51 protein-coding genes (2 of these 51 only partly in view) are annotated in these 56,222 nt (G+C 64.3%); 16 read left to right on the top strand and 35 right to left on the bottom strand.

The genetic code is table 11. From position 1 onward, the window contains the following. Window positions 1-464, bottom strand: partial view of an arylesterase gene (locus ACSZPK_RS23375; protein WP_437883977.1) — the 5' portion only. 151 nt of this gene lie to the left of the window's left edge; only the first 464 of its 615 coding nucleotides appear in the window; its start codon is at window positions 462-464; its stop codon lies beyond the left edge, outside the window. Between the two features lie 10 nt (window positions 465-474). Between ACSZPK_RS23375 and ACSZPK_RS23370 the strand changes: the two genes are divergently transcribed. The 3 genes from ACSZPK_RS23370 (at window position 475) to greB (ending at window position 4,236) form a co-directional block, all read left to right on the top strand. Continuing rightward, complete coding sequence (locus tag ACSZPK_RS23370; protein ID WP_437883976.1) at window positions 475-1,146, top strand: ABC transporter ATP-binding protein; 672 nt, start codon at window positions 475-477, stop codon at window positions 1,144-1,146. Then, window positions 1,146-3,656, top strand: coding sequence for an ABC transporter permease (locus ACSZPK_RS23365; RefSeq protein WP_437883975.1), 2,511 nt, complete (start codon window positions 1,146-1,148; stop codon window positions 3,654-3,656). Before ACSZPK_RS23370 ends, ACSZPK_RS23365 begins: the two co-directional genes overlap by 1 nt. A gap of 82 nt (window positions 3,657-3,738) precedes the next feature. Then, window positions 3,739-4,236, top strand: a complete 498-nt coding sequence (gene greB / locus ACSZPK_RS23360; protein ID WP_437883974.1) for a transcription elongation factor GreB — start codon at window positions 3,739-3,741, stop codon at window positions 4,234-4,236. 9 nt (window positions 4,237-4,245) lie between these two features. Here the strand turns inward: greB and ACSZPK_RS23355 are convergent, their stop codons facing one another. The 3 genes from ACSZPK_RS23355 to ACSZPK_RS23345 all read right to left on the bottom strand — a co-directional run bounded on the left by ACSZPK_RS23355 (window position 4,246) and on the right by ACSZPK_RS23345 (window position 6,766). Next, a complete protein-coding gene (locus ACSZPK_RS23355; protein WP_437883973.1) occupies window positions 4,246-4,563 on the bottom strand; it encodes a class I SAM-dependent methyltransferase in 318 nt (105 codons plus the stop codon). A gap of 252 nt (window positions 4,564-4,815) precedes the next feature. Continuing rightward, a complete protein-coding gene (locus ACSZPK_RS23350; protein WP_437883972.1) occupies window positions 4,816-5,250 on the bottom strand; it encodes a DoxX family protein in 435 nt (144 codons plus the stop codon). A 103-nt stretch (window positions 5,251-5,353) separates the two neighbouring features. Continuing rightward, window positions 5,354-6,766: a transglycosylase SLT domain-containing protein gene (locus ACSZPK_RS23345; protein WP_437883971.1), complete on the bottom strand. Its 1,413-nt coding sequence runs from the start codon at window positions 6,764-6,766 to the stop codon at window positions 5,354-5,356. A 201-nt stretch (window positions 6,767-6,967) separates the two neighbouring features. Between ACSZPK_RS23345 and ACSZPK_RS23340 the strand changes: the two genes are divergently transcribed. Continuing rightward, window positions 6,968-7,771, top strand: a complete 804-nt coding sequence (locus ACSZPK_RS23340; RefSeq protein ID WP_437883970.1) for a TatD family hydrolase — start codon at window positions 6,968-6,970, stop codon at window positions 7,769-7,771. Here the strand turns inward: ACSZPK_RS23340 and ACSZPK_RS23335 are convergent. The 5 genes from ACSZPK_RS23335 to ACSZPK_RS23315 all read right to left on the bottom strand — a co-directional run bounded on the left by ACSZPK_RS23335 (window position 7,768) and on the right by ACSZPK_RS23315 (window position 13,917). Next, window positions 7,768-8,565 (bottom strand): acyl-CoA thioesterase, encoded by a 798-nt coding sequence (locus tag ACSZPK_RS23335; RefSeq protein ID WP_437883969.1) that lies wholly within the window; start codon window positions 8,563-8,565, stop codon window positions 7,768-7,770. The genes ACSZPK_RS23340 and ACSZPK_RS23335 overlap by 4 nt on opposite strands. Before the next feature lie 114 nt (window positions 8,566-8,679). Continuing rightward, window positions 8,680-10,677, bottom strand: a complete 1,998-nt coding sequence (locus ACSZPK_RS23330) for a transglutaminase TgpA family protein (protein WP_437883968.1) — start codon at window positions 10,675-10,677, stop codon at window positions 8,680-8,682. Then, the gene (locus ACSZPK_RS23325) at window positions 10,674-11,618 is read right to left on the bottom strand and encodes a DUF58 domain-containing protein (protein ID WP_437884061.1); all 945 of its coding nucleotides are present in this window, start codon (window positions 11,616-11,618) and stop codon (window positions 10,674-10,676) included. The genes ACSZPK_RS23330 and ACSZPK_RS23325 overlap by 4 nt, the downstream gene beginning before the upstream one ends. Before the next feature lie 11 nt (window positions 11,619-11,629). Continuing rightward, complete coding sequence (locus tag ACSZPK_RS23320) at window positions 11,630-12,547, bottom strand: AAA family ATPase (protein WP_437883967.1); 918 nt, start codon at window positions 12,545-12,547, stop codon at window positions 11,630-11,632. Window positions 12,548-12,840: 293 nt separating this feature from the next. Then, a complete protein-coding gene (locus ACSZPK_RS23315) occupies window positions 12,841-13,917 on the bottom strand; it encodes a 3-deoxy-7-phosphoheptulonate synthase (RefSeq protein WP_437883966.1) in 1,077 nt (358 codons plus the stop codon). A 557-nt stretch (window positions 13,918-14,474) separates the two neighbouring features. Here ACSZPK_RS23315 and ACSZPK_RS23310 point away from each other — a divergent pair. Genes ACSZPK_RS23310 through ACSZPK_RS23300 form a run of 3 tightly spaced genes read left to right on the top strand, consistent with a single transcriptional unit; the run spans window position 14,475 to window position 17,513 of the window. Then, window positions 14,475-15,479: an ATP-binding protein gene (locus ACSZPK_RS23310; RefSeq protein ID WP_437883965.1), complete on the top strand. Its 1,005-nt coding sequence runs from the start codon at window positions 14,475-14,477 to the stop codon at window positions 15,477-15,479. Continuing rightward, window positions 15,404-16,147 carry a vWA domain-containing protein gene (locus ACSZPK_RS23305; protein ID WP_437883964.1) on the top strand — a complete coding sequence of 248 codons (744 nt, stop codon included), beginning with the start codon at window positions 15,404-15,406 and terminating at the stop codon, window positions 16,145-16,147. Before ACSZPK_RS23310 ends, ACSZPK_RS23305 begins: the two co-directional genes overlap by 76 nt. 43 nt (window positions 16,148-16,190) lie before the next feature. Then, window positions 16,191-17,513: a leucine-rich repeat-containing protein kinase family protein gene (locus ACSZPK_RS23300; protein ID WP_437883963.1), complete on the top strand. Its 1,323-nt coding sequence runs from the start codon at window positions 16,191-16,193 to the stop codon at window positions 17,511-17,513. On the opposite strand, the gene ACSZPK_RS23295 is transcribed toward ACSZPK_RS23300, so the two are convergent. Further along, complete coding sequence (locus ACSZPK_RS23295; protein ID WP_437883962.1) at window positions 17,510-18,823, bottom strand: MFS transporter; 1,314 nt, start codon at window positions 18,821-18,823, stop codon at window positions 17,510-17,512. The two genes, ACSZPK_RS23300 and ACSZPK_RS23295, sit on opposite strands and share 4 nt — an antisense overlap. A 361-nt stretch (window positions 18,824-19,184) precedes the next feature. Between ACSZPK_RS23295 and ACSZPK_RS23290 the strand changes: the two genes are divergently transcribed. The 5 genes from ACSZPK_RS23290 (at window position 19,185) to ykgO (ending at window position 23,771) form a co-directional block, all read left to right on the top strand. After that, window positions 19,185-21,119: a TonB-dependent receptor plug domain-containing protein gene (locus ACSZPK_RS23290; protein WP_437883961.1), complete on the top strand. Its 1,935-nt coding sequence runs from the start codon at window positions 19,185-19,187 to the stop codon at window positions 21,117-21,119. Between the two features lie 10 nt (window positions 21,120-21,129). Further along, complete coding sequence (locus ACSZPK_RS23285) at window positions 21,130-21,660, top strand: molybdopterin-dependent oxidoreductase (RefSeq protein WP_437883960.1); 531 nt, start codon at window positions 21,130-21,132, stop codon at window positions 21,658-21,660. Window positions 21,661-21,733: 73 nt separating this feature from the next. Continuing rightward, entirely contained in the window at window positions 21,734-22,501 is a 768-nt protein-coding gene (locus ACSZPK_RS23280; protein ID WP_437883959.1) for a TOBE domain-containing protein, read from the top strand. A 372-nt stretch (window positions 22,502-22,873) separates the two neighbouring features. Beyond that, window positions 22,874-23,236 carry a histone-like nucleoid-structuring protein, MvaT/MvaU family gene (locus tag ACSZPK_RS23275; RefSeq protein WP_437883958.1) on the top strand — a complete coding sequence of 121 codons (363 nt, stop codon included), beginning with the start codon at window positions 22,874-22,876 and terminating at the stop codon, window positions 23,234-23,236. Window positions 23,237-23,624: 388 nt separating this feature from the next. Continuing rightward, a complete protein-coding gene (ykgO, locus tag ACSZPK_RS23270) occupies window positions 23,625-23,771 on the top strand; it encodes a type B 50S ribosomal protein L36 (protein WP_437883957.1) in 147 nt (48 codons plus the stop codon). Between the two features lie 67 nt (window positions 23,772-23,838). Here ykgO and metE read toward each other — a convergent pair whose 3' ends face one another. From metE to ACSZPK_RS23255, 3 genes are all read right to left on the bottom strand, one after another. Beyond that, window positions 23,839-26,151, bottom strand: a complete 2,313-nt coding sequence (gene metE / locus ACSZPK_RS23265; protein WP_437883956.1) for a 5-methyltetrahydropteroyltriglutamate--homocysteine S-methyltransferase — start codon at window positions 26,149-26,151, stop codon at window positions 23,839-23,841. Window positions 26,152-26,301: 150 nt separating this feature from the next. Beyond that, window positions 26,302-28,347, bottom strand: coding sequence for a TonB-dependent receptor (locus ACSZPK_RS23260; protein WP_437884060.1), 2,046 nt, complete (start codon window positions 28,345-28,347; stop codon window positions 26,302-26,304). Window positions 28,348-28,469: 122 nt separating this feature from the next. Further along, complete coding sequence (locus ACSZPK_RS23255; protein ID WP_437883955.1) at window positions 28,470-28,859, bottom strand: DUF2946 family protein; 390 nt, start codon at window positions 28,857-28,859, stop codon at window positions 28,470-28,472. Between the two features lie 320 nt (window positions 28,860-29,179). Here ACSZPK_RS23255 and ACSZPK_RS23250 point away from each other — a divergent pair, with 320 nt between their 5' ends. After that, the gene (locus tag ACSZPK_RS23250) at window positions 29,180-30,034 is read left to right on the top strand and encodes a hypothetical protein (RefSeq protein ID WP_437884059.1); all 855 of its coding nucleotides are present in this window, start codon (window positions 29,180-29,182) and stop codon (window positions 30,032-30,034) included. A 38-nt stretch (window positions 30,035-30,072) separates the two neighbouring features. Here the strand turns inward: ACSZPK_RS23250 and ACSZPK_RS23245 are convergent, their stop codons facing one another. The 15 genes from ACSZPK_RS23245 to ACSZPK_RS23175 all read right to left on the bottom strand — a co-directional run bounded on the left by ACSZPK_RS23245 (window position 30,073) and on the right by ACSZPK_RS23175 (window position 47,855). Continuing rightward, the gene (locus ACSZPK_RS23245) at window positions 30,073-30,927 is read right to left on the bottom strand and encodes a diguanylate cyclase domain-containing protein (RefSeq protein WP_437883954.1); all 855 of its coding nucleotides are present in this window, start codon (window positions 30,925-30,927) and stop codon (window positions 30,073-30,075) included. A gap of 198 nt (window positions 30,928-31,125) precedes the next feature. Next, on the bottom strand, window positions 31,126-32,751 hold the full coding sequence (locus ACSZPK_RS23240) for a methyl-accepting chemotaxis protein (RefSeq protein ID WP_437883953.1): 1,626 nt from the start codon (window positions 32,749-32,751) through the stop codon (window positions 31,126-31,128). A gap of 144 nt (window positions 32,752-32,895) precedes the next feature. Beyond that, window positions 32,896-34,080, bottom strand: coding sequence for a 2-methylaconitate cis-trans isomerase PrpF (prpF, locus tag ACSZPK_RS23235; protein WP_437883952.1), 1,185 nt, complete (start codon window positions 34,078-34,080; stop codon window positions 32,896-32,898). 83 nt (window positions 34,081-34,163) lie between these two features. After that, window positions 34,164-36,770: a Fe/S-dependent 2-methylisocitrate dehydratase AcnD gene (acnD, locus tag ACSZPK_RS23230; RefSeq protein ID WP_437883951.1), complete on the bottom strand. Its 2,607-nt coding sequence runs from the start codon at window positions 36,768-36,770 to the stop codon at window positions 34,164-34,166. Window positions 36,771-36,772: 2 nt separating this feature from the next. Further along, window positions 36,773-37,930 (bottom strand): bifunctional 2-methylcitrate synthase/citrate synthase, encoded by a 1,158-nt coding sequence (gene prpC / locus ACSZPK_RS23225; protein ID WP_437883950.1) that lies wholly within the window; start codon window positions 37,928-37,930, stop codon window positions 36,773-36,775. Window positions 37,931-38,178: 248 nt separating this feature from the next. Further along, window positions 38,179-39,066, bottom strand: a complete 888-nt coding sequence (gene prpB, locus ACSZPK_RS23220) for a methylisocitrate lyase (protein ID WP_437883949.1) — start codon at window positions 39,064-39,066, stop codon at window positions 38,179-38,181. Next, window positions 39,063-39,770, bottom strand: coding sequence for a GntR family transcriptional regulator (locus ACSZPK_RS23215; RefSeq protein WP_437883948.1), 708 nt, complete (start codon window positions 39,768-39,770; stop codon window positions 39,063-39,065). The genes prpB and ACSZPK_RS23215 overlap by 4 nt, the downstream gene beginning before the upstream one ends. A gap of 307 nt (window positions 39,771-40,077) precedes the next feature. Beyond that, the gene (locus tag ACSZPK_RS23210; protein WP_437884058.1) at window positions 40,078-41,310 is read right to left on the bottom strand and encodes an OprD family porin; all 1,233 of its coding nucleotides are present in this window, start codon (window positions 41,308-41,310) and stop codon (window positions 40,078-40,080) included. Window positions 41,311-41,369: 59 nt separating this feature from the next. After that, window positions 41,370-42,692, bottom strand: a complete 1,323-nt coding sequence (locus ACSZPK_RS23205; RefSeq protein ID WP_437883947.1) for a TRAP transporter large permease — start codon at window positions 42,690-42,692, stop codon at window positions 41,370-41,372. After that, entirely contained in the window at window positions 42,689-43,228 is a 540-nt protein-coding gene (locus ACSZPK_RS23200; protein WP_437883946.1) for a TRAP transporter small permease, read from the bottom strand. The genes ACSZPK_RS23205 and ACSZPK_RS23200 overlap by 4 nt, the downstream gene beginning before the upstream one ends. Window positions 43,229-43,237: 9 nt before the next feature. Beyond that, window positions 43,238-44,281, bottom strand: coding sequence for a TRAP transporter substrate-binding protein (locus ACSZPK_RS23195; protein ID WP_437883945.1), 1,044 nt, complete (start codon window positions 44,279-44,281; stop codon window positions 43,238-43,240). Window positions 44,282-44,413: 132 nt separating this feature from the next. Next, entirely contained in the window at window positions 44,414-45,397 is a 984-nt protein-coding gene (locus ACSZPK_RS23190; RefSeq protein ID WP_437883944.1) for an NAD(P)-dependent oxidoreductase, read from the bottom strand. Then, the gene (locus ACSZPK_RS23185; protein ID WP_437883943.1) at window positions 45,300-45,692 is read right to left on the bottom strand and encodes a carboxymuconolactone decarboxylase family protein; all 393 of its coding nucleotides are present in this window, start codon (window positions 45,690-45,692) and stop codon (window positions 45,300-45,302) included. The genes ACSZPK_RS23190 and ACSZPK_RS23185 overlap by 98 nt, the downstream gene beginning before the upstream one ends. 36 nt (window positions 45,693-45,728) lie before the next feature. After that, window positions 45,729-46,850, bottom strand: coding sequence for a Rieske 2Fe-2S domain-containing protein (locus tag ACSZPK_RS23180; protein ID WP_437883942.1), 1,122 nt, complete (start codon window positions 46,848-46,850; stop codon window positions 45,729-45,731). 27 nt (window positions 46,851-46,877) lie between these two features. Then, window positions 46,878-47,855: a PDR/VanB family oxidoreductase gene (locus tag ACSZPK_RS23175; RefSeq protein ID WP_437883941.1), complete on the bottom strand. Its 978-nt coding sequence runs from the start codon at window positions 47,853-47,855 to the stop codon at window positions 46,878-46,880. 284 nt (window positions 47,856-48,139) lie between these two features. Here ACSZPK_RS23175 and ACSZPK_RS23170 point away from each other — a divergent pair, with 284 nt between their 5' ends. Beyond that, window positions 48,140-48,856 carry a helix-turn-helix transcriptional regulator gene (locus ACSZPK_RS23170; RefSeq protein WP_437883940.1) on the top strand — a complete coding sequence of 239 codons (717 nt, stop codon included), beginning with the start codon at window positions 48,140-48,142 and terminating at the stop codon, window positions 48,854-48,856. Window positions 48,857-48,886: 30 nt separating this feature from the next. Here the strand turns inward: ACSZPK_RS23170 and ACSZPK_RS23165 are convergent, their stop codons facing one another. Beyond that, window positions 48,887-49,348 (bottom strand): Lrp/AsnC family transcriptional regulator, encoded by a 462-nt coding sequence (locus ACSZPK_RS23165; protein ID WP_437883939.1) that lies wholly within the window; start codon window positions 49,346-49,348, stop codon window positions 48,887-48,889. A gap of 223 nt (window positions 49,349-49,571) precedes the next feature. Between ACSZPK_RS23165 and ACSZPK_RS23160 the strand changes: the two genes are divergently transcribed. Together ACSZPK_RS23160 and ACSZPK_RS23155 are read left to right on the top strand one after the other, a co-directional pair. Continuing rightward, window positions 49,572-50,705 (top strand): cysteine desulfurase family protein, encoded by a 1,134-nt coding sequence (locus tag ACSZPK_RS23160; protein ID WP_437883938.1) that lies wholly within the window; start codon window positions 49,572-49,574, stop codon window positions 50,703-50,705. Window positions 50,706-50,709: 4 nt separating this feature from the next. Next, a complete protein-coding gene (locus tag ACSZPK_RS23155) occupies window positions 50,710-51,561 on the top strand; it encodes an MBL fold metallo-hydrolase (RefSeq protein WP_437883937.1) in 852 nt (283 codons plus the stop codon). A 33-nt stretch (window positions 51,562-51,594) separates the two neighbouring features. Here ACSZPK_RS23155 and ACSZPK_RS23150 read toward each other — a convergent pair whose 3' ends face one another. From ACSZPK_RS23150 to ACSZPK_RS23125, 6 genes are all read right to left on the bottom strand, one after another. Next, window positions 51,595-52,374, bottom strand: a complete 780-nt coding sequence (locus ACSZPK_RS23150; RefSeq protein WP_437883936.1) for an SDR family NAD(P)-dependent oxidoreductase — start codon at window positions 52,372-52,374, stop codon at window positions 51,595-51,597. Further along, window positions 52,375-53,625, bottom strand: coding sequence for an MFS transporter (locus tag ACSZPK_RS23145; RefSeq protein ID WP_437883935.1), 1,251 nt, complete (start codon window positions 53,623-53,625; stop codon window positions 52,375-52,377). It abuts the gene before it with no gap. Window positions 53,626-53,705: 80 nt separating this feature from the next. Continuing rightward, window positions 53,706-54,230 (bottom strand): nuclear transport factor 2 family protein, encoded by a 525-nt coding sequence (locus tag ACSZPK_RS23140; protein ID WP_437883934.1) that lies wholly within the window; start codon window positions 54,228-54,230, stop codon window positions 53,706-53,708. Between the two features lie 40 nt (window positions 54,231-54,270). Further along, window positions 54,271-55,227 (bottom strand): NAD-dependent epimerase/dehydratase family protein, encoded by a 957-nt coding sequence (locus tag ACSZPK_RS23135; protein ID WP_437883933.1) that lies wholly within the window; start codon window positions 55,225-55,227, stop codon window positions 54,271-54,273. Further along, complete coding sequence (locus ACSZPK_RS23130; RefSeq protein ID WP_437883932.1) at window positions 55,224-56,210, bottom strand: fumarylacetoacetate hydrolase family protein; 987 nt, start codon at window positions 56,208-56,210, stop codon at window positions 55,224-55,226. The genes ACSZPK_RS23135 and ACSZPK_RS23130 overlap by 4 nt, the downstream gene beginning before the upstream one ends. Then, a protein-coding gene (locus ACSZPK_RS23125; RefSeq protein WP_437883931.1) for a VOC family protein crosses the window boundary here: on the bottom strand, window positions 56,207-56,222 show its end. 434 nt of this gene lie beyond the right edge of the window; the window shows 16 of its 450 coding nt (coding positions 435-450); the start codon falls outside the window, past its right edge; the stop codon is at window positions 56,207-56,209. The genes ACSZPK_RS23130 and ACSZPK_RS23125 overlap by 4 nt, the downstream gene beginning before the upstream one ends.

Raw genomic sequence — 56,222 nt, 5'->3', positions numbered from 1 at the left:
TACTGCTTGGCCAGGGCCGGGTAGACCTCGGCGAACGCGGTGGTGTAGCGCTTGCCGTAGTTGGGCGGCAGGCGCATGCCCAGCAGCAGGACCCTGGCCCCGCTCCGCTGCGACTGCTCGACCATGCCGGCAAGGTTTTGTTGCAATTGCGCCGGGGTCTGGCCACGCAGTCCATCGTTGCCACCCAGCTCGATAACGACCACCTCCGGCGCATGCTGGCGCAGCAGCGCAGGCAGGCGCGACAGCCCGCCAGCACTGGTGTCGCCGCTGATCGAGGCATTCACCACCGGCTGCTGGAAGCCTTCCTCGCGCATGCGTGTCTGCAACAGGGCCACCCAACCTTGTCGGGTATCCAGGCCCAAACCGGCGCTGATACTATCCCCGACCAGCAGAACGCCCGCCGCAGAGGCCCCCTGGGCCCACAGCAGCAGTGCCAGAACACCTAACTTCAACCATCCACGCATCGGATTCTCCATGAGCGCCAGTATTCTTTCAGCGCGGCACCTTAGCAAAGTGGTCCCCAGCGCGGAAGGCGACCTGACCATCCTCCACGACCTCGACCTGGACCTCGACGGCGGCGACAGCCTGGCCATCGTCGGCAGTTCCGGCTCGGGCAAATCCACCCTCCTCGGCCTGCTCGCCGGCCTCGACCTGCCCAGCGGCGGCGAGGTGAAACTGGCCGGGCATGCGCTGTCGCAACTGGGTGAGGACGAGCGGGCGCAAGTGCGCGCCGAACAGGTCGGTTTCGTGTTCCAGTCCTTCCAGTTGCTCGACAACCTCAACGCCCTGGAGAACGTGATGCTGCCAATGGAACTGGAGGGGCGTAAGGACGCCCGCCAGCAAGCCACGCTGCTGCTCGGCCGGGTCGGCCTGGAGCATCGCCTGAGCCATTACCCGCGCCAGCTCTCCGGCGGCGAGCAGCAACGCGTCGCCCTGGCGCGCGCCTTCGCCGCCGATCCGGCGGTGCTGTTCGCCGACGAGCCCACGGGTAACCTGGACAGCCATACCGGCGAGCACATCACCGACCTGCTGTTCGAGTTGAACAAGGAGCGCGGCACGACCCTGGTGCTGGTGACCCATGACGAGCGCCTGGCCAACCGCTGCCACCGGCAGATCCGCCTGGAAGCCGGCCGCGTGGTCGCCTGATGCGCAGCCTGCCCTTCCTCCGCCTGCTCGGCCTGGCCGGCCGCCAACTGCGTCGCGATGCCCGCTCCGGCGAGTTGCGCGTACTGTTCTTCGCCCTGCTCATCGCCGTGGCATCGAGTACCGCCATCGGTTATTTCGGCGCGCGTCTCAACGGCGCGATGCTGTTGCGCGCCACCGAATTCCTCGGCGCCGACCTGGTCCTGCGCGGCAGCTCGCCGGCCAGCGCCGAGCAGATCGAAACAGGCCGCCAACTGGGCCTGGACCACGCGCAGACAGTCAATTTCTCCAGCGTCATCGCCACCGACGAAGGCATCCAGCTCAGCACCATCAAGGCGGTCAGCGCCAATTACCCGCTACGCGGCGCGCTGAAGAGTGCGCCCGCACCTTTCGCGACGGAGGATACCGGAGGCGGTCCGAAGCCAGGCGAAGTCTGGGCCGAAGCACGCTTGCTCAGCGCCCTGGACCTGCAGATCGGCCAGCCGATCGAGATCGGCAGCGCCACCCTGCGCCTGACCCGTGTGCTGACCTACGAACCCGACCGCGCCGGCGACTTCTACAGCCTCACGCCCCAGGTACTGATCAACCTCGATGACCTGGCGGCAACCGAGGTGGTACAGCCGGGTAGCCGGGTCACCTATCGCGAACTCTGGCGCGGTGACGAGCAGCGCCTGAAGCAGTACAAGGACAGCATCGGCAAGAACCTGGACCCCAGCCAGCGCATCGAAGACGCGCGCTCCGGAAACCGCCAGATCGGCGGCGCCCTCGGCCGCGCCGAGCGTTATCTGAACCTGGCCAGCCTCGCCGCCGTGCTGCTGGCCGGTGTCGCGGTGGCGCTGTCGGCGAACCGCTTCGCCAGCCGCCGCTTCGACACCAGTGCGCTGTTGCGCTGCCTGGGCCTGCAACGACGCGAGGCCCTGCTGCTGTTCAGCCTGCAACTGGCCATGCTCGGCCTGATCGCCAGCCTGGCGGGTGCCCTATTGGGCTGGATCGGCCAGCACATCCTGTTCATCCTGCTCGAAGGCCTGCTGCCGGCCGGCGTGCCGAATGGCGGCGTGATGCCCGCGCTGGCTGGTGTCGCCACTGGCCTGGTCGCCCTCGCCGGCTTCGCCTTGCCGCCGCTGGCCAGTCTCGGTCGCGTGCCGCCACTGCGCGTGCTGCGACGCGACCTGATCCCGGTTCCTCCCAGCGCCTGGCTGGTCTATGGCACTGCGTTGCTGGCCCTCGGCGCGATCATGTGGCGGCTCAGCCTCGACTTGAAACTGACCCTGTCGCTGCTCGGCGGCGGCATCCTCGCCACCCTGTTGCTCGGCGGTTTGATGCTGTTCGGCCTGCAAGCCCTGCGCCGCGTGCTGTCACGCGCCGAGTTGCCCTGGCGGCTCGGCCTCGGGCAGTTGCTGCGCTACCCCCTGGCGGCGGCCGGCCAGTCCCTGGCGTTCGGCATGATCCTGCTGTGCATGGCGCTCATCGCCCTGCTGCGTGGCGAGCTGCTGGATACCTGGCAGGAGCAGTTGCCGCCCGAAGCGCCCAATCACTTCGCGCTGAATATCGTGCCGGCCGAGAAAGATGCCTTCGCCGAGCAATTGGCCAGGATCGTGCCCAACAGCGAGCCGCTTTATCCCATCGTCGCCGGGCGCCTGACCCAGATCAACGGCGAGCCGGTGCGCGAACATGTCGCCGAGCGCGACGACACCGGCGACCGCGCGGTGCACCGTGACCTGAGCCTGACCTGGTCGGACAAGCTGCCCAACGGCAACGAGCTGGTCGAGGGCCAGTGGTGGTCCGGCCGGCCCAACGAGAACGCCATGGCTGGCGTGTCCATCGAGGAGGAACTGGCCAAGAGCCTACGGATCGAGCTGGGCGACGTACTGACCTTCAGTGCCGGCGGGATCGAGCAACAGGCGCGGGCGACCAGCCTGCGCAAGGTGCACTGGGACAGTTTCCAGCCCAACTTCTACATGATCTTCGAGCCCGGCACGCTCAAGGACCTGCCCACCACCTACCTGACCAGCTTCTACCTGCCGCCTGGCCATGACCGCGAGCTGATCGCCCTGGCGCGAGCCTTCCCCGCCGTGACGCTGCTCGATGTCCAGGCGCTGCTCGAACAACTGCGCAGCATCCTCGCCCAGGTCAGCCTGGCCGTGGAATACGTGCTGTTGTTCGTCCTCGCGGCCGGCCTGACGGTGCTGTTCGCCGGCCTGCAATCGACCCTCGACGAGCGCCTGCGCCAAGGCGCGTTGCTGCGCGCACTCGGTGCCCGGCGCGGCGTGCTGGTCGCCGCCCGGCGCACCGAGTTCGGCCTGCTTGGTGCCGCCAGCGGCCTGCTGGCGGCCCTGGGCTGCGAGGCCGTGAGCCTGCTGCTGTACCGCTATGCGCTCAACCTCGACTGGCACCCTCACCCCTGGTTGCTGGTGATGCCCGTTATCGGCGCCCTGCTGGTCGGCACGGCAGGCGTGATCGGTACGCGGCGGGCGCTGAATGCCAGCCCGCTGACGGTATTGCGCGAGGTGTAAAACAGCGGCTACGGGCTCTCCAGCTTGCAGTCTGTAGCCGCTTATCCCTTACACTCTGCGCCTTTGCCAACAGAGCGATTCCATGAGCCGCTACCGCCCTCCCCGTACTGCCGGAACGCCATTGATCACAGCAGAAGGCGAAGCACGCCTGCGCGCCGAACTGCATGAACTGTGGCACGTGCAACGGCCCAAGGTGACGCAGTCGGTAAGCGAAGCCGCGGCCCAGGGCGATCGCTCGGAGAACGCGGAATACACCTACGGCAAGAAGATGCTGCGCGAGATCGACAGCCGCGTGCGTTTCCTGAGCAAACGCCTGGAAAAACTCAAGGTCGTCGCCAGCAAGCCGAGCGACCCGGACAAGGTGTATTTCGGCGCCTGGGTCACGCTGGAGGATGAAGACGGCAAGGAAGCCCGCTACCGCATCATCGGCCCCGACGAGTTCGACCTGAAACAGAACCTCATCAGCATCGACTCGCCCCTGGCCCGCGCCCTGGTCGGCAAGCCCCTGGACGCCGAAGTGCGGGTGCAGACACCGACCGGCGACAAGCTCTGGTACATCGTGGCCATCGAGTATCCCTGAGCAACGCGCTCAATCGACGCGCCGGGTAATCAAGCCCTGGCGCGCCACACGCAGCAACTCGCCGATCAGCACGTCGGCATGCTCTGCCGGTGTCTGTATCACGGCCATGTCGAAGGCATCGCGGGGAAAACGACTCAGAGATTCGCCGTCGTGATTGAACTGGATCAGGAAATTGCGTGGGCTGCCCCAACGCTTCGGCCAGCCATCGAGACAGCGCAGCAAGGTCGGCTGGTGGTTGCCGCCAAGCAGGATGCGGGGATTGTGAGTCGTGGCATGCAGGCCCGGGGTGATCGGGACCAGACGAATCTGCGGCTGGGCAAGGGTCATTTCGTTCTCCGCCTCGTGGCTCCTGCTGGACAGCGGCGAGAGGCGCACCGGCACCAGCGCTTTAGCGGTATTTCGGTCCGTTCGAACCTGCGCCCCGCAAGTAGCTGACTAAATCGGCGCAATGCAGCGAGATGCTAGGAAGACCGCACATGCCTGTCAACAATGGCCGTCTCTCCTCCTGTAAAAAAACCGCAAGCCGCAGGGTGCATGGCGCACGACCTGCGGCCTTCCAGTCCTCGATGCCGGTGAGGATCAGTTGGCGAGGCGACGATCCAGCGACAGTTTGCCGGCACCCTCGACGATCAGCACGGCGCTGATCAGGGCCAGGATCATCGCGTATTCGAAACCGCCATTGCTGATGAAGAAACCACTGGACCAGTGAGCGGTGAAGATCGCCACCAGCATGGCGAACAGCAGCGCAGCCGCCGCCGGACGTACCAGCAGGCCGATGACCAGGGCCAGGCCACCGAAGAACTCGGCGCTGCCTGCCAGGGCGGCCATCAGGTAGCCGGGATGGATGCCGATGCTTTCCATCCATTGCCCGGTGCCTTCCAGGCCGTAACCGCCAAACCAGGCGAACAGTTTCTGCGAGCCGTGGGAGGCGAACGTCAGGCCGGTGACGACACGCAGCAGGGTGATGGCGATGCTGGCGCGGGTGGACAAGAGTTTTTTGATCAGCGTGTTCATGTGCGGCGTCCTATGGGAACAGGTCAGGTTGTGGAGCCCATGATATTCAAATTAATAGATATTAAAATTGCATTTTCGTGCTAATAAATATCTATAAAATCGATTACTTCCTAACGCTCAGCTTAGGTTCAAGCTGCCCACGCTCACGGTCGAATGCCACGTAGTACTTGTTCACGCTGTTCACGTAGCTGACCACGCCCATGCCTACTTCCTCCATCGCCACCCGCTCGACCTGGAAGAACCATTGGTTAGGATTCAGCCCCTGCCGGCGCGCCTGGGCACGCAGGCTCTGCACACGCTCGGGGCCGAGGTTGTAGGCCGCGAGGACGAACGCCAGTCGCTCGCGCTCGTTCAGCTTGGCGCTGGCGAAGAACTTGCGGCGCAACATCGCCAGGTAGCGGGCCGACGCCTCGACATTACCCTCCACGACCTGCACGTTGTTCACCCCGACCCTGCGCCCGGCCGCCGGGGTGATCTGCATCAGTCCAGTGGCGCCGCCCACACCCTTGGCCTTGGGATTGAGAGAGGACTCCTTGAACGCCATCGCCGCCAGTGCCAGCCAGTCGAGGTCCTGGGCGCCGGCATGCTTCTGCAGCAACGGGCGCACCTTCTCCAGGCGCTGGCGATCGGTCTTGGCCAGCGGATAGTGGACCTGGTACAGCCGCCGGTAGACCCGCTGGAACGCCGCATCGATATCGTCTGGTGTGCGATAGCCAGCCAGGAAGCGATCGATACTGGCCCGCAGCATCGGTGCGTCGCGCCTTGCATACCAGCTCATGTCGCCATCGCGGGCGAGCACCAGGGCGCTGTCGACGCGCAGCTTGGGCATGACCCGTGCCCAGCGTTCGGCAATCGGCTGTTCGACGATGGTGAAGGGATAGATACCGGCCTGGACCATTTCCAGCACGTCTTCCAGGGCCAGGCTCGGATCGGCCCACTCGATGGAAATCGGCGCCATCTTGCGCTCGGCAAGCAGCCGGTTGAGCTGGATCAGTGCCTGGTTCGCCGCGCTGCCGGCAGGCAGAACCAGGGTACGCCCGGACAGTTGCTCGAAGCGCTGGTAGCGCCGATTACCCTGGCGGCTGACGAACACCAGCGGCACATCACTGCGGGTCGCCGTGCTCGCGCTGATGCCATGGGCCAGGCTGGCATCGAGCAACTCACCCGGCGCGACGATATCGCCCTCGCCGCGTTGCAGGGCGCCAAGCAGTTGCTCCTTGCCCCTGGGGATCAATTTCAGCTTGATCGTCCGGCCATCACCGGCATTACGGTTGAGGTACTGCTCGAAAGCGCGCAGGCGCAGGTATTCGCTGCCGATGACCTGGCCCTTGATCTCGCCGGAGCTGTTGCGGCTCTGGTTGACCAGCACGCGCAATTCGCCACTCTTGCGCATTTCGGCGAGGTCGCGCGTCACGCTGGGGGTGTTCCAGGCCTCTGGCGGCCCCGTCAACCGCGCCTGGGCTGGCAACGGCAGCCAAGCCAGGCAGCAGAGCAATAAAAGACAGCGGCGAATCATCCGACCTCCGGAGCGAGCCGAAACCGGGCGATCGACGGCAAGGGCGAAAAAGGGCGCGCAGGGTGCCACAGATGCCCTGGCGGCACCATGTGAAAAAGGTATCCGGCCCCGAACGACTCGACTAACCGTCTGTAATTATTGGTTTTATCGACCATGGTCTGGCTTTGCTATGCTGCCGCGCACCTGAACAGAGGTAGCACCATGCAACTCATCGACATCGGCGTCAATCTGACCCACGACAGTCTCGCTCGAGAGCGTGAAGCGGTACTCGCTCGCGCCTATGAGGCAGGCGTATGCCAACTGGTCCTGACCGGCACCAGCCAGGCGGAAAGCGAAAAGGCCCTGGCCTTCTGCCAGGAACTCGACGACAGCGGCCAGCACCTGTTCTGCACCGCCGGTGTACATCCCCATGATGCCAGGCACTGGAATGCCGACAGCCACCGTCACTTCCGCGACCTGCTGGCCCAACCACAGGCCCGCGCCGTGGGCGAATGCGGCCTGGACTTCAATCGCGACTTCTCCCCCCGCACGCAGCAGGAGCGTGCGTTCGCCGAGCAACTGGCGCTGGCGGTGGAGCTTCGACTGCCGGTGTTCATCCATGAGCGCGACGCCAGCGAACGCCTGCTGGCCATCCTGCGCGACTACCGCGACCAGCTTGGCGCCGCCGTGGTGCACTGCTTCACCGGCGAACGCGACACGCTTTACCGCTACCTCGACCTGGACCTGCACATCGGCATCACCGGCTGGATCTGCGACGAACGCCGGGGCAGCCATCTGCACCCGTTGCTGCGCGACATTCCCGCCGGCCGCCTGATGCTGGAAAGCGACGCGCCCTACCTGCTGCCCCGCAGCCTGCGTCCAAAGCCGAAAAGCGGCCGCAACGAGCCGGCCTATCTGCCGGAGGTCCTGCGCGAGGTGGCACTGCATCGGGGCGAAAGTGCCGAAGCCGTCGCGGCCCATACCACCGCCTGCGCGCGAGCGTTCTTTAACCTGCCGACGCTCTAGTCGAACATCACCGTGGTCTGCCGGCTGATCGCCAGCAACTCGCCGCGCGGGCTCCAGAGTGCCGCTGCGACGTTGGCATAACCGTCGCTGGCCTGCTCGATGTGCGCGTGGTACTGGCACAACTCGTCGCTGTACACCTCGGCGAGCGGATGGATGAACTCGATGGTCCAGGTCAACGAACTCGCCGGCGCTGGCGCCTTCAACAGGGAAATCGCCGCCGAGGGCCAGGCATCGACCAGTGCCAGCAAATGAGACGCTTCGATCCGCTCGCGCCCAGTCTCATTGCCCAGGCGCACCCAGCCGCCCATCTCCCGCGATGTGCTGCCCGAGAATGGCAAGCCGCCAACGGCCCAGTGCAGGTCGAAGAACTGGATGAACTCGGGAGTCAGGCCTTTTACATAGGGCAGTCGCTGGCAGGCATCGACTGCCTTGATCGGCGGCGGCTCGATGGCGGCGACCCTGACCGACGAGACTCGGGCAGCGCCGAAGCTGCCCTGGGCGACAGCGACCACCTGGCCATCCTGGCTGGCGCTGCACGACAGTTGGCTGACAGCGCGCCCCTCGCGCAGAACCTGGACCTCCAATCGCACCGGTTCGCCCATCGCCATTGGCCCGACGAAGCTGATCGACAACGAACGCAGCGCTCGCTCGCCAGCGACCCTGGCGCGCATCGACTCGTACAACAACGTCCCGACGACACCGCCAAAGGCCGCGCGCCCCTGGCTCCACAGTTCGGGCACGACAAGCCCATCGGGCCGCTCACGAACCGTTCTGATCACCTCTGCGAAATTCATCCGCCACCCTCCCTCCGAATGCTCGGGCAAGTGTAGGTGACGGTCCCCGCGGGGCAGAGTGACGATGCGGACAAAAGGCAGCCGTTGCTCGCCACATAGGGCGATAACGCGGTGTCAGGCGTCGTGTGTCCGCTTCCAGGGCAATGTCCTGCGCAGCCGCGCCAGCGCCTTGCCCAGGCTGTTCGGCGAAGGCCCATGGCCGGCATAACGCTGCGCTTCGAATGCGTTCGCGAACGCCATGATCGCCTCGCGCTGGGCCGGCAGGCGTTGGCTCGCCCTGACCGCGAAGGCGCGAACGCCCTCGCCTCGGCCACGACGCATGCCATGGCGGGCCAGCAACTTCTCGAAACGCAGCAGCAGCACCTGCTGCGGATCGCGCGAGCGACGGCGCCACGGACGCAACAGCAACAGGCTCAAACCGCCCAGCAGCAGGACCAGGGCAGCCGCCATGACCAGCCCCAGACGTTGCCAGTCGAAACTGCCGAACAAACGCTGCAGGGTCTGCATCTGCTGCTCGGCCTTGTAGCCGAGGACCCAGCGCTGCCAGTTGTAGTTGAGGCTGTCCCAACCCAGGCGCAGCTCGTTGAGCCAGCCGATATCGCGGTAGCGCAGCAGCGACAGCGGTGAATCCTGGAGAAAGCTCTGCTCGTCCTGCACGGCACGTTCCAGGCCATATTCGATACGCTCCGGTGAGACCTGGGCCGTGGGATCGGCGCTGATCCAGCCCTTGCCTTCGATCCAGTATTCGATCCAGGCATGGGCATCGAACTGGCGCACCGAGACATAACTGCCGTTGCGATTGAAATCGCCGCCCTGGTAACCCGCCACCACTCGTGCGGGAATGCCGGCGGCACGCAGGACGAAGGTCATCGCACCGGCATAGTGGGCACAGAAACCACGACGCGAATCGAACAGGAACTCGTCGATGCTGTCGCGCCCGAGGATCGGCGGCTGCAAGGTGTAGGCAAAGGGCTCGCGGTTGAAGTGACGCAACACTTCGCCGGCCAGCGCCTGGTCATCCGTGTATCGCTCGCGCAATTGCCCGGCCCAGGCACGGGCGCGTGGGTCGCCATCCTTGGGCAGTTGCAGGTCGCGGCGGCGCATCGGCTCGCTCAGCGTGGGCTGCCTGATTGCTGCAGGCCAGGAGGTCACGCTGTACATGAAGTTCTGCAGGATCGGACGACGATTCTCCAGGCGGAAATCATTACGCTGGCGAATGCCCTGTTGAGTGCTCATGCCTACATCCAGGGCGAACAGCCAGGGTTTGCCACTGGGTTGCATGACGATGCTGTACTGCAAGCTCTCCCCCCGCCGCTGCCACTCCACCGGATCGGGGCCCTGGTCAACGAACGACTGCGACCAACGTCGGCCATCGAAGTGCTCCAGGGTCAAGGCTCGCCAATACAAATCGCGCCGCTCGGGCACACGCCCTTCGAAGCTCGCTCGAAATGCCAGGGCATCGGACTGGCTGAGGCTGGCGATGTCGGCCGGTGCCATGTTGTCGCTCAGGCCGGTGAATGCCTTGTTCGGATTGGGCAGGCTCCACAATGGCCCCATGCGCGGAAAGAACAGGAACAGCACCAGCATCAGCGGCAGCGCCTGCAGCAGCATCGAACCGGCGAGCTTCAGGGTGGCTGCCGGGCGCTGCGCCAGGCTGCTCTGCTGCAGGCCGATCAACGCGGCGAGCAAGGCACTGACCGGCAGCACGCTGTACAAGGCACTGAGCAGGCTGTCGTCGAACAGGTAGCTGGTCACTACCACGAAAAAGCCAAGGAAGATCAGCAGCAAGGCATCGCGTTTGCTACGCAGTTCCACCAGCTTGAGGATGAAGGTCGCGACCAGCAGCAGCACGCCGGCATCCAGTCCGACCAGGCTGCCCCGGGAGAGAAATACCGCGATGGCCGTGAGAATGAGCAGTCCGATACGTTCGAAACGCGTGGCGTAGCGCACGCGCATGCGGAACACCTGCACCCGCCATCCGGCGCAAACCAGCCACAGCGGCACGATCCACAACGGCAGGTGCAGCAGATGGGGCAGGATCACCAGGACCTGGGCCACCAGCAGCCAGGTCAGGCCAATGCGCGGGATAGGCTGGCTGGTCGAACCGATCATGCCGCTACCCCATACAACGCCAGCGCCCGCAAACAGGCCTCACGATGCCCTTGGCCCATGTCCGCCTGCAGTTGCAGGCCAGGCAGGCGCAAGCCATAGGGCTGCTGACGCCTGTCCAGTTGCAGGACCCAGTAGCAAAGCAGCGAAAGTCGCGACTCCATGTCGCCGCCCAGGGCAAAATAGTCCAGCCACAGTTCGCGCCCGGTCACTGCCGCGAAGTCCTTGACCAACAAGCCCTGGCCACGGGAATAAGCCTTCCAGTGCAAGCGCCGGCGGTTATCGCCAGGCTGATAGACCCGCAGCCCCTGATAGTCGTCGGCCCCCTGCCCCATGGCCCGCGTGCCTTGCTCCTGGTCATCCTCGCCACCGGCGCTGAGCGGCAGATCGCCCTCCAGCGGACGCGGATAGACCAGCACCGCCTGGTCGAGATCGACCCAGCTCCAGGCCACCAGGATGCCCAGCGGAAAACGACTTTCCACCCGCAGGCGATCCGGACGCAGCCAGCCGCGCCGCGCCGCGGGCAGGTCAAGCTCGCACTCGCTGCCGCCAGCGGCCGGCACATCGAGGGTCTGCACGCAAGCCTGTGGCCAGCCGATGCTGATCGCCTGGTGCTCGCGCCCGGCGCTCTCCAGGCGTACCTGGAAGCGCGCCTGCTCGCCGACGAACACCGGGCCGCTGCGTCCGGCCTTGAGGATCAGGCCGCTGAAGTTGCGATAGGTGTGCAGGATCGCCACGACGAACACCGAGCCCAGCAGAAAGGTCAGGGCGTAGGCCAGGCTGTTCTCGTAATTGATCCCGGCGAGCAAGGTCATCAGCAGAATGCAGGCGAAACCGGCTCCCACCCGCGTGGGCATGATGAAAATACGTCGCTGGTTGAGCTGCACTTCGGCGGCCGGCGGGATGCGCTTGGCCAGCCAGCGGCGCCAGCGCGGCTTGAGCACGGACACGGCGCTCAGACCGCCGGCACTTCGCGCAACAGCCACTGCACCAGGGAGCCGCCACCATGGCCGGCCGGGTCGGCTCGCTCGCGCAAGCGATGGGCGACCACCGACGGCAACACCGCCTGCACGTCTTCGGGGATCACGTAGTCACGATTGGCCAGGAACGCCCAGGCCCGCGCCGCGGCCAGCAGCGCCAGGCTGCCGCGCGGCGACAGGCCCCAGGCGAACTGCGGCTGGCTGCGGGTGGCCTCGACCAGGCGCAGCACATAATCGACCAGTGCATCGCTGGCGCGCACCTGCGGGATCAGCGCCTGGATGGCGGCCAGTTCGGCATGATCGAGCAGCGGGTCGATCTTCGGCAGCAGCTCACGACGCGCTTCGCCGAGCAGCAACGCCTTTTCCGCTGCCTTGGCCGGATAGCCCAGGGACAGGCGCATGAGGAAGCGGTCGAGCTGCGACTCGGGCAAGGCGAAGGTGCCACCCTGGCTCACCGGATTTTGCGTGGCGATGACGAAGAACGGTTCGGGCAACGGCCGGGTCGCGCCCTCGATGGTCACCTGGCCCTCCTCCATGGCTTCGAGCAGCGCACTCTGGCTCTTGGGCGTGGCGCGGTTGATCTCGTCGGCCAGCACCAGCTCGGCGAAGATCGGGCCAGGGTGAAAGGTGAACTGACCGCTGTCCTTGTCGAACACCGAAGTGCCGAGAATGTCGCCGGGCAGCAGGTCGGAAGTGAACTGGATGCGCTGGAAGCTCAGGCCGAGGATACGCGCCAGGGCATGGCTCAAGGTGGTCTTGCCCATGCCCGGCAAGTCTTCGATCAACAGATGCCCCTTGGCCAACAGGCAAGTGAGTGCCAGGCGCACCTGCTGTTCCTTGCCCAACACGATCTGGTTCACGGCCTGCAGAACTTCATCCAGCTTGGTGCGCATGGGCATCTCCTTGTGACAGGCGACCGATCCTAGCGCCCACAAGGAGAATGGCAAGTACCCGGCAAACTTTGCTCACCAAAGAGCAGCCCCAGGCGGCACGTTTCAAGTAAAGGCGCGAGTCCAGGCTGTGTGAAAACGTAGCGAGCGACGGTCAGGCAAGGCAAAAAACGGCGAAAAAGCGCAGTTTACGCGTTGTAAATGAGCATTTTGAGCCGTTTTTTAACGCCGCATGGCCGAGCGCAGAGTTTTCACACAGTCTGGAGTCGCTGGCGCTTTTGCTTGAAGCCTTCGGCTCACACCAGATGACGCATGCGCACCGCGGCATCGATCAGCATGCGCTCGGTGCCGTCCCAGCCCAGGCAGCCATCGGTGATCGACACGCCATAGCGCAACTCGCCGCCGAGGCTCTGAGCGCCGTCGAACAGATGGCTTTCGATCATTACCGCGCGCAACGAACCATCGCCGGCCAGGCGCTGGTCGAGCACGCTGCGCAGCACTTCGGGCTGGCGCAACGGGTTCTTGCCGCTGTTGGCATGGCTGCAATCGACCATGATGCTTGGCTCGATGCCCTGGCGCTCCAGCTCGGCGCGGGCGATCGCGACGCTGGCGGCGTCGTAGTTCGGCGCGCCATGGCCACCGCGCAAAACCAGGTGGGTGTCCGGGTTGCCCAGGGTCTGTACCAGCGCCGGACGGCCCTGGGCATCGACGCCGAAGTGCTGGTGGGCGTGGGCGGCGGAGCGCATGGCGTCACAGGCGATGCCGAGGCTGCCGTCGGTGCCGTTCTTGAAGCCCACCGGCATGTCCAGGCCACTGACCAGTTCGCGGTGCACCTGCGACTCGCTGGTGCGCGCGCCGATGGCGGCCCAGCCGAGCAGGTCGTCGAAGTAACCCGCGAGCAGCGGCTGCAGGATCTCGCTGGACAGCGGCAGGCCCATTTCCAGCATGCGCAGCATCAATTGCCGGGAGCGGCGCAAGCCTTCGGCCATGTCGCCACTGCCGTCCAGGGCCGGGTCGTAGACCAGGCCTTTCCAACCCACCGTGGTGCGCGGCTTCTCCACGTAGGCGCGCATCACCAGCAGCAGGCGGTCGCCCACGCGCTGGCTGAGGGTCGCCAGGCGCTCGGCGTATTCGAGCACGGCCTTGTCGTCGTGCAGCGAGCATGGGCCGACCACCACCAGCAGGCGCGGATCATGACCGGCGAGGATGGCGCGTATGGATTGGCGTTGCTGCTGGATCTGGCGGGCCAGGGCGGGAGCAAGCGGCAGTTGCTCGCGCAGTTGCGCGGCACTGGGCAACGGTGCGGTCTGGCGGCGAGCGATGCTTGGTTTCGGCTCGTTGGACTTGGAACGGGAATTGATGGCTACGGACATGCTGTTTTCCTCGGCCGGCGTGGCGCTGACCACGCCCGGCGACTATCTGGCTCGATTGGATGTTCGATTGAGTGGGTGGGCGACCTGGCCCTGGGTAAATCGCCAGTCGTAGCGGTAATCGGTCTGGTAGCGGGTGTAGGCGGTCATCGTCGAATCCTCTATCTGTAAAAATCGGCAAGCCAAAAACAAAACCCCCGGTCGGGTTGCCGACCGGGGGTTTCGAGAAACTGTCTGGTGGCGACCCTTCGTTTCAGGGCGCCTGTGGGGTATCAGGCGCGCCTGTGGCTAAACCAATACCCATAAAAGTAATAAGCGGCGGCCGCGACCACGGATGCCTGCGCACGAGCGACCGCGACGCACAGGGCATCGAGGCGAACAGTGGACAGGATCGGGGAAGGCGACATGGTGGACTCCATTGAATGGCATCGAAGTTAATCCATCGGCGCCGCCGATTGCAAGCACCTATTTCACACAATCCGGGTAATGGCTTTATCGATTGCGGCCTGTACGCGCAAATCCCCTACAATGCCCCCTCTTCCTGATGCCCGGACCACAGCATGATCGACAGCCCGCATTATCCACTCGCCGCCGTGGTCGGCTCCGACGAGCTGAAACTGGCGCTGTGCCTGGTGGCCATCGACCCGGCGATAGGCGGCGTGCTGATCGAGGGGCCACGCGGCATGGCCAAATCGACCCTGGCCCGTGGCCTGGCCGACCTGCTGCCCGGCGCCAGTTTCGTCACCCTGCCGCTAGGCGCCAGCGAGGAGCGCATCGTCGGCACCCTGGACCTCGAGGCGGCGCTTGGCGAAAGCCGAGCGAAGTTTTCTCCGGGCCTGTTGAGCAAGGCCAACGGCGGCGTGCTGTATGTCGACGAGGTCAACCTGCTGCCCGATCATCTGGTCGACCTGCTGCTCGACGCCGCCGCCAGCGGCGTCAACCATGTCGAGCGCGACGGCGTTTCCCATCGTCATGCGGCACGCTTCAGCCTGATCGGCACCATGAACGCCGAGGAAGGCGAGTTGCGTCCACAGTTGCTGGATCGCTTCGGCCTGAACATCGCCCTCGCCGGGCAGCCACAGCCCGCACAGCGCGCCGAAATCGTCCGTCGCCGCCTGGCCTTCGATGCGGACCCACAGGCGTTCCTCGAACGCTGGTCCAGCGAACAGAACCACCTGGCGCTGCGCTGCCAGAACGCACGCCTGCTGGTAAGCCAGATCGAACTGGATGATCCGGCCGTGGAGGCGATCAGCCAGCGCTGTTTCGCCGCAGCCGTCGACGGTCTGCGCGCCGACCTGGTCTGGCTGCGTGCAGCCCGCGCCCATGCGGCCTGGCGGGGCGAGCCGCGCATCAGCGAAACCGATATCGATGCGGTGGAAGAGTTCGTCCTGCGCCATCGCCGCCGCGCTCATCCAGCACAATCCCCCGCCCAGCCGCCGGCCTCTTCCGCCTCGACCTCAAGCCAGGCTGAAGCGGCCGGTGAAGGCCAATGGGGCGAGTTGCCCGCCCAAGCGCAAGCCACGGGCGAGCGTCGCGAGCCGCCACGCTGGCCAAAAAAGCCCTGAGCATCGCCCCGCGCGCCTCTGCGGGGACCGATGCGCAGCCCAGGCCAGGCGCACAAAGCGGTGGACGCAGCGGCCAGCGACGGGCTGGCAACGACGGCGCCATGGACTGGCTCGCCAGCCTGCTGCAAGGGCGGCCGCGCCGACGCCAGGACCTGCAACGCAGGCCGCGTAGCGCAACATCGCCGCAACTGTGGCTGATCGTCGTCGATGCCTCCGCATCGACCCGGCGCCATGGCGCTCTCGGCCAAGCCAAGGGCCTGCTCGCCGAGCTGTTCGCACACGCCTACCGGGCACGCGCACGGATCGCCCTGCTCGACGCCCATGGCGCCCACGCCCAATGGCACTGGCAAGGCCAGAAAGCCTCGGCGGCGCTGCAAGACTGGCTGAATGAACTCGGCGCCGGTGGCGGCAGCCCGCTGATCGACGCGCTGCGCCAAGCCCAGCAATGGCTGCAGCGGCGCCAACGAGCCAAACCGGGCGAGCGCCAGCGCCTGCTGGTCATCACCGATGGCCGGCTGCGTGAATGGCCTGCACTGGCGGCGAGCGGTTGCCCGACCCTGGTGGTCGACATCGAGTCCGCCCCGATCCGTATCGGCAAGGCCCGGCAATTGGCTGACCAGCTTGGCGCCGACTACCGCCATATCGAGACGCTGCCGGTATCGCGTTAAATGCGTACACTGCGCGGCCTCGTTCGACAGCCGGCAGCAGCCCATGCACACCCTCGATCAACTGCGTAGCGGCCAGCTCCATGGCGTCACGCGCCTGGACCTGGCCGAAGCGCTGGAGCATTTCCCCGAGGAAATCTTCCGCCTCGCCGACAGCCTCGAAGTGCTCAACCTGAGTGACAACCGCTTGAGCGACCTGCCGCCAGACCTGCCACGCCTGCACAAGCTGAAGGTGCTGTTCTGCTCCAACAACCGCTTCGAACACGTTCCCGAAGTGCTTGGCCGCTGCCCTGCCCTGCGCATGGTCGGCTTCAAGTCCAACCGAATTCGCGAGCTATCCGAGCGGGCGCTGCCGCCACGCTTGCGCTGGCTGATCCTTACGGACAATCGCCTGGAAACGCTGCCAGACGCCCTTGGCGACTGCGCCGACCTGCAGAAGCTGATGCTCGCCGGCAATCGCCTGCGTTCATTGCCCGCCAGCCTCGCTCGCTGCCATAACCTTGAACTGCTGCGCATCGCCGCCAACCAACTGCCGGCATTGCCCGACTGGCTGCTCGAACTGCCGCGCCTGGCCTGGCTGGCTTACGCCGGTAATCCGTTCGCCAGGCATCCCGATACGCCAGCAGCAGAAGTGTCCTGGCGTGAACTGGAGCTGGAGCAGGAGCTTGGTCAAGGCGCCTCCGGCGTCATTCACCAAGCGCGCTGGCAAAAAGCCGATGGCAGCAGCGAGCCGGTCGCACTGAAGCTGTTCAAGGGCCAGATGACCAGCGATGGCACACCGGCCAGCGAAATGAGCGCCTGCCTCGCGGGCGGCACGCACCCTAACCTGATCGGCGTACTGGCTCGCCTACGCGATCACCCATCCGGCATGCAGGGCTTGCTGCTACGCCTGATCGACCCAGGCTTTCATACCCTGGCCGGCCCGCCGAGCCTGGAAAGCTGCAGTCGCGATACGTATTCGCCGGGCTGGGCGCTGCCCTTCGAGCAAGCCTTGCGCCTGCTCAGCGGCATCGCCAGCGCCGCGCTTCACCTGCATGGGCAAGGCATCAATCATGGCGACTTGTACGGCCACAACATCCTCTTCGACGAGGCTGGCAACGCAGTGCTCGGTGACTTCGGCGCGGCCTCTTTCTATCCGCCCGATGCGCCATCGCAGCATGCCGCGCTGCAACGCATCGAAGTACGGGCATTCGCTATCTTGCTGGAGGAATTGATGACCCGCAGTGAGATGCCTGCCTCGCATCGACAGGCACTGGAACCCTTGCTTACCCGTTGCCAGCAGGGACACGTGAGGGATCGCCCGGATTTTGCGGAAATCGAAGCGACATTGAGCACGCTGCTCCTTTTAGCCCAAGACGACAGACCCTAGCGCATCGGATCATCCAGCGAACGCTTCGACGATTCGGGCAAGGCCATGCCTCCAGCCAGCGCCAGCAAGGCAATGGCGATCAGGTAGAACGCCGGCGACATGCGGTTGCCGGTCTGCTCGATCAACCAGGTCGCCACCAACGGGGCGGTGCCGCCGAACACGGTATAGGCCAGGTTGTAGGTGAATGCCGAAGCGGTATAGCGCACCCGCGTCGGGAACTGCTCGGACAGCAGCACGGCAGTCACCACACCACAGATCACCGCGCCGATGGCCAGCAACATGGCGCCGATGGCCGACGCGATCAACTCACCCGACGCGGCTAGGTGGAAGGCCGGGTAGACCGCGCCGATCAGGCACAGGCACGCGGTAAGGATGGTCTTGCGCCGCCCGACCCAGTCCGAATAACGCCCGACCAACGGACACAACACGCCCGCGAAAGTCAGCGCCAGCAGGCTCGCCAGCAGTGCCGTGGGCCGTGCCGCGCCACCCACCACCTGCATGTAGGTGGTCAGGTAGGTCGTGAACATATAGAACGACAGTGCCGTCGCCGAAATGAACGCCGCCAGGCAGAGAATGGTGGTGCCGTGACCGCGCAGGGTTTCCACGAACGGCGAATGCTCGGCCTGGGGCTGCGCCGCCATCGCCTTGAACGCCGGCGACTCATCCAGGCGCAAGCGCATGTACAGACCAATCAGGCCCAATGGTGCGGCGACCAGAAACGGCACGCGCCAGCCCCATGCCTGCATCTGCGCATCGTCCAGGCACAGCCCCAGGCCGAAGACGATGGCGGCGGCGCAGGCGAAGGCCATGAACGTCGATACCGGCACGAAGCTGCCGTAGCGTGCCTTCTGTTCCGTCGGCGCGTGCTCCATGACGAAGGCACAGGCGCCAGCGTATTCGCCGCCCGCGGAAAAACCCTGGATGCAACGCGCCAGGGCCAGCAGCAACGGCGCGACCAATCCCAGGCTGGCATAGGTCGGCAACAGCCCGATCAAGGTCGTGGCGCCCGCCATCATCAGCACGGTGACCGACAGCACCCGCTTGCGCCCGATGCGGTCGCCGAGGATGCCGAAGACGATGCCGCCCAGCGGACGCAGGGCGAATGACACGGCGAAGACCGCGAAGGTCTGCAGCAAGGCCAGGGTCGGATCGCCCTGGGGAAAGAACAGTGCGGCGATGGTGACCGCGAGAAACCCGTAGACCGCAAAATCGAACCACTCGACGAAGTTGCCGATGGCCGATGCCGCGATGACTTTGCGCAGGATGCCGATGTCGACTGCCTGCCCCGCCTGATACCGAGTGGCCGTCATGCGGCGCCCCCTGAATGGTCTCGATGCCGCTGGCACCATTCGCGGACACGCTACGCGGTAACGGACGGGCGATGACGCATGAAACACGACACGCAGATAGTCGACACCGACAAGCCCTTGGCGAATCGCCACATCACAGGATACGGCGGCTTTCCCATCCCTGGATCAGCGCTATATCCATCTGGATATAGCGCTATCGCGCATTTCATACTCCCCGCGCTTCGCGTTCCGGCTCACGCCGTAACGCATCCAGCATTGCCTTCCGCGACGATTTCCGACACAGGCCGCATGCCGGCTGATGAGTCACACCTGTCGCTATATAAAAAAACATACAACGAAGCACTACAAAGGACGTTTCGAGATGCACAGCTCCCTTTCCTGGCGCGCCCTGGCCCTCGGACTGCTCGCCGCAGGCGGCATCGCCCAGGTTCACGCCTCGCCTTTCACCCTTGGCGAACTGCATGTCAAGGCCACCGACGAAGACCAGGACAACGCGTTCGGCGACCAGATCGCCACGCGCATCGACGCCAAGGACATGCAGCGCCTGGAGACCCATACCGTCACCGAAGCGCTGGAAACCCTCAGCGGTATCAGCACCGCCACCAACGCCCGCAACGAAGGCACCATCAGCCTGCGCGGCTTCGATTCGCGCCAGGCGCCGATCTTCATCGACGGCATTCCGGTGTACGTGCCCTATGACGGCTATGTCGACCTCGACCGCTTCACCACCGCCGACCTCGCCTCGATCCAGGTCGCCAAGGGCATGAGTTCGATGATGTACGGCCCCAACACCCTGGGCGGCGCGATCAACCTGGTCACCCGTCGCCCGACCCGCGAATTCGAGGGCGACGTACTGCTCGGCGTCGGCAGCGGCGGGCTGGAGCGCAAGCACATCAACGTCGGCACCAACCAGGGGCTCTGGTACCTGCAGGCCAGCGCTTCCGAGGACGAAGCCGACTACATGCCGATGTCCGATGACTTCACAGCCAATGCGCGAGAAAACGGGCACAAGCGCGAAAACAGCGACTACAAGGATCGCAAGCAGTCACTGAAGATCGGCCTGACGCCCAATGACACCGACGAATACGCCATCGGCTACGTGCGCCAGGACGGCGCCAAGGGCAACCTGACGAGCACCGACACCACGGCCACCGCTCGCTACTGGCGCTGGCCGTACTGGGACAAGGAAAGCTACTACGCCATCGTCGACAAGGCCCTGACCGACCATGAAAGCCTGCGCATCCGCGCCTTCGCCGATCACTACAGCAACGGCCTGGATACCTATTCCAACGCGACCTACAGCGCCATCACTTCCGTCAGCAATTACGACGACCACAGCCTCGGTGGCTCGATCCAGTTGCAAAGCACGCGCCTGCAAGCCAACACCATCAAGGTGCAGTACTACACCAAGCAGGATCGCCATGAGGAAGATGACGGCAGCGTGGTGACCAAACGCCTGAAGGACCGCATGACCTCGATCGCCATCGAGGACACCATCGAACTGGCGCCGCGCTGGAGCCTCGCCCTCGGCGCCAGCCGCGACACCCTCACCCCGCAGGATGCCGACGTCTACGCCAAGCCGGACGAGCAATCGGCCAACAACTATCAGGGCGCGCTGTACTTCGACCTGACGCCCGCGCATCGCCTGTACGCCAGCATCGCCCGCAAGAGCCGCCTGCCGACGCTGAAGGATCGCTACTCGCTGCGTTTCAACACCTTCGTCGCCAACCCCAACCTCAAGCCTGAGCAAGCGACCCACTATGAAGTCGGCTACCAGGGCCAGCCCTGGACCGGCGGGCACCTGGAAGCGGCGCTGTTCCAGAGCGACATCGAAGACCTGATCCAACGCGTGACCGTGTCCACCACACCGACGCTGTACCAGATGCAGAACATCAACAAGGCCCGCCATCGCGGTGCCGAGCTGACTCTACGCCAGACCTTCGGCGAAGGCCTGGAGACCGGCGTCGCCTACACCTACCTGGAACGCCGCAACCTCAGCTCCGATACGCGCCTGGTCGACAGCCCGCGCAACAAGCTCAACGCCTGGGCCGACTGGCAGGTCGTCCCACGCCTGAACCTGATCGCCAGCCTGGAATACGCCGACCAGCGCTGGTCGTCCGACACGACGCGGGTCGACAGCTTCACCACTGGCAATCTCAAGGCTGCCTTGCAGATCTACGCGGGCCTGAGCGTGGAAGCCGGGGTCAACAACATCACCGACGAGAACTACGAACTGGCCTACGGCTACCCGGAAGCCGGCCGGACCTACTTCACCAACCTGCGCTACAGCTTCTGAGGAGTACGTCATGCATCGTTACCTGACCGGCATGGCCCTGGGCCTGCTGTGTAGCGCGACCCAGGCCGAGTTCGTCCCGGACGATCCGAGCAGCTACGTGACCCGCGAGCTGCTGATCGAGGGCGATGTGCAGCAAGCGCAGCGCTACAGCCTCGAACAGCTTCAGGCCCTGCCCGGCCAGGATGTGACTAGCCTGGCCGCAACGTGCCCCGGCAGCTCGCCGGAACTGGCGGAGAAAGGCTACAACGGCGTGCGCCTGCGCGACCTGCTACAAAAAACCACGCTCAGCGGCGACGATCCCAAGGCGTGGAAGCGCGCCTACATCGTCGCCCGCGCCAGTGACGACTACGTTGCCCTGTTCACCTGGAACGAGCTGTTCAACAGCAATGGCGGCGATGCCGTGGTGGTCGCCGTGCGCCAGCACGGCCAGCCACTGGCGGACGAAAGCGGCAAGATCGCGCTGATCTCCGGCTGCGACCACAATCCCGGTCCGCGCCATGTGAAATGGCTGAAGAGCGTGGAATTGCACCTGGTGCCTTGAGCGCCCGGGTTCGAAGCGACTCGGTCGCGGTGTTAAGCTTCCCGGCATCATCACCGCCACGAAAGCCACCGTCATGAAGCTCGAAGGACGTTTCTGGATCACCCACAATGGCAAGAACCTGGCTGGCCAGGGGCGCATCGAACTGCTGTCGCGCATCAACGACAGCGGCTCGATCAGCCAGGCCGCCAAGGCCATGGGCATGAGCTACAAGTCCGCCTGGGATGCCGTCGATGCCATGAACAACGCCGCTGGCAGCCCACTGGTCGAACGCAGCGCCGGCGGCAAGGGCGGCGGCGGTACACGTCTGACTGACGCGGGCCTGCAACTGATCGCGGCGTTCCGCCGTTATCAGGAAGAACATGAACGCTTCCTTGCCATTCTTGGCCAGGATGGCGGCGCGGCCCCTTATCTGCAGATCATGGATCGCCTGCGCCTGCGCACCAGTGCCCGCAACCAGTTGCTCGCACGTATCGTCCATATCGAGACTGGCGACCTCAACGATCTGGTGGCGCTGGAGCTGCAAGGCGGCCTGCGCCTGTTCGCCTCGATAACCCGTGCCAGCACGGAACGTCTTGGACTCAAGGTCGATGATGAAATATTCGCCTTGATCAAGGCCGGCTGGGTCGAGCTCAGCCTCGACCCGGCTACGGACGCGCTCAACAGCTACCGCGCGCAAATCCAGCAGATCGAACACGGAGCGCGCGACACCGAGGTTCAGTTACAACTGGCGGGTGGCCTGCAAATGACGGCGTTGCTCACGGCCAACGAGCTGGCATTACAGACAGGCCTGGAAGTGACCCTGCGCATCGAGCCATCCCAGGTCATTCTCTGCACGCTATAACCTGTCCAGTCCATGAAACATCCTTGATCGAAATCCGCGATACAACCAGATCGCCACAGCCGATTTGGAGCATATCCGCGCTGCGCCCCCGATGCCGCGCCTCCTGGTGGCGACTAACGAGTAGAAGTTGCAGCAGGAAAAAGTCTTTTGAATAGCCCTTCTTATCGACTTGAAAGATCACCCGTTTAAGAACTCGGGCGACGGTCTTCAACACTACTTGGGCGTCGACTCATAAAACTCTTGGAGAACTAAGCCAGAAACCCGTACTCTATGTACCCAACGGGAAACACCCGGTCTGATCTATATCCCAAACGCCTCACTCTTTATTACCAATACTTTGTAATAGAGCGTTCTTCTGCCCTAGGAGCCACCATGTCGAAACTTGCCGAATACCGTGCACTGGAACAACAACTTGCCGCCCAGCTCGCCGAGCTGGAAGCCCTGAAGAACGATAACGCCCTGCAAAAAGAAATCGAGTTCGAAACCAAGCTGCAAGAGTTGATGAAGAGCTACGACAAGAACCTGCGCGACGTCATCGCCATCCTCGACCCGCAATCCCACAGCGTCAGCCGTGTTGCCGCCCCGGCGAAAGCATCGCGTCGCGAACGTGCGGTCAAACGCTACAAGAACCCGAAGACAGGCGAAGTGGTAGAAACCAAAGGCGGCAACCACAAAGTTCTCAAGGCCTGGAAAGAACAACACGGTTCCGACACCGTCGAGTCCTGGCTGCAATAAGCAAGCCTCAGTGAAAAGCCCGGATATGTTCCGGGCTTTTTTATTTCCGGGCCAACTATCCATGTTGATCGCCCAGCGCCCCGCACATACGGACATCAGCCCACGCAACAAGACCTCAGCCGAAGCCCCGTGTCGGCATCTGGAAAGTTGCAAGCGGTTACCTGCCAGTCACCTGGCTTCTGATCAATAACGGCATGCCAGCCAAGACACGCCGCCGGTTATAGCGGCCGAGCCGATCGGGCTTTGCCTGCCGGCCATTACCGTCGTGCCATCTACAGCCCACCAACCTGACACTCACTCCCCTGCGATCCATCCTGACAAAGCCTTGCCAAATGCTAATGCTTCGCGATAATGTTATGTTATTACGTAAATAAACAAGGAGTCGAACATGCAGGTCTTATCCTCGCTCAAGCAGGCAAAACTGCGTCACCGCGATTGTCAGGTCGTCAAACGCCGTGGGCGTCTGTACGTGATCTGCAAAACCAACCCACGCTTCAAGGCACGCCAGGGCGGCGTGAAGAAAAAGCGCGGGTGATTTCTTCGCGGCAAACACATATGGGGCGCAAGGAAGACCTTGCGCCCTATTGTGCTCACGCCGTCGGTCAGGCGCTCTGTATGCCGGTTCTGCGCAGCTCGCGTGCCGCCGCCACCATGTTCACCAGCGCGGCTTCGGTCTCCGGCCAGGCACGGGTCTTCAAGCCGCAGTCCGGGTTGACCCACAACCGCTGCGCCGGAATACGACGGGCCGCCTTGCGCAGCAGGTTGACGATCTCCTCCAGGGTCGGCACCCGAGGCGAGTGGATGTCGTAGACACCCGGGCCGATCTCGTTCGGGTAGTCGAAGCGCTCGAAGGCCTCCAGCAACTCCATGTCCGAACGCGAGGTCTCGATGGTGATCACATCGGCATCCATGGCGGCGATGGACTCGATCACATCGTTGAACTCGCTGTAGCACATGTGGGTGTGGATCTGCGTCTTGTCGCGCACCCCGCAAGCGCTCAGACGGAACGACTCGGTGGCCCAGTCCAGGTATTCCTGCCATTGCGACTTGCGCAGCGGCAGGCCTTCGCGGAACGCCGCCTCGTCGATCTGGATGATCCTGATGCCAGCGGCTTCCAGGTCGACCACTTCGTCACGAATGGCCAGCGCCAGTTGACGCGCCTGCTGCTCGCGGGAGATGTCATCGCGCGGGAAAGACCACATCAGCATGGTCACCGGGCCGGTCAGCATGCCTTTCATTACCTTGTCGGTAAGGCCCTGGGCGTAGGTGATCCAGTCTACGGTCATGGCTTTCGGGCGGCTCAGGTCGCCATAGATCACCGCCGGTTTCACACAGCGCGAACCGTAGCTCTGTACCCAGCCGAAACGAGTGAACGCATAACCGTCGAGCTGCTCGGCGAAGTATTCGACCATGTCGTTGCGCTCGGCCTCACCGTGTACCAGCACGTCCAGGCCCAGGCATTCCTGGATCTCTACGGCGTGACGGATCTCGCTGTGCATCGCCTCGGTATACGCGGCGGCACTGAGCTTGCCTTGCCTGAACGACTGCCGGGCCAGGCGGATCGAGGCGGTCTGCGGGAACGAACCGATGGTGGTGGTCGGGAATGCAGGCAGGTTGAGGTCGGCACGTTGCAGCGCGATACGTTCGGCGAACACCGAGTGGCGCTGGCTATCCGCTGGTTTGATCGCGGCGAGGCGAGCCTGCACGGCCGGCTTGTGGATACGTGGCGAAGCGGCGCGGCGCTGCTGCACCACGCGACTTTCGGCAATGGCCTGGATAACCACGGCACGCTCTGGCTCATTGATCGCACTCGCCAGCACGGCGACTTCCTGGCACTTCTGCACGGCGAAAGCCAGCCAGCTCTTCAGCTCGGCATCCAGCTTGTCCTCACGGTCGAGGTCGACCGGACTGTGCAGCAAGGAACAGGATGGCGCGACCCACAACCGCTCGCCCAGACGCTCATGGGCATGGCGCAGCACGCCCAATGCCTTCTCCAGGTCGCAGCGCCAGACGTTACGGCCATTGACCAGCCCCAGGGACAACACCTTGTAGGCCGGTAGCCGGTCCAGGATGGTCGGGTACTGCTCAGGCGCACGCACCAGGTCGATGTGCAGGCCGTCCACCGGCAGGCCCGCAGCCAGGCCGAGGTTGTCTTCCAGGCCGCCGAAGTAGGTCGCGACCAGCTTCTTCAACGGTTCGCGCTGGAGCAGGTTGTAGACCCGCTCGAAGGCGTTTTTCCAATCCTGCGGCAGGTCCAGCACCAGAATCGGCTCGTCGATCTGCACCCACTCGACGCCCTGGGCAGCCAGGCGCTGGAAAATCTGGCCGTACAACGGCAGCAGGCGATCGACCAGCTCCAGCTTGTCGAACTCGCTGCCCTTGGCCTTGCCCAGCCACAGGTAGGTCAGCGGACCGATCACCACCGGCTTGACCCTGTGGCCCAGGGCCCTGGCCTCGTCAACCTCCTCGAACAACTGCTCCCAGCTCAGTTCGAACTGCTGCTCGGCGCTGAACTCCGGGACCAGGTAGTGGTAGTTGGTGTCGAACCATTTGGTCATCTCCTGGGCATGGGCGCCGCAGCAGTTGTCGCCGTCATTGTTCGCCAGCGCACCACGGGCCATGGCGAACAGGGTCTGCAAGGTCGGCTTGCGGTTGCCATGAGCACGGAAGCGCTCGGGGATCACGCCGAAGGTCAGCGAATGGGCCAGCACCTGGTCGTACCAGGCGAAATCGCCGACCGGCAGCAGCTCGATACCCGCGTCCTTCTGTACCTGCCAGTGGCTGGCACGCAGTTCGCGCCCCACGGCGCGCAGGCCGGCTTCGTCCAGTTCGCCTTTCCAGAACGCCTCCTGGGCTTTTTTCAGTTCGCGGTCGCGACCGATGCGCGGGAAGCCAAGCGTATGTGCCAGGGCCATGGGTGAAATCCTCCAGTTAAAAAATCTGGAGGAATTCTCGGCGCCGTCACTTCATGAGACAAACTCAATTAATTTACGTTGAAAACGAATTTTCCTCATGAACACGCAATCCGTTCAATTCGCCTACGGGCCATGCCTCGTGCCGGCACTTCAGAAGTCCAGGGTCAGCCCCGCATACAAGGCCCGCCCATCACCCGCGGCATGCAGGGACTGCTCTACCCCGGCAGTGTCGTCGTACCAGACGTACTCGTAATAGCGGTCGGTGACGTTCTTGGCCTGCAGGTCGACACTCAGCGTCGGCGTGACCTGGTAGGTCGCGCCCAGGTTGAGCAATACGTAGCCGCCGAAGGTGCCCGTGCTATTGGTGCGCTCCAGGTAGTAGTCGCTCTGGCCATTGACCCAGGCCGATACTTCGAGCTTCGGCGTCAACCGGTAGCTGGAGCCGAGCGCATACAGGTGATGGGGAACGTGGTCCATTTCCTTGCCCTTGCTGGCGGGCAGGTTGGGATTGGGCTGGAGAATCTCGGAGAACTGCCGCGAGTAGGACAGCCAGAGGCTGCTGTCCTCGGTCGGATACAGATTGACCTGCACGTCCCAGCCTTTGCGCAGGGTCTTGCCGACGTTCTCGGCATCGCCCAGCGCATCGTTGAGCTTGCGCTGCACTTCATCCGAAGCCTTCTGCTGCCAATAGGCGATACGGCCATCCAGCCAGCTCGCGGGCCTGAAGGTAATGCCCGTCTCCCAGCCATCGTTGATCGACGGCTTGAGGTCATCGCTCTGGGTCGCCAGGCGATAGGCGGCGGAGCCGACACCGATCTGGAACGTGCGGCCCCAGTTGGCGTACAGGCTGGCCTGCGCCCATGGCGAATAGACGACGCTGAGTTTGGGCTGGCGAATCAGCCCGTAGTCGTTGACCCCGGCATGTTCGCCGGTCAGCTCGTTGGTGTAGTCGCCATAGACCTTGTCGACCCGGTAGGCCGGGATGATCTTCAAGGTATCGGTCGGTTCGACCACCGCCTGTACGTAGGCGCCGTAGACATTCAGGTCGAAACGCTGGTCGCGGGTCTGCGCGACGCGGCTGCGCAGTTGCGTGCGATAACGCAGGCTTTCGTTCTCCTGGCGTTGCACCTCTGCCCCACCCTCCAGGGCAAAGGCATGCAGGCCCTCTATCCGCGGTCGCCAGGTCAGGCTGCTCAGCGCGCCATACTGGGTCTCGTCCGCATAACGTTCCTGCTGCGACGAGGTGCGCCAGTACTGGGTCCAGCGCCGGTCCTCGAAGGTGTTCACATAGGCCTTGCCACTCCAGCTCAGCGCCTCGGCCAGGCTGGCATCCAGGTGCAGGCTGAGTTGATTCATCTCTCGCTCACCTGTATCGGTGGCGTTGTTGGCATAGGATTGGCGCGGGGCATCTCGCGCATCGGCATGGCTCAGGTAACCGGCTTCATCGGCATCGGCCGTGTAGTGGCGCGCGCTCAAACCGGCGCGCCAGGATTCATCGGCCGCGGTGTAGAACCATTTGCCGGAAACGCCCAGGCGCTCGGTATCGGCGTGGTCGCGGTAGCCCCCACTGGCCTGGTAGCTCAGGGCATAGTTCTGGCTCCAGCTGCCTGACTCGATGCCTTTGACCACTTGCACATCGCGGCTATCGAAACTGCCGTAGCGCACGCGCAACTTGCCAGCGTTGCCGCCCTGGCGGGTATCGATGCTGGCGTTGCCGGCGATGTTGTGCAGGCCATAGCGCGGATCATTGGTGCCGCGCACCACCTCGATGCTCTCGATCTCCAGGGGCGAGACCATGTCGATGAAGGGCATGTTACCGTCGTTGCTGTTGCTGGGAATGCCATCGATCAGCAACTTGACCGCGTTCACCTCGCCCTCGCCATTGAAGCCGCGAAAAGACAGCTTCCCCGAGGTGGTGCCCTGGTTGAACTGCGTCAGCATGACGCCCGGTAACCGATTGAACAGTTCCCAGCTGTATTGCACCGGCTGTTTTTCCAGAATGTCCGCACCGACCACATCGACCGAACTGAGAATGTTGCGGCTCGCCAGTGGGCCTCGCTCATCACTGCTGACGGTCACCGCCCCGAGCGTGAGCACCGACTCGCCCTCGGCCACGGCCTGGCTGGGCGCAGACAGAGCGAACAGGCCGCATACCAGCGGCGGTGCGCACAGAGACAATGCGGGTTGCAGGCGCATGCGCAGGCACGGCGCCGAAAAAGCGTTCCTTGTGTTCATCAACGATAATTTCCAGGCAAAGACGTGATGCTGTTTGCGCACGGCGCAGGGCATGCTGCGCCTAGCGAATCAGGCTGAAAGACTCACACTGCGAGGAAGGCAACGGGCGATGCGCGGGGATTGAGCGAAGGCCACAGGTAACGGGGCGGAGGCTGCGCCCAGGAGCGCGCGACGATTGGCGCAAGCGCTCCCGCTGGCCTATCGCCGAGGCTCCAGTGCATGGCGTTGGAGGCCAGCGCCGAGCACGAGGAGCCGAGCGAGCAGTCCAGTTGCACGGCCGCCTGCGGGTCCGAGTCGGTGCCAGCGAAGCCATGCCCACTTTCACTGTCCAGGCCGCAGTAGCCACCCTCCAGGCCACTGAGCGCCAAGCCGCCCATCTGCCCATGGTGGATGCCGCACACGAACAGGCTGAACAGAACGCTGGCGTAGAGCGTCCATGCAATCAGCGATCGTGGGTGACGGGCGATTTTCATGGCGGCGACTTTACCACCCGCCACTCACGAACGCTAAGCGCTGCCTGAGATCGATTGTCGCGGCACGAACCCGCCTGAACGTACACCTATCCGCTGTTGCCCGACCAGGCCATGCGGCCTCGCGCTCCAGCAGGCTTGGGCATGGCCGTCTTCGTGGACATCCGGCCTTCCCGAAACGGCCCCCAATTGGCCGTCACGTTTTTTTCACATGCTGGAGCATTACCATGGCCGCCCTTTCTGAAGGCATTCGCCAGTTCGACTGGAGCACTGCGTTGTTCACCGAAATAGACATCTACCCGCACGACAGACAACGTGACGTTATGCCCCCGGGCATGAGAATAGGCCTGCGCCGGGCCGCTCTTTCGCTGATGGCGCTGACCGCTGTCACGGGCGCCTTCTTCGCCTGGCAGAACTTCTATCCCGTCACGGCCGCCAGCGGTTGGAGCTACGATGTGGCCTACCGGAACGTACACAAGGCCGCATCGCTGGTGCAGCAGGCCGACGGCGTCCTGGTCAGCCAGGAATTGCAGGACGGGCGCGGCAGTATCCTGCATATCGCGCCGGACGGAACCAGGCAGTTGGTCGTCGAAGGCTTGTCCAAACCCGATGGCATGATCCCGGCACAGGGTGGTGTGGCATTCAGCCAAGAGTCGGGCAATTCGCCGGTGAGCCTGTTCAGGCAAGGCAAGGTCTATCCCCTGTTCGAGGCCAATAACGCCCAGGGGCTGTGGGCCGATGCCGACTACCTCTACGCCATCGAAGACCGCAAGGGCGATGGCAGGCTGCTGCGTTATCGCTGGAGCGACGCCAGCCTCACCGTACTACGCGACAACCTTTCCGAAACCGAAGCCCTCACCCGCTGTAGCGATGGCCGCATGCTGTACACGGAAAAGGCAAAAGGCACGGTACGCCAGGTCAGCAGCGACGGCCTCGATCCGGTGCTGCTCCAGGGCCTGAAGAATCCGACCTTCCTGCTGTGCGACGAGCGCGGCCTCTGGATCACCGAAGACTCCACCCATCGTGCCCGCCTGCTGCTGGTTGACCCAGGCGGGCAGCGGCATACCGTGCTGTCCTTCCTCAAGGCCCCGCAGGGCATCGTCGCCACCGGCAACGGCACCTACCTGATTGCCGAAGGCGGGCGCGACCGCGTGCTGGCGTTGCGTGCGGTCCAGTAAATCCGCGCGCCCTGAAACAGCGCTTCGCGCAGGCAGCCTTAGTCCCGCTTGCGCTTGATCCGGTACATGTCGCTATCGGCATGCCTGAGCAGCGCATCGGCACTCGTCCCGTGCTCCGGATAACAGGCCACGCCGATGCTGCAGGACGGCATCCTCAGCCCGGCGAACTCATCGCCCAAGGGCTCGGCCATGGCCGCGAGGATCTGCTGCACCTTCTCGGCAACGAAAGCGTCCAGCTGGATATCCGTCAGCAACACGACGAACTCGTCGCCACCGAGCCTGGCCACCGTGTCCGTCTCGCGCACACAGCCTTGCAGGCGCCGCGCCGTCTCGCACAACACGCGATCGCCAGCGGCATGCCCATGCACATCGTTAACCGTCTTGAAGTCATTGATGTCGAGGAACAGCAAGGCCAGCGTGCTGCCATGGCGATGCGCCGCGCGCAGGGCGGCCGCCAGGCGGTCATTGAACAGCGAGCGGTTGGTCAGCTTGGTCAGCGGGTCATGGTGAGCGAGGAAACGCAGCTCTTCTTCCGACAGGGCAAGGGCCGTTACATCCCGCGCCACGCCGATCCGCGCGCCCACCTCCTCCGACCAGAAAGCCGCCCACAGGATGTAGACGACGCCGCCATCCTTGCGGATATAGCGATTGCGGAAATCGAAATGCGGCTGGCCGCTCATCACCCGCACAATCGAAGCCCTGGTGGCCGCCAGGTCTTCTGGGTGCATGTAAGAAGTAATCGGGGTGCCGACCAACTCGTCGGCACGGTATCCCAGCAGCGCCTCGCAGGCATCGCTGACGAAGACGATCTGATCGTCCCTGTCGACCACGAAAACCGTGTCCAGCATCAGTTGGATCAGCCTGGGATAGAGCGCTTGCAGGTCAACGGGCATAGGGTGCGGGAATCCGGTTCGGTGGGCGTGATCATAGCCTGATCGCTGACGGACGATCCTTGCTGGATCAGGCGGACATCGTCAGCATAGTGAGGCTGACGCCCTCGGCAACGCTCCCGAGTCCGGATGCCTGTTGCAATTGCATGGCGAAGCGCAAGGGAAACCCTGCCATGAGACAGGGTTTCCGAGAGCGATCGCTCAGATGGTGAAGCGGGTCACCAGGGTATTAAGGTCGATCGCCAGGCGCGAAAGCTCCTGGCTGGCAGCGTTGGTCTGGTTGGCCCCGGCCGACGTCTGCAGGGCCAGGTCGCGGATGTTGACCAGGTTGCGGTCCACCTCCCGGGCGACCTGGGCCTGCTCTTCCGAGGCACTGGCGATGACCAGGTTGCGCTCGGTGATGTGGCTGATCGCCTCGGTGATCTTTTGCAAGGCCACTCCCGCCGCCCGTGCCAGTTCCAGGGTGGAACGCGCCCGTTCGTTGCTGGCGCGCATCGAGCCCATCGCCAGGTCGGTGCCCTGCTGGATGCCGCCGATCATCTGTTCGATTTCCTGGGTCGATTGCTGGGTGCGGTGCGCGAGCGCGCGGACCTCATCGGCCACCACGGCGAAACCGCGGCCCTGCTCACCGGCACGCGCCGCCTCGATCGCCGCATTGAGCGCCAGCAGGTTGGTCTGCTCGGCAATGGTACGGATCACATCCAGCACCTTGCTGATATCGTGCACCTTCTCCGCGAGCTGCTCGACCTGGGTCGAGGTGGTCGTCACGTCCTCGGCGAGCTGGCCGATGGCATCGACGGTACGGTTGACCTGCTCCTGCCCCTCGCGTGCGGTCCGGTCGGAGTCCCTTGACGCTTCCGAGGTGGCGACCGCGTTGTGGGCCACCTCGTCGACGGCGGTGGTCATTTCGTTCACCGCCGTAGCGGCCTGTTCGATCTCGTTGTTCTGTTGATGCAGCCCGCGGCTGGAGTCCTCGGTGACCGCATTGAGCTCTTCGGCAGCCGAAGCCAGTTGCGAGGAGGAATGAGCGATGCTCTGCAGCGTGCTCTTGAGGCTCTGCTGCATGGTCCTGAGCGAATCGAGCAGGCGTGCCGGCTCGTCGCGGCCATCGACCCGGATGTTCTCCGTCAGGTCGCCAGAGGCCACCACCTGGGCCACCTGCACCGCCTGGCGCAGTGGCAGCACGATGCTGCGCGTCAACAGCAAGGCCAGCGTCGCGGTAAGCGCGGCGGCCAGCAGCATGAACAGCAGGACGACGTTCATCGAATAGTCGTATTCGCTGGTCGCATCCCTCGCGGCCTTTTCACCCGACTCGCGATTGACCTGGATCAGCTTGTCCAGCATTGCGCCCATGGCGTCCGAACGCGCCTTGTACTCCCCCCCGAGCAAGGTGCGCATGCCCTCCATATCGTTGGCGCGCGACAATTGCACCAGTTTGTCGTTGAGCACCAGGTACTCGGCCAGCACCTGCTTGAACTGCTCGTATTGAGTGCGCTCGGCGCCCTCGCTGACGATCGACTCATAGTCGGCCTGGACCTTCTTCAGTTGCGCGGTCAGTTCCGCGCCACGGGCCAGGGTCGCATCCAGCAAGGCCGGCTCACGGTCCACCAACAGACGAAAGGACACGATGCGCAGGCGCAGCATCTTCTCGTTGATCGTCCCCAACGCGGCATAGCTGGGCAAGGTATCTTCGGTCAGTTCCACCGTAGCCCCCCGGATACTTCGCATCTGGCTCATGGCGAACAGGCCGAGCAGAAGGACAAGCAGCGCAATCAGGGAAAAACCAGCAATCGCCCGCGGGGCGATATTCATACGCCGTAGCACCATGGCGCCGACCTCTAGGAAAGTGATTGTTATTGCTTTGATGCCATGCCAATGCACGGCTGCACGATCCTACCACTCCCGCGTCATGCCAGATCAACTTCTAGAAAGGTGTTTACTTCCCCCGAAAAAGACGATGAAGAGCGCCCCTCAGAACGCCCCCCCGGGAACGCGCACCCAGCCTTCCATCAGCACCCGCGCGCTGCGGCTCATGATGGCCTTGGTCACGCGCCACTCGCCGGCCACCTGATGCGCTTCGGCACCGACCCGCAGGCTCCCGGAGGGATGGCCAAAGCGCACCGACTGCCGCTCGCCGCCGCCAGCGGCCAGGTTCACCAGGGTGCCGGGGATCGCCGCCGCGGTCCCGATCGCCACGGCGGCCGTGCCCATCATGGCATGGTGCAGCTTGCCCATGGACAGCGCGCGTACCAGCAGGTCGACGTCTTGCGCGCCGACCTGCTTGCCGCTGGATGCCCGGTAATCCTTAGGTGGCGAGACGAAAGCGACCTTCGGCGTGTGCTGGCGTGTCGCGGCCTGCTCCGCCGTCTCGATCAGCCCCATGCGCAGAGCCCCGGCCACCCGGATGGCCTCGAAGCGTGCCAGGGCGGCGGCATCGCCATTGATCGCGTCCTGCAGCTCGGTGCCCTGGTAGCCGATATCGCTGGCGTTGACGAAGATGGTCGGGATGCCGGCATTGATCAGGGTCGCTTGCAGGCTGCCGACGCCAGGCACCTGGAGTTCATCGACCAGATTACCAGTGGGGAACATCGAGCCGCCGTCGCCTTCTTCGGCCGGATCGAGAAATTCGAGCACGATCTCCGCCGCCGGAAAAGTCACGCCGTCCAGCTCGAAATCGCCCGTTTCCTGCACCCGCCCGGCGCTGACCGGCACGTGGGCGACGATGGTCTTGCCGATATTGGCCTGCCAGATGCGCACCGTGCAGATACCGTTGTCGGGGATGCGGGCGGGATCGACCAGGCCCGCGTGCAGGGCGAACGCACCGGCAGCCGTGCTCAGGTTGCCGCAGTTGCCGCTCCAGTCGACGAAGGCGCTGTCGATGGACACCTGGCCATAGAGGTAGTCGACGTCATGCCCCGGGCGTTCGCTCTTCGACAGGATCACGCACTTGCTGGTACTGGAGGTGGCGCCCCCCATGCCATCGATCTGCTTGGCATAGGGGTCGGGGCTGCCGATCACCCGCATGAACAGACGATCGCGCGCCTCGCCCGGCACCTGGCAGCGTTCGGGCAGGTCCTGCAAACGGAAGAACACGCCCTTGCTGGTGCCGCCACGCATGTAGGTGGCGGCGATTTTGATCTGCGCTTGAGAAGCCATGGTTGGGTCCTGACAGGAAGATAAATGAATCGTAGGGTGGATCGGGGCACGTAGCTCACGCCTCACCGATCCACCCTACGAGATCAAGCCGCACCTTTGAGGAAGTCCTTGGCGAAGCGCTGCAGCACGCCGCCAGCCTTGTACACACTGACGTCGGCCGCGGTGTCCAGGCGGCAAATCACTGGCACTTCGAGCCTTTCGCCATTGCGCCGGCGGACCACCAGGGTCAGCTCGCAGCGCGGCGCTATGGCCCCCTCGATGTCGTAGGTCTCGCTGCCATCCAGGCCCAGGGTCAGGCGCGTGGTGCCCGGCTTGAACTCCACCGGCAACACGCCCATGCCGACCAGGTTGGTGCGGTGGATACGTTCGAAGCCCTCGGCGACGATCACCTCGACACCAGCCAGGCGCACGCCCTTGGCCGCCCAGTCACGGGACGAGCCCTGGCCGTAGTCGGCACCGGCGACGATGATCAGGTTCTGCTTGCGATTCATGTAGGTTTCGATGGCTTCCCACATACGCATCACCCGACCTTCCGGCTCGACGCGGGCCAGCGAGCCCTTCTTCACCTGGCCGTCGACCACCGCCATCTCGTTGACCAGTTGCGGGTTGGCGAAGGTCGCCCGCTGCGCGGTCAGGTGGTCGCCACGGTGGGTGGCGTAGGAGTTGAAGTCCTCTTCCGGCAAGCCCATCTTGTGCAGGTATTCGCCCGCCGCCGAGTCCATCAGGATGGCGTTGGACGGCGACAGGTGATCGGTGGTGATGTTGTCGGGCAGGATCGCCAGCGGGCGCATGCCCTTGAGCGTGCGCTCGCCGGCCAAAGCGCCTTCCCAGTACGGCGGACGGCGGATGTAGGTGGACTGCGGGCGCCACTCGTACAGCGGGCTTTGCGCTTCTTGCACGCGGCCCAGGTCGAACATCGGGATATACACCTGCCTGAACTGCTCGGGCTTTACCGAAGCGGCAACGATGGCATCGATTTCCTCGTCGCTCGGCCAAAGATCCTTCAGCGTAACGGGATTACCCGCCTGGTCATGGCCCAGTACATCCTGCTCGATATCGAAGCGCACGGTGCCGGCGATGGCATAGGCCACCACCAGCGGCGGCGAGGCGAGGAAAGCCTGCTTGGCGTACGGATGGATACGGCCATCGAAGTTGCGGTTACCGGAAAGCACGGCCGTGGCGTACAGATCGCGGTCGATGATCTCTTTTTGAATGACCGGGTCGAGCGCGCCGGACATGCCGTTGCAGGTGGTGCAGGCATAGGCGACGATGCCGAAGCCGAGCTTCTCCAGCTCCGGCAGCAAGCCGGCATCGTCCAGGTACAGCTTGGCCACCTTGGACCCCGGCGCGAAGGAGGTCTTGACCCAGGGCTTGCGGGTCAAGCCCAGCGCGTTGGCCTTTTTCGCCAGCAGCCCGGCGGCGATCACGTTGCGCGGATTGGAGGTGTTGGTGCAACTGGTGATGGCGGCGATGATCACGGCGCCATCCGGCAACTGGCCGCTGGCCTCCTCGGCCCTGGCGGCAGCCAGCATGGCTTCGCCGGCGATGCCGCGTTCATGCAGCGCCGACGTCGGCAAGCGCTTGTGCGGGTTGCTCGGGCCGGCCATGTTGCGGCCCACGCTGCCCAGGTCGAAGCGCAGCACGCGCTCGTACTCGGCGGTCTTCAGCGCACTGCTCCACAGCCCCAGCGCCCTGGCGTACTGCTCCACCAGCAGCACCTGGTCCGGCTCGCGCCCGGTGAGCTTGAGGTAGTCGATGGTCTGCGCGTCGATATAGAACATCGAGGCCGTGGCGCCGTACTCCGGGCACATGTTGGAGATGGTCGCGCGGTCGCCGATGGACAGGCTGTCCGCCCCTTCGCCAAAGAACTCGACCCAGGCGCCGACCACCCGCTCCTTGCGCAGGAACTCGGTCAGCGCCAGGACGATATCGGTGGCGGTGATCCCGGGCTGGCGCTTGCCGCTCAGCTCGACGCCGACGATGTCGGGCAGGCGCATCATCGACGGATGGCCAAGCATCACGGTCTCGGCTTCCAGGCCGCCCACGCCGATGGCGATCACGCCCAGGGCGTCGACGTGCGGGGTGTGCGAGTCGGTGCCGACGCAGGTATCCGGGAACGCCACGCCGCCGCGCACCTGGATCACCGGGCTCATTTTCTCCAGGTTGATCTGGTGCATGATGCCGTTGCCAGCCGGGATCACGTCGACGTTCTTGAACGCGGTCTTGGTCCAGTCGATGAAGTGGAAACGATCCTCGTTGCGGCGGTCCTCGATGGCGCGGTTCTTGTCGAAGGCATCCGGGTCGAAACCCGGCGCTTCCACGGCCAGCGAGTGGTCGACGATCAGTTGGGTCGGCACCACCGGGTTGACCTTGGCCGGGTCGCCGCCCTGTTCGGCGATGGCATCGCGCAGGCCGGCCAGGTCGACCAGCGCGGTCTGGCCGAGAATGTCATGGCAGACCACCCGCGCCGGATACCAGGGGAAGTCCAGGTCGCGCTTGCGGTAGACCAGTTGCTCCAGCGCGGCAGTCAGGTCCTGCGGGTCGCAGCGGCGCACCAGTTGCTCGGCCAGTACACGGGAGGTGTACGGCAGTTTTTCCCAGGCGCCCGCCTGAATCTCTTCGACGGCGGCAGGCGCGTCGAAGTAGTCCAGCGGTGTGCCGGGCAGGCTTTTACGGTATTGGCTGTTCATCGTTATCTGCGATCCTTGAGCGGCACGAACTGCAGGTCTTCGGGGCCTGTGTAGTTGGCACTCGGGCGGATGATCTTGCCGTCGATGCGTTGCTCGATGACATGGCTCGCCCAGCCGGAAGTACGGGCGATGACGAACAGCGGGGTGAACATGGCGGTGGGCACGCCCATCATGTGGTAGCTCACGGCGCTGAACCAGTCGAGGTTGGGGAACATCTTCTTGACCTCCCACATCACGCCTTCCAGGCGCTCGGCGATGTCGAACATCTTGCTGTTGTCCTGCTCGGCGGACAGCTCGCGGGCCACCTCCTTGATCACCTTGTTGCGCGGATCGGAAACGGTGTACACCGGATGGCCGAAGCCGATCACCACTTCCTTGCGCTCGACCCGGGCGCGGATGTCCGCCTCGGCCTCGTCCGGGTTGTCGTAGCGCTTCTGGATCTCGAACGCCACCTCGTTGGCACCGCCGTGTTTCGGCCCGCGCAGCGCGCCAATCGCCCCCGTCATGCAGGAGAACATGTCCGAGCCGGTACCCGCGATCACCCGCGCGGTGAAGGTCGAGGCATTGAACTCGTGCTCGGCGTACAGGTTCAGCGAAGTGTGCATGGCGCGCACCCAGGACTCGCGTGGCGCCTCGCCGTGCAGCAGGTGCAGGAAGTGGCCGCCGATGGAGTCATCGTCGGTCTCCACTTCAATGCGCTTGCCGTTGTGGCTGAAGTGGTACCAGTACAGCAGCATCGAACCGAGCGAAGCCATCAGCTTGTCGGCGATGTCGCGGGCACCCGGATGGTTGTGATCGTCCTTCTCCGGCTGCAGGCAGCCGAGCACCGAGGTGCCGGTGCGCATCACGTCCATGGGGTGGGTCGAGGGCGGCAACTGTTCCAGGGCCGACTTCACGCCGCCGGAAATGCCGCGCAAGGACTTGAGCCGGCTCTTGTAGGCGGCCAACTCAGCCACGTTCGGCAGCTTGCCATGGACCAGCAGGTGGGCGATTTCCTCGAACTCACAGGTGGTGGCGACATCGAGGATGTCGTAGCCGCGATAATGCAGGTCATTACCGCTGCGCCCCACGGTGCACAAGGCGGTGTTGCCGGCTGCGGTGCCGCTCAGGGCCACCGACTTCTTCGGCTTGAAGCCGGGGGTCTCGGCATTTGCGTTCATCATGCTTCTCCTAATCATCCGGTTGCTTGTTGTTGTTCTGCAGGCTGGAGTTTCTTAGAACCTGTTCACGATCTCGCGAGCTAGAGCAAAACAGGGGCGAAAGTGGCCGAGGAACGGTCGCAGTCGCGGGCGACTTTACGAGCTGTAAATGAGCATTCCGACTGGGCTGGCATTCCAGGTCGCTTTCAACCTTGTTTGGCCGACGCGCAGCAGATCGTGAACAGGTTCTTATGCGTGCCGCGCGTCCATCAGGACTTGCCGGCCGCGAACAGCGCATCGAGGTGCTGTTCGAAAGCGTGGTAGCCAATACGGTCGTACAGCTCCATGCGGGTCTGCATGGTGTCGATCACGTTCTGTTGCGTGCCGTCGCGGCGAATCGCCATGAACACGTTTTCGGCGGCCTTGTTCATGGCGCGAAACGCCGACAGCGGGTACAGCACCAGGGAAACATCGGCGCTCGCCAACTGCTCGGTGGTGTACAGCGGCGTGGCGCCGAACTCGGTGATGTTGGCCAGGACCGGCACCCTCACCCGCTCGGCGAAGGTCTTGTACATGCCCAGTTCGGTGATGGCCTCCGGGAAAATCATGTCCGCGCCGGCCTCGACGCAGGCCGCGGCGCGATCCAGCGCGGCATTCAGCCCTTCCACGGCCAGTGCATCGGTACGCGCCATGATCACGAAGCTGTCGTCGCTGCGCGCATCGACGGCAGCCTTTATCCGATCGACCATCTCCTGCTGGGAAACGATCTCCTTGTTCGGCCGATGACCGCAGCGCTTGGCGCCGACCTGGTCCTCGATATGGATGGCCGCCGCGCCGAACTTGCTCATCGAGCGCACCGTACGCGCGACATTGAAGGCCGAGCTGCCGAAGCCGGTGTCGACATCCACCAGCAGCGGCAGATCGCAGACATCGGTGATGCGGCGTACGTCGGTCAGCACATCGTCGAGGCCACTGATGCCCAGGTCGGGCAAGCCGAGCGAGCCGGCCGCGACGCCACCGCCCGACAGGTAGATGGCCTTGAAGCCGGCGCGTTTGGCCAGCAGTGCATGGTTGGCGTTGATGGTGCCGACCACCTGCAACGGATGCTCGCTGGCGACCGCCTCGCGAAAGCGTTGGCCGGGCGTGTTCAGACTCATGACTCACCTCGTTTCTTGCTGGATTGGGTAGGCGCTGCGCTCTCGAAGTAGCGGGCGATGTTGCGTTTGGACGCGGCGATGTGACGGCGCATCAGCAGCTCCGCCAGTTCGCCGTCACGGCCCTCGATCGCATCGAGGATGCGGTGGTGTTCGGCGAACGCCTGGCGGGGGCGATTGGGCGTCGCGGAGAACTGCAGGCGATACATGCGCACCAGTTGGTACATCTCGCCACAGAGCATCTGCGCCAGGGTCGTGTTGCCGCTGCCCTGGATGATCCGGTAGTGGAAGTCGAAGTCGCCTTCCTGCTGGTAGTAGCCGACACCAGCCTGGAACGCGGCGTCCTGCTCGTGCACGTCCAGCAGCCGGCGCAGCTCGGCGACATCCGCGTCGCTCATGCGCTCGGCCGCCAGGCGACAGGCCATGCCTTCGAGGGACTCGCGGATTTCATACAGCTCGATCAATTCCTGCTGGCTGAGCGACACCACCCGGGCCCCGACATGCGGGATGCGCACCAGCAGGCGCTGCCCCTCCAGGCGATGGATCGCTTCACGCAACGGCCCCCGGCTGATGCCGTAGGTGCGTGCCAGCTCCGGTTCGGAAATCTTGCTCCCGGGCGGGATCTCGCCCTGGACGATGGCGGACTGGATCCGACGGAAGACGTTCTCGGAGAGTGTCTCGCTGTCCTGCGCTTCGATGACCTGCATATTGTCGACACCATTGCCTTGATGAGCGAATTATTCCCCTTAAATTCACATCCATCAAGCAACTTTGTAGACAATCTTGCTATTCACATCGAAATCCGCCCACCCGACAGGAGGGCGCCGAGGCCGCTGGCCCAGGGCAGCGGGCATGGCGCCAGGCTAAAACGGCCTGCCGTGCGGCAGTGACGAAGTGTCAACAATCCCTAGGGCAATGCAGAGGGTGGAAAGGTTCTGAGCGGTTCCTGGCCCACCCGATCCAGGCGAGAAGGAACCGCTCCTATGGCAAGCACTCAGGGATTGCAGCGACGGCTCACCACAGCTTCATCGTATAGGTCACGAAAATCCGCGTTTCATCGATGTCGCTGGTGTAGCTGGTGCGATAAACCGCATTGCGCCACTTCAAGCCCACGCCCTCCAGCGGCCCGCTCTGGATCACGTAGGCCAGGTCGATATCGCGCTCCCATTCACGGCCGCTGCTCAGGCCGGCGCCACGCTCTATGCCGCTGCCCTTGATATAGCGCCCCATCAGGCTGAGGCCCGGTATACCGACTGCGGCGAAGTCATAGTCATAACGCGCTTGCCAGGAGGTTTCCTTGGCCGAGGTGAAGGTGCCGACCGTGACCAGGTTGGCAGTATAGGGCGGGGTGTAGCCGTTCAGGGTCGGGAAGGCATCGGCCCCGCTCATGCGCTGGTAGGCCAGGCCGAAGCGGTGCCCGCCCGTCTTCAGCGTGCTCATGACGTTGAAATTGCGGTTGTCGACACTGCCGGCCAGGCCCGCGCCCTCGGTGGAGCTGTCGAAGTAGCGTGCGTCAGTGACCAGGGCAACGCCCTCCCCCAACGGCAAGGTATGCAGCAAGCCGACATAGTGCTGCTGATAGAAGTCCTTCAGCTCGCCGTAGAAGTAGGTGGCGCTCAGGTTGGGCGTGAACGCGTAGGTGGCGCCCGCCAGGTTGAACTCGTCGCTGTCGAACGCGGCACTGCGGCCACCGATGTACATGTTGTCGCTGCCGGCCGACTCGCGCGTGCGCGACTTCCACAACTGGCCCGCGGTCAGGGTCAGCCCCTCGATTTCCCTGGACTCGAGCAACGCGCCGTCGAAGGTCTGCGGCATCAACCGCGCGTCGTCGCGAAACACCACGGGCAGCGTGGGCGTGAGGATGCCGACATTCAGTTGCGATTTCGAATAGCGGATTTTCGCGGTCAGCCCCGCGTGGCTGTAGTCATCGACCGGGCGCTTGGAGTTCGGGCCGAAGGGCAAGGTGCCGTCGCCGCTGCGACCACGGCCGGAGTCGAGCTTCACGCCCAGCAGCCCCATGGCGTCGAGACCGAAGCCAACCGGCCCTTCGGTAAACCCGGACTGCATGCGCAACATGAACGCCTGCGACCAACTGCCCGCTTGCGACTGCGCGGCGCCCTGCTGGCGAAAGTCTCGGTTCATGTAGAAGTTGCGCAGCTCCAGCGAGCCGCTGCTGTCGTCGATGAAGTCGGCGTGTGCGGAACCGCTGGCGAGCAGGCTCGCGAACAGAGGGGCACTGATGCCCATCAGGTACTTGGTGTTATTCATGGTGTGTTTCTCGTTTTTGTTGTTATCGAAAACAGCGTTCAGAGGTGCAGCAGGCAGAGTGCGACGCTGGGAACCAGCAGGATCAGCACGATGCGCAACAGGTCGGAAGCGAGGAACGGCAGCACGCCCTTGGCCGTTTCCATGTAAGGCACGTCGCGGGCGATCTTGTTGACGATGAACAGGTTCATGCCCAGCGGTGGGTGAATCAGGCCGATTTCCACCACCATCAGGGCCAGGATGCCGAACCAGATCGACTTCTCCTCATGGCTCATGCCGAAGAACTCCAGGCCCATGATCATCGGGTAGAAGATCGGGATGGTCAGCAGGATCATCGCCAGCGCATCCATCACGCAGCCCAGCGCGAGGTAGATCAGCAGGATCACCGACAACACCAGCAGCGGCGCGAGCTGGCTGTTCAGCACCCACATGGCCAGGTCCACCGGCATCTGCGTGAGGGCCAGGCCGGAGTTGAGCAGGTCCGCGCCCAGCAACACCAGGAAAATCATGCCGGTGGACTGGGCGGTACCCAGCAGGCTCTTGCGCAGGCCTTCCAGGCCCAGGTTGCCCTTGCAAGCGGCGAGCAGGCCGCAGGCCGCGGCGCCGATGGAGGCCGCCTCGGTCGGGTTGGCCCAGCCGCCGTAGATGCCGACGATGACCACCACGAACGTCATCAGGATCGGCGTGATCTGCACGAACGACAGCACCCGCTCCCGCCAACTGGCCTTTTGCGCCGGTGCGCAGGCGTCCTTGTCGACATTGACGATGGCGCTGATGATCAGCAGGTAGCCGATGATCGCGATCACGCCCGGCACCACGGCGGCGATGAACAGCTTGGCGATCGACTCCTGGGTCAGCACGGCATAGATGATCAGCGGCACCGACGGCGGAATCAGGATGCCCAGCGTGCCCCCCGCCGCCACCGCGCCAGTCGCCAGCCGGTCCGAGTAGCGGTGTCGGCGCAGTTCCGGCAAGGCGACCTGGCCCATGGTCGCCGCGGTGGCCAGGGACGAGCCGCAGATCGCCCCGAACCCCGCGCAGGCGCCGATGGCCGACAGCGCCAGGCCACCGCGCCAATGACCGATAAAGGCCGAGGCACAACGGAACAGCGACCTGGACAAGCCGCCATGGGTGGAGAACTGCCCCATCAGCACGAACAGCGGGATCACCGCCAGGTCGTAGTTGGAGAGGCGCGCATAGGTCAGGTTGTTGAGGGTGTAGAGCAGCGACTGCACGTCGCCCTGGTTCATCACCAGAAAGCAGACGCCACCGGCCAACAGCATGGCCACGCCGACATGCACCCGTAGCACCAGCAGCACCAGCAGGCCGCTGAATATCCATAGACCGAGGGCCAGCGCGCTCATACCGATCGCTCCTGGCTGGTCAGCATCGAGTAGCAACGCCAGGCCGTGCACAGGGTCAGCAGCACCAGGCTGGGCACGATGCCCGCCAGCGCCCACCACAGCGGCACGGCGAGCAATGCGCTGCTGTCCATGTTGATGTGGGTCTCGAACATCTGCAGCCCGGTGCGCCAGGTCAGCAATCCGGCAACGACGGTGAACAGCGCATAGGCGCTGGCATCGAGCCAGCGCTTCGCCCCCGGGCTCGCCCAACTGGTGAATGCCTCGACCTTGATATGGTCGTCATTGATTGCGCAGTACGGCAGGAACGCCGCGATGGCCACGGCGGCGCCCATCTCCATCAACTCCATGTCGCCGTTGATCGGTGTGGCCCAGAGCTTGCGGCCGATGATGGAAACCAGCGACATGACCAGGAGAAGCAGGAAGGCCGTGCCTCCGGCATAAGCGAACCACTGGGCCAACCGCCCCAGTTTCCGCTCCGCCCAGGGCAGGCGAGCCGGCGACGCATGGGCATCATCCAGCGCGATGCTGTTGTTCATGGCGCATCCTCACGGTTGGCTGGCGGTTGCGCGGGCGGCGATATCGCGTAGCGATTTCACCAACTGGCTGCCATCGATATCTTTCTCGTCACCGTCGTGGGCCCAGGCCTGCACGACCTGCTCGCCGCTTTCGCGCATGCGCTGGTACTGGCCATCGTCGATGGTCTGGATCGCCTCCGCGCTGCGTTGCCGCACCAGCTCCTTGGCCCGCTCGGCCTCGCGGTCCCAGGTCTGGCCGAAGCGGACGGACAGCGCGCGCCCGGAATGCTCGTCGATCACCGCACGCAGATCGGCCGGCAAGCTCTCGTAGCGCCTCTTGTTCATCAACAGGCTGAGCAGCGAGGTGTAAAAGATCGGCTGGCCAGCCCTGGGCTCGATATGCAGGGGCGCGACTTCGTCGATCTTCAATGCCGGGATCAACTCCCAGCCCACCAGCGCTCCGTCGATCACGCCCTTGGACAGCGACTCGGTCAGTTGCGAGGCCGGCATGCTCACGGGCGAAGCGCCCATGGCACTGAGCAACTTGGCCGCCATGCGCGAAGAGGCACGCAGCTTCAGGCCCTTGAAGTCTTCCAGCGCCAGCACCGGCTTCTTGCTCATGTGCAACTGCGTGCCGGCGTCACTGTGCATGGCCAGCACCTTGTAGTCCTTGTAGTCCGCCTGCAGCGACTGCTCGTAGAAATCCCAGATGATCTGCGAGCCCAGCGCGCCATTGGCCGGCAGCATGAATGGCAGCTCCACGGCCTCGCTGCGCGGGAAGCGGCCCGACGAGTATCCCGGCACGGTCCAGACGATATCGGCGACGCCATTGCGTACCTGGTCCGGCAACTGCGCCGGGGTGCCGCCCAGTTGCATGGAGGGGTAGATCTGGCACTTCAGGCGCCCGCTGGATGCCTGGGCGAGTTCATCGCACCAGGGTTGGATGGCGTTTTGCTGGGCGTTGGAACTGGCGGGCAGGAAATGCGCCACCTTGAGGATGTAGGTGTCTTGGGCCTGGGCCAGTGAGGCGCCGACGCAGGCCATCAGGGTAATCAGGTTTCTCGCAAGGTTCATGGCTTCACCGCTTGTTGTTATTGTCGGGTGGAGAGGGTCTGTTGATGTTTCGGCGCAATCGCGACGAAACGTCAACAGACCCTAACCGCCAACGACTCGCTGGTCGCTGGCGCTGCAGGCAAGGCGTTGCTTCTACTGGCTCTGGGCGTACTTGAAGTACTCGGAGTTGTCCGCCACCTCGCCCAACTGCTGGCGGGCCCGCCCCCATTCCTGGGACGTGAGGTTGATGAACGGCGCGTTGGCCTGTTTCAGCTCGACCATGTTGCGGGCGATGCCGACGTCTTTCTCCAGCAACGCGAGCTTGAAGCCGGTATTGAACTGCTCGCCCAGGATGTGCACGGGGAAGATGTGCTCCACGGCGAAGTTCTTGCCGGTGGAAGTGCCCATGATGTCGATCATGGTTTTCGCCGACAGGCCGAACAGCGCGCCGACCTTGATCGCTTCCGATGCGGCCGACAGGCCGATGGCCGCCACATAATTGTTCAACGCCTTCATGGCGTGGCCGGAGCCGACCGGGCCGGTTTCGATCACGCTGTTGCCCATGGCCCCGAGCACCGCTTTCACCGTGTCGAGCGCATAGCCCTGCGGCGCGCCGAGCATGATGGTCAGCGTACCGGCCTCGGCACGCGGCACCGCTCCCGAGACCGGCGCGTCCAGCAAGGTGACGCCGGCCTGCGCCAGGGCACTCTGCAAATGCTGGCTGTCGCTGGGGTCCGACGAACTCATGTCGATCAGCACGGCACCACGCTTGAGATGGCCCAGCAGTCGATCATCGTTTTCGCCAGTCCCCAGCACCACGGCCTGCACCACCTTGCCGTTGGGCAGCATGGTGATCACCACGTCGCTGGCTTCGGCCAGTTGCGCCAGGCTGCTGGCGGCATGACCGCCGACTTGCTGGCTGAAACGCTGGGCCGTCTCCGGCAGCGCATCATAGACATGCACGCTGTAACCGGCGCGCAGCAGATTGGTCGCCATGTGCCAGCCCATGTTGCCCAGGCCGATGAAGCCGATGCTCAGCTCACTCATGGCGATCACCCGCTGCGCGTTGCGCCAGGATCGGCTGGGCCACCCGGAAGCAGTCCACCGACGCCGGAATCCCGCAGTACAGCGAGACATGCAGGAACAGTTCGCGCAACTCCTCCTCGGTCACGCCATTGGCCAGCGCGCCGTGGGTATGGATGCCAATCTCGTGGGAACGTCCCAGGGCCGCGAGCATGGCCAGGGTCAACAGGCTGCGCTCGCGTTTGCTGAAGCCGGGGCGCTGCCAGATGGTGCCGAAGCAATGCTCGGTGACCAGTTCCTGCAACGGGCGGGTGAAATCGGTGGCGGCTTCGATCTGCACTTCGGCGCCTTGCGGGCCGAACATTTCGCGGCGCAGGGCCAGGCCATCGTCGAATCGTTGTGTGTTCATGGCGGTCTCTCGGTTTGTTGTTGTGGGATCTGCCGTTCAGGCCTTGGCTGCAAGCGGGCTGGCGTGCAGCGGTGAGCGCTCCTGAGTGGCGCGTTTTTTCAGGTAGATGCGAGTGGCGACAGCCGGTGCATCGCTGGCCACAGAAATCTCGTAGTGACCGTCGTCGATATCGCCCAGGCGCTGCTCCAGCGCGCCCAGGCCCTCGACGTCCTCGTTGAAGGCGGCGAACAATTGCTCGTGCATGAAGTCGCCGAGCTGCGTGTCGTGCTGGGCGAAATCACGGCCATGGACGATGAAGTAATGCATGGTGCCGGCGGTTTCCGGGGTCAGGATATGCGCCGTGTGGATGTGGTATTCGCTGCGTTGCCCAGGGCTGAGCGCCGAGTCGTAGAAGGTCACGCTCACCCGGTGCAGGCCCGGCGAGAGGAACTCCGAGGTGACGATCCGCGCGGCGGTATTGCAGCCGTCCAGCCCCGTGGTCTTGCCCCACACGGGCGACAGCGTGGTCGGCACCACTTCGCGGATCAGCTTGTAGTGGCCTTCCTTGAGGTCGAGCTTGAACGGTGCGCTGGCGTAGTCCGGCGTACCGATGGTGGCGGCATGCAGGAAGGTCAGGTGGGTGAGGTCCATGAGGTTCTCATGCATGCTCACGTAGTTGCCGGGATGGTGGAAATAGCCGGTGCTGCACTCCCAGTCCGCCGCCTCGATCCAGGGCTGGTGCGGTAGCCGCGCCTCATCGGCCAGCGCCTGGTCACCGAGCCAGATCCACAACAAGGGACCTTTCTCGACCAATCGGTAGCGCCGTACCCCTATCCCTTTCGGGCAGGCTTTTTGCGAAGGCACGTCGATCAGATCGCCCGCCTCGTTGTAGCGAAAACCATGGTAGCCACAGACGATGGTGTCCCCGTCCAGGTGGCTGCGCGACAAGGGAAAGGAACGATGCGCGCAGCGATCCTCCAGGGCAACCGCCTCGCCGGCCAGGGTGCGGTAAAGCACCACGTGCTTACCCAACAGGGTGCGCGGCTTGAGTTCGCGACCGACCTCCGAGCTGAACGCGGCGACATACCACTCGTTGAAAATGAATGGCGTATCGCGGTCAGCCATCTGGCCGCTGGCCTTGCGAGAACTGGCAATCAGGTGTTCGCTGGGCAGAGTCATGGTGTGCTCCTGGTTATGCAGTGATGTTCAGAGGTCCAGCGCCAGGCTTGGGCTGAGGGAGCGAGAGACACAGATCAACAGGCAATCGCCGGCGGCGCGCTCTTCGTCGCTCAGCACCATGTCGCGGTGATCGGGTTGGCCTGCGCAGACGCGTGTCTCGCAGGTGCGGCAGACCCCTGCCCGACAGGCGAAGGGCGGCTCCAGGCCGCTGGCCTCGAGGGCTTCGAGGATGCTTTGCTCCGCCTCGACGCGCAGCGTGCGGCCGCTCCTGAGCAGTTGCAGATCGAAGGCGCCGCTGCCGTCGCCGAGCGTCTCGGCTTCAGGCTGCGCAGGCGCCGCGAACCACTCGAAGTGCAGTTGCGAGGCGACCGCCGCACCCGCGTCGCGAATAGCGCTCATCAGTGGCGACGGGCCACAGCAGTAGAGCTGCTCGTCGGACGCCAGCGAGTCGATCACCGCCCTCGCATCCAGGTGGCGGCCGCCCTGTTGATCGGTGACGTGCCATTGCACGCGGGCCGGGTCGAGCTGGCTGAGCGGCTCGTAGTAGGCAGCCCGTTGCAGGCTGCGTACCGAGTAGATCAGGCGCCAGGGGCGATTGTTGCGCTGGCACCAGTGGATCATCGCCAGGATCGGCGTGATACCGATACCACCGGCCACGAAGCAGTAACGCTCGGCGTGCGGATCAAGCTCGAAATTGTTGCGTGGGGGCCGCGCGTTAATCACATCGTTCTGGCGCAGCGAGCCATGGATGAAGCGAGAACCACCGCGGCTGTCTTCACTCAGGCCGACCGCGATCAGGTAGCGATGGCGCTCGCTGCAATCGTTGAGCAGCGAGTAATGGCGGATAAGGCCATTGCCGAGCATGAGTTCCAGGTGCGCGCCCGGGGTAAAGGGCGCCAGCTCGCCATTGTCCAGTGCGGTGAGTTCGACAACGCATACATCCTTGGCTTCGGCGGATATGCGGCTGACTCTCAACGGCTGTTGATAGAGGGGATTGTTGGTCATTGTTATTCCCTTGGCTTTGGCCCACGGTTACAGGCCTGCACGTCTTATGTGGGCAGCCTACCGAGTTGCGCTCTACCTGCTGTCATCCAAGAGGAGGACAGCGTTGCCAAGGGCATTGCGGATTGATAACTTGTTAACGACCGGATGAAGCCAATAGCCATCCAGCTATCGACTTGCGCTATTACACAACTACAAGAATAGGCCTTGCGATGATGGACGTATGGAGCGCAAGCAGAGGCGCGAACTCTGTTGCACCACCCCGTTTTACCGACGTGATCAACCGAATGGGCCGTGAAGGTTTCGAGCAATCCCTGTTCGATTGCCTGGGACAGTCTCTCGATGCCCGCCACTTCACCGTATTCCGCCTCGACAAAGGCCAGCCCAGCCTGCTCTGTGCCGGCACCCGGCATGCCGATTCGCAGATGGTCTGGCGCTGCTGGAAGGCTTACTCGCACCAGCTTCATCGCCACGACCCGCTGCTCAACCATTTGCCCGCCCAGCGGCGAAGCCAGGACGAGTTGCTGGTAAGCCACCTGCTGGCCGAAGACATCGACTTCAGCGCCTATCGCCAGGCGCTGTATCAGAACAACGGGATGAGCGAGCGGCTGTCAGGCTTGCAATGGGAAGACGATGGCGTGCCGGTGCTGTTCAACCTTTATCGCCACCAGGGCGACGGCCATTTCAGCGACCGCTCGATCGCCTCGTTCGAGCAACTGGCGCCGTTGCTTTTGCAACTGCTGCGCGGGCATACGGCGATCCGCAGCCGTACGCCCCAGACCGGCCCGCAACACTGGCGAAGCCTGCTGTTGAGCCACGCGCCGGATTTGTCCGAGCGTGAACTGGACATCTGCCTGGGGCTCCTTGAGGGGCTGACCTACGCCGGTATCGCCGCCAGCCTGGAGATCAAGGAAACCACCGTCAAGACCTACCGAAATCGTGCCTTCGACCGGCTGGGCATACATTTCCGCAACCAGCTGTTCGCCATGGTCCAGTCAGCTTGAGCGATGCCTTCGGCACGGGCTAACGTGGGCTCACTTGGTGGCTGGCAGAGGCAACGCCGTGGTCGATTTGATTCGCTCCATGGCGAAGCTGGAGCTGATGTCGGCGATGCCTGGAATGCCGATCAGGCGCTTGTAGACCGCGTCATACCCTTCGATATCGGGCACCACCAGGCGCAACAGGTAGTCCGTCACGCCAGCCATGCGATAGAGATCGACCACTTCCTCGATTTCCGCCACTTTCTGGTGAAACTCCTTCAGCCAGTCGGCGTTGTGCTGGTTGGTCCTGACGAAGGCGAAGACGGTGACAGGCACGCCGACGCTGCGAGGATCGAGCAGCGCGACGCGTGCGCGTATCACGCCGTTTTCCTCCAGCTTTTGAATCCGCCGCCAACAGGCGGTATTGCTCAGGCCGACGCGTTCGGCGAGTTCGCCCAATGGCAGGGTGCAGTCCTGTTGCAGCAGGGCGAGGATGGAACGATCGAACCTGTCCATGAAGAAAACGACCTGTTAAGAAGATTGGGGAATATACCCTGCATGAGAGGCTCTAAGCCTGGAAAATTATTTCACAATCAGTATTTTTATTAGAAATAAATTCTATAAATCCGTTATGCGGGTCCTGAAAAATCAATTTTTTTCACCGGCTCGTCGCCTAGGATGAGCGCTCATCGAGCTGCCGAACGCAGCGCCTTTCCCTCTGTTCTCAACGGCCCCTTCCATGCCCGAACTCTATTTCGACTACGCCGCCACCACCCCCATCGACGACGCCGTGATCCAGGACATGCTCGCCTGCATGGGCCGCGACGCGACCTTCGGCAATCCCGCATCGGCGTCCCACGCCTTTGGCCAGCGGGCGCGCCTTGCGGTGGAGAAGGCACGCGCACAAGTAGCCGCCCTGGTCGGCACGCAGGCGGAAAATCTCGTCTGGACATCGGGCGCCACGGAATCGAACAACCTCGCGCTCAAGGGCCTGGCAACGGCTGCCGGGGCACGCCGCCACTTCGTCACCAGCCGCCTGGAGCACAAGGCGGTGCTGGATACCGTGCTGCAACTGGAGCGTGAAGGTTTCGAGGTAACCTGGCTGGAGCCCGACCAGGACGGCCTGATCCAGCCACACGCGGTGGCCGAGGCATTGCGCGCGGACACCCTGGTGGTGTCGCTGATGCTGGTCAATAACGAATTGGGCACGCTCACCGACATCGCCAGTATTGGCGAGTCAGTGCGCGCCAGCGGTGCGCTGCTGCATGTCGATGCGGCCCAGGCCACGGGCAAGGTGGCGATCGATCTTTCGACCCTGCCGGTGGACCTGATGTCCTTTTCCGCACACAAGACCTACGGCCCCAAGGGCATTGGCGCCCTGTTCGTGGGCGAGCGGGCCAGGCCACATCTGCAGGCGCAGATCCATGGTGGCGGGCATGAGCGAGGCCTGCGTTCCGGAACCCTGGCGAGCCACCAGATCGTCGGCATGGGCAGCGCGTTCAACCTGGCGGGCGCAGTGATGGACGATGAACTGCCGCGTATTTCCCGGCTGTCCGCGCACTTGCGTGAAGGCCTGTCGGGCCTGCCAGGGGTCCGTCTCAATGGCAGCGCGACGCAACGCATACCGCACACCCTCAACCTGTGCATCGATCATCCCTGGTTCGATGCCGAAAACCTCTCCGGGGCCCTGGCGTTCTCATCCACCTCGGCCTGCAACTCGGCCAGCCACGCGCCGTCCCATGTGCTGCTGGCCCTTGGCCTGAGCGAGAGCCAGGCTTACCGCAGCATTCGCCTGAGTCTGGGGCGGTACACGACCCTCGAAGAGGTCGAGCAGGTCATCGAAGCCATCCGCCGCTGCCTGCCCGATGCGTGACGCAATGGTTCAGGTAGAGAGCGTTTTCGACAGGCGTACCTCGACGTTCAGCCACCTCGTGCACGCCGGGCCTGGCAGTGCATGCGCAGTCATCGACCCGGTGCTCGGCTACGACCGTGAGTCGGGCCGTCTCGATGCAAAGCCTGCGGATGAGCTTCTGGCCTTGATCGAGGCGCGGCACCTTGGGCTGCAATGGATTCTCGAAACCCACGTGCATGCCGACCACCTGTCGGCCGCGGCCTACCTGCGCGAGCGTGCGGGTGGGCGAATCGCCACCGGCCAACATGTGCGCCTGGTGCAGCGGATGATCAGCGAGCGCCATGGCCTGCCTGCCGGCTACTGCGCGGCGAGCGGCCAGTTCGATCATCTGTTCGCCGAGGACGAGCCGTTCCACATCGGCGACTTGCCCGCGCGGGCATGGCATGTGCCCGGGCATACGCCAGCCGACACGGCGTTCATCGTCGCCGCTGAACGGGTGTTCGTCGGCGATACGTTGTTCCAGCCCGATATCGGCACGGCACGTTGTGACTTTCCGGGCGGCAGCGCGCAACAGCTTTATCGCTCGATCCAGCGCCTGCTCGGCTTGCCCGGCAACACGTCGCTGTTCATGTGCCATGACTACCCGACAGGTCGGGAGCCTCGCGCCGTCTGCACGGTGGCGGAACAACTGGCGAACAACGTGCACATCCATCGCGGTGTCAGCGAGGAACAGTTCGTCGCCTGGCGCCAGCGGCGGGATGCGGGGCTGGCGCCGCCCGCGTTGCTGAAGCCGGCCACGCTGTTGAACATCCGCGCGGGTGTCATTCCCGGCCAGGAGGTCGAGGGCGAACGCTATTGCTGGGCACGGGCATCCTGAACGGGCGCGGCGAGTGGACAACAGCCCGTGCTCTCAGCCCGCCTTGGCACCACCGTCGACGTTGAAATCAGCGCCCGTCACCCAGGCGGACTCGTCGGACGCCAGGTAGACCGCCGCCCAGCCGATATCCTCCGGCTGGCCGATACGCTGGCGCAGCATCTGCTTGCCCAGGGCCGCCTGGAGAAAAGCCGGATCGCGCCGCAGGTGTTCACGGGTCGCGCCGGTTTCCACCAAACCGGGCGAGATCGTGTTGGCGCGGATGCCATGCGGGCCGCCTTCCAGCGCCAATTGCCGGGTCATCGCCAGCACCCCGCCCTTGCCAGCGCAGTGGGCCAGGGCCGGTGAGCCTTCGAGGGCCATCCAGGCATTGGCCGAGGCGAAGTTGATGATCGCGCCACCGCCACGCTGCTTGAGGTGTGGCCAGGCGGCCTGGCACAGCAGGAAGACGATATCCAGTTCCCCCGTCAGGGTCTTGCGCCACTGGCTCTGGTAGTCCATCTCCTCGATCCAGGCGAACGCTGCGAACGCGGCAGCGTTGACCAGGATATCGAAACCCGCGTGACGGCTCAGGGTGAAGTCGATCAGGCCCTGCACATCCTGGGGATCGGTCAGGTCGCAAGATTGCGGGCCACTGAGCGCCAGCCCTTCCTGCTCGGCAATCGCCAGGGTTGCCCGCGCGGCGGCGGCATCGATATCGCAGCCGACCACGCAAGCGCCTTCGCGAGCGAACATCAGCGCGCAAGTCTGGCCGATCCCGCTACCGATCCCGGTGACGATCGCCACCTTGCCCGCCAGTCGTTGTCCGTGGCGCATTCAGGCATCCTCCAGGCTGTTGGCGACGATACGCACATCGCAGGGTTTGCGCGGCCGACGCCGGCACAGGCTGGCGAAGAACGCCGCCACGGCGATGGGAATCAGGCAGCCGCCGAGCCAACCGACGGTGGTCGCCAGGTCGCCACTGGTCTTGGTGATCGCCACCACCAGGATCGGGCTGAGGAACATGCCCAGGCAGTAACTGCCGTACCACATGCCCGTACCCAGGCCACGACGCAACCAGGGCAGTTCGCGCATGTTCCAGATCGCCAGGGTCGGCAGCAGCAGGCCACAGCCCAGGCCGTTGATCAGGGCGACCCAGAGCATGCCGCCGCTGTCGGGCACGCCGGGGATCAGCAGGAAACTGGTGGCGATCAGGCCGAAGGCCAGGGCCAGGCAGTGCGGCACGCGCAGGCCCAGGCGGGTCAGCAGGTGCACGGCCAGCGTACCCAGCACGATCATCACACTGCAGGCCGAGGCTATGCTGCCGGCGGTGCGTGGCGAATGCTCGCCGACACCGGCCAGCAGATAAGCCAGTTGGATCTGCAGCACCATGAACACCACGGCGCCGACGAAGGTGATCAGGCAGATGCCCAGCAACAGGCCAGGGCGAAAGACCTGGGCACCGGAGCACGCCTCTTCCTCCTGGGCGCGCGCCATGTCGCTGGCCTTGGGCTCCCAGAGCAGCAACTGGCTGAACACCGCCATCAGCAGCGGCACCGCGTAGACGATATAAGGCACCCGCCAGCCGAACTCGCCCAGGGCGCCGCCGATCATGAAGAACAGGATGGCCGACGCCGAGGCGAAGGTGGTCTGCAGCGCCAGGTATTTGCGCCGTTGCGCGCCGCTGTAGTAGTCACCGATCAGCGTGGTGCTGATGGTCACGATCACCGCTTCGGCACACCCCAGCGCGATGCGGCTGGCGATGATCGTGTACAGCGAGTCGAGGAACATCGGCAGGATACCGAGGATGCCGTAGACGACGATTGCCCAGATCAGCATCGGCTTGCGCCCGAAACGGTCGGCGAGAATCCCCACCACCGGGCTGAGCAAGGCCACCAGCAGGCCGGGGATGGTCAACGCCACCGGCACCAGGAACTCGACGTTCGGCACATCGGCGAAATGCGCCTGCATCTGCGGCAGGCTCGGGGCGATGACAATGGCCGCCATCGGTGCCAGGCAATTGATCAGCAGCAACAGGTAGGTTGCCAGCGTCGCCTTGGGCGATCTGGCCGGGGTGGAGGGATGCATGGGGCGCTCCTGGTAATTGTTTTTATCGCAGGTCGGCAACGGGTACGGCCTTGCAGCCGCCCCGCCAGACTGTATTCGAACTAGTGCGGCATGCCCATGGAGTGCGTGACACCATCGGTGGTGCGGGTAAAGCCGTAGTAGGCGATCCGCACGTCGCTGAACTTGCCTGCCGCGTCGAACTTGTAGAGCACCGCGCCGCGGAAATCGAAGCGCTCGCCCTGGCGGATCGGCCCGAACGGCGTGTCCTGGGCATCGCGCGGTACATGGAAGGTGGCATGCAGTTGCACGGCGAGGGTCTTGCCGTCGTACACGAACTCCTCGACGGCCACCTCCTCGTCCATCGCCCCCCAGATTTTCCGGTAGTGCTCCTTGATCTGCGCCACGCCCTGGAACACCAGGTTGCCGTTGCTCATGCGCGCATCCGGGGCGTAATAGCGCTCGAAGGCCGAAGGGTCCTTGTGGTTGAACAGGTCCAGGTAGCGCTGGAAACTGGCCCGGTCGGTGACCCGGTCAGTGCCGGGGTCGGCTAGCGCAGGGCTGATCTGCAGCGATGCGAATGCGCTGATGAGCAGCGTGAACAAGGCGATCTGTCTGGCAAGTTTCATGTTTCGGTTTCCTTTCTTTTGTTGTTATCTGAGAACCTGGTTATTGGCGCCAGGCCATGGCATTGCGGATCAGCGTTTCGACACTGCCGTCGTGACAGAAACCGATGGCTTCGGCAGCGCGGGCATCCAGCGGCGGCAGATTGCCGAACGCCGCCTGCAAGCCGGCGTCGGCTCGGTACTCGACCAGCTCCCGCCGCGCCTCGCCGAACTGCCGCGCAAGGCCATCGACCAGTTCGCCGATGGTCAGGCGCAGCACCGGCAAGGTGTAGCCACGCCGCGCCTGGACCTGCTCCGGCGCCAGGCGTGCGGCATGCAGCAGGTTGTCGGCGCAGCAGCCCACCGACATCCACCAGGCCACGGCATCGGCGCCCACCGGGCAGGTGAACGGCTCACCGGCGGCCAGCTTCCAGAACAGCTCGCTCATGAACGCCGACAACAGGCCGGAAGGCTCCGGCGGCCGGGCGACGATGCCGGGCAAGCGCAGGAAACGCCCATCGAGCCAGCCACGGCGACTGTAGTCCTGCAACAGCACTTCGCCGGCCAGCTTGTGCGCGCCATAGGAAAGTCCAGGGTTCAAAGCCGTGTCGTCGTCGACCAGACTCGGCAGCGGCGAGCCGTACACCGCGATGGTGCTGGTGAACACCACGCGCGGGCAGTTACCCTGGCGGCGCAGGCGCTCGAACAGATCGAGCGTCGCCAGCAGGTTGACCTCCAGCCCCAGCTCGTAATTGCGCTCCGCCGCGCCACCGGGAATGCTCGCCAGGTGGAACACCAGGTCCGGCGCGACGTCCAGCGCCGCGTCGAGCACCGCTGAGTCAGCGATGCTGCCACTGACCAGGTGCACACGCGGGTCCGCCGGCAAGTGCTCGCCACTCATGTCGGCGACCGTCAGCCGGGTCAGCGCTGGCATACCGGGAACGACCGACGCCGAGGCCAGTAAACGCTTGACCAGTTCGCGGCCGACGAAACCATTGCCTCCCGTGACCAGAACCTTCATGCCGCGCCCTCCTTCGCCACCATGCGGTGCTCGATGGCGCCGAACAGCGATTGCCCGTCCACGCCCTTCATTTCAAAACGCAGCACCTCGTCGAAGCCCATGAACGGCGTGATCGACTCGCCGTGATCGATCTTCTCGATGGCCCGGCGCTCGGCCAGGCAGGCCGAGCCGACCTCGCGGTAGCCCTGGTTGGAAAAGGTGCCGGAGGCGAGCACGGTGCCGGCGCGCAGGTTGCGGTTGTAGGCCAGGTGGCTGATCAGTTCGCCGAAACTGAAATCCATCTCCGCGCCATTCGGGTTGCCGAACCAGTCGCCGTTGCGGCTGACCTGCAAATCCAGATGCACACGGCCGTCGCGCCAGGCCTCACCCAACTCGTCCGGGGTGATCGCCACCGGCGCGAACACCGTGGCCGGCTTGGCGTTGATCAGGCCGAAGCCCATCGACAGCTCGCGAAACAGGTGGCTGCGCATCGACACGTCGTTGAGCAGCAGGAACAGCTTGATGTGTTCTTGGGCATTGGTTGCGTCGATCCCCATCGGCACATCGTCGAGGACCACCGCGACCTCGCCCTCGAAGTCGCAATTGTCCTGTTCCGTGGGGAACGGGTAGTCATCGCGTGGACCGAGGAAATCATCCCCCTGGCGCTGCACCAGGATCGGAATGCCGGCCTGCTTCTTCACGTTGAGGTCGTAGGCGCGCTCCATGATCTTGCCGTGATTGAGGAACGCCGAGGCATCGACGAACTGATAGGCGCGTGGCAGTGGCGCCATCACCCGTTCAGGGTCGAAGACCAGGGCATCGGGCCGTTCACCGGCATTCAACGCCTGGTATTCGGCATTCAACAGCGGCTCCATGTGTGTCCAACGCTCGATGGCCTGCTGCATGGTGGACACCGTACGCGCGGTCACTGCCCGGCTCAGGTCACGCGAGACCACCAGCAGTCGCCCATCGCGGCTGCCGTCTCTGAGGGTTGCCAGTTTCATTGGCTGTTCTCC

The organism is Pseudomonas sp. LRF_L74, from assembly GCF_965644255.1.
Lineage (GTDB): Bacteria > Pseudomonadota > Gammaproteobacteria > Pseudomonadales > Pseudomonadaceae > Aquipseudomonas.
This window is presented reverse-complemented; position numbering and strand designations above follow the sequence as displayed.

Excerpts from the sequence above, each read along its gene's own strand:
- greB (WP_437883974.1), top strand. The coding sequence starts at position 3,739 with ATGAGCCGCTACCGCCCTCCCCGTACTGCCGGAACGCCATTGATCACA.
- ACSZPK_RS23140 (WP_437883934.1), bottom strand. The coding sequence starts at position 54,230 with ATGAAACTTGCCAGACAGATCGCCTTGTTCACGCTGCTCATCAGCGCA.
- ACSZPK_RS23355 (WP_437883973.1), bottom strand. The coding sequence starts at position 4,563 with ATGACCCTTGCCCAGCCGCAGATTCGTCTGGTCCCGATCACCCCGGGC.
- ACSZPK_RS23135 (WP_437883933.1), bottom strand. The coding sequence starts at position 55,227 with ATGAAGGTTCTGGTCACGGGAGGCAATGGTTTCGTCGGCCGCGAACTG.
- ACSZPK_RS23290 (WP_437883961.1), top strand. The coding sequence starts at position 19,185 with ATGCACAGCTCCCTTTCCTGGCGCGCCCTGGCCCTCGGACTGCTCGCC.
- ACSZPK_RS23130 (WP_437883932.1), bottom strand. The coding sequence starts at position 56,210 with ATGAAACTGGCAACCCTCAGAGACGGCAGCCGCGATGGGCGACTGCTG.
- ACSZPK_RS23365 (WP_437883975.1), top strand. The coding sequence starts at position 1,146 with ATGCGCAGCCTGCCCTTCCTCCGCCTGCTCGGCCTGGCCGGCCGCCAA.
- ACSZPK_RS23255 (WP_437883955.1), bottom strand. The coding sequence starts at position 28,859 with ATGAAAATCGCCCGTCACCCACGATCGCTGATTGCATGGACGCTCTAC.
- ACSZPK_RS23335 (WP_437883969.1), bottom strand. The coding sequence starts at position 8,565 with ATGAATTTCGCAGAGGTGATCAGAACGGTTCGTGAGCGGCCCGATGGG.
- ACSZPK_RS23145 (WP_437883935.1), bottom strand. The coding sequence starts at position 53,625 with ATGCATCCCTCCACCCCGGCCAGATCGCCCAAGGCGACGCTGGCAACC.
- prpF (WP_437883952.1), bottom strand. The coding sequence starts at position 34,080 with ATGGCTTCTCAAGCGCAGATCAAAATCGCCGCCACCTACATGCGTGGC.
- ACSZPK_RS23160 (WP_437883938.1), top strand. The coding sequence starts at position 49,572 with ATGCCCGAACTCTATTTCGACTACGCCGCCACCACCCCCATCGACGAC.
- ACSZPK_RS23215 (WP_437883948.1), bottom strand. The coding sequence starts at position 39,770 with ATGCAGGTCATCGAAGCGCAGGACAGCGAGACACTCTCCGAGAACGTC.
- ACSZPK_RS23205 (WP_437883947.1), bottom strand. The coding sequence starts at position 42,692 with ATGAGCGCGCTGGCCCTCGGTCTATGGATATTCAGCGGCCTGCTGGTG.
- ACSZPK_RS23155 (WP_437883937.1), top strand. The coding sequence starts at position 50,710 with ATGGTTCAGGTAGAGAGCGTTTTCGACAGGCGTACCTCGACGTTCAGC.
- ACSZPK_RS23285 (WP_437883960.1), top strand. The coding sequence starts at position 21,130 with ATGCATCGTTACCTGACCGGCATGGCCCTGGGCCTGCTGTGTAGCGCG.
- ACSZPK_RS23275 (WP_437883958.1), top strand. The coding sequence starts at position 22,874 with ATGTCGAAACTTGCCGAATACCGTGCACTGGAACAACAACTTGCCGCC.
- ACSZPK_RS23165 (WP_437883939.1), bottom strand. The coding sequence starts at position 49,348 with ATGGACAGGTTCGATCGTTCCATCCTCGCCCTGCTGCAACAGGACTGC.
- ACSZPK_RS23295 (WP_437883962.1), bottom strand. The coding sequence starts at position 18,823 with ATGACGGCCACTCGGTATCAGGCGGGGCAGGCAGTCGACATCGGCATC.
- ACSZPK_RS23245 (WP_437883954.1), bottom strand. The coding sequence starts at position 30,927 with ATGCCCGTTGACCTGCAAGCGCTCTATCCCAGGCTGATCCAACTGATG.
- ACSZPK_RS23185 (WP_437883943.1), bottom strand. The coding sequence starts at position 45,692 with ATGAACACACAACGATTCGACGATGGCCTGGCCCTGCGCCGCGAAATG.
- ACSZPK_RS23200 (WP_437883946.1), bottom strand. The coding sequence starts at position 43,228 with ATGAACAACAGCATCGCGCTGGATGATGCCCATGCGTCGCCGGCTCGC.
- ACSZPK_RS23175 (WP_437883941.1), bottom strand. The coding sequence starts at position 47,855 with ATGACCAACAATCCCCTCTATCAACAGCCGTTGAGAGTCAGCCGCATA.
- ACSZPK_RS23345 (WP_437883971.1), bottom strand. The coding sequence starts at position 6,766 with ATGATTCGCCGCTGTCTTTTATTGCTCTGCTGCCTGGCTTGGCTGCCG.
- ACSZPK_RS23320 (WP_437883967.1), bottom strand. The coding sequence starts at position 12,547 with ATGCGCACCAAGCTGGATGAAGTTCTGCAGGCCGTGAACCAGATCGTG.
- ACSZPK_RS23280 (WP_437883959.1), top strand. The coding sequence starts at position 21,734 with ATGAAGCTCGAAGGACGTTTCTGGATCACCCACAATGGCAAGAACCTG.
- ACSZPK_RS23305 (WP_437883964.1), top strand. The coding sequence starts at position 15,404 with ATGGGGCGAGTTGCCCGCCCAAGCGCAAGCCACGGGCGAGCGTCGCGA.
- ACSZPK_RS23210 (WP_437884058.1), bottom strand. The coding sequence starts at position 41,310 with ATGGGCATCAGTGCCCCTCTGTTCGCGAGCCTGCTCGCCAGCGGTTCC.
- ACSZPK_RS23195 (WP_437883945.1), bottom strand. The coding sequence starts at position 44,281 with ATGAACCTTGCGAGAAACCTGATTACCCTGATGGCCTGCGTCGGCGCC.
- ACSZPK_RS23300 (WP_437883963.1), top strand. The coding sequence starts at position 16,191 with ATGCACACCCTCGATCAACTGCGTAGCGGCCAGCTCCATGGCGTCACG.
- prpB (WP_437883949.1), bottom strand. The coding sequence starts at position 39,066 with ATGAGTCTGAACACGCCCGGCCAACGCTTTCGCGAGGCGGTCGCCAGC.
- ACSZPK_RS23315 (WP_437883966.1), bottom strand. The coding sequence starts at position 13,917 with ATGTCCGTAGCCATCAATTCCCGTTCCAAGTCCAACGAGCCGAAACCA.
- ACSZPK_RS23260 (WP_437884060.1), bottom strand. The coding sequence starts at position 28,347 with ATGCGCCTGCAACCCGCATTGTCTCTGTGCGCACCGCCGCTGGTATGC.
- ACSZPK_RS23190 (WP_437883944.1), bottom strand. The coding sequence starts at position 45,397 with ATGTCTCGCTGTACTGCGGGATTCCGGCGTCGGTGGACTGCTTCCGGG.
- metE (WP_437883956.1), bottom strand. The coding sequence starts at position 26,151 with ATGGCCCTGGCACATACGCTTGGCTTCCCGCGCATCGGTCGCGACCGC.
- ACSZPK_RS23370 (WP_437883976.1), top strand. The coding sequence starts at position 475 with ATGAGCGCCAGTATTCTTTCAGCGCGGCACCTTAGCAAAGTGGTCCCC.
- ACSZPK_RS23310 (WP_437883965.1), top strand. The coding sequence starts at position 14,475 with ATGATCGACAGCCCGCATTATCCACTCGCCGCCGTGGTCGGCTCCGAC.
- ACSZPK_RS23150 (WP_437883936.1), bottom strand. The coding sequence starts at position 52,374 with ATGCGCCACGGACAACGACTGGCGGGCAAGGTGGCGATCGTCACCGGG.
- ACSZPK_RS23170 (WP_437883940.1), top strand. The coding sequence starts at position 48,140 with ATGGGCCGTGAAGGTTTCGAGCAATCCCTGTTCGATTGCCTGGGACAG.
- ACSZPK_RS23240 (WP_437883953.1), bottom strand. The coding sequence starts at position 32,751 with ATGGTGCTACGGCGTATGAATATCGCCCCGCGGGCGATTGCTGGTTTT.
- ACSZPK_RS23180 (WP_437883942.1), bottom strand. The coding sequence starts at position 46,850 with ATGACTCTGCCCAGCGAACACCTGATTGCCAGTTCTCGCAAGGCCAGC.
- ACSZPK_RS23250 (WP_437884059.1), top strand. The coding sequence starts at position 29,180 with ATGCCCCCGGGCATGAGAATAGGCCTGCGCCGGGCCGCTCTTTCGCTG.
- ACSZPK_RS23330 (WP_437883968.1), bottom strand. The coding sequence starts at position 10,677 with ATGATCGGTTCGACCAGCCAGCCTATCCCGCGCATTGGCCTGACCTGG.
- ACSZPK_RS23350 (WP_437883972.1), bottom strand. The coding sequence starts at position 5,250 with ATGAACACGCTGATCAAAAAACTCTTGTCCACCCGCGCCAGCATCGCC.
- prpC (WP_437883950.1), bottom strand. The coding sequence starts at position 37,930 with ATGAACGCAAATGCCGAGACCCCCGGCTTCAAGCCGAAGAAGTCGGTG.
- acnD (WP_437883951.1), bottom strand. The coding sequence starts at position 36,770 with ATGAACAGCCAATACCGTAAAAGCCTGCCCGGCACACCGCTGGACTAC.
- ACSZPK_RS23340 (WP_437883970.1), top strand. The coding sequence starts at position 6,968 with ATGCAACTCATCGACATCGGCGTCAATCTGACCCACGACAGTCTCGCT.
- ykgO (WP_437883957.1), top strand. The coding sequence starts at position 23,625 with ATGCAGGTCTTATCCTCGCTCAAGCAGGCAAAACTGCGTCACCGCGAT.